40 protein-coding genes and 1 other RNA gene are annotated in these 50521 nt (G+C 73.9%); 24 read left to right on the top strand and 17 right to left on the bottom strand.

Annotated features, from left to right (window positions below):
• Positions 1-385: 385 nt before the first annotated feature.
• Entirely contained in the window at positions 386-1717 is a 1332-nt protein-coding gene (locus tag ABD774_RS18925; RefSeq protein ID WP_345044732.1) for an FG-GAP-like repeat-containing protein, read from the top strand.
• Positions 1718-1732: 15 nt separating this feature from the next.
• On the opposite strand, the gene ABD774_RS18920 is transcribed toward ABD774_RS18925, so the two are convergent.
• Both ABD774_RS18920 and ABD774_RS18915 read right to left on the bottom strand, forming a co-directional pair.
• On the bottom strand, positions 1733-2503 hold the full coding sequence (locus tag ABD774_RS18920; RefSeq protein WP_345044729.1) for a TIGR03089 family protein: 771 nt from the start codon (positions 2501-2503) through the stop codon (positions 1733-1735).
• Positions 2504-2551: 48 nt separating this feature from the next.
• Positions 2552-3382 (bottom strand): inositol monophosphatase family protein, encoded by an 831-nt coding sequence (locus tag ABD774_RS18915; protein ID WP_345044727.1) that lies wholly within the window; start codon positions 3380-3382, stop codon positions 2552-2554.
• Between the two features lie 340 nt (positions 3383-3722).
• Here ABD774_RS18915 and ABD774_RS18910 point away from each other — a divergent pair, with 340 nt between their 5' ends.
• The 3 genes from ABD774_RS18910 to ABD774_RS18900 are packed head-to-tail and all read left to right on the top strand — an operon-like array spanning position 3723 to position 9426.
• Positions 3723-3968, top strand: coding sequence for a WhiB family transcriptional regulator (locus tag ABD774_RS18910; protein ID WP_248258537.1), 246 nt, complete (start codon positions 3723-3725; stop codon positions 3966-3968).
• 17 nt (positions 3969-3985) lie between these two features.
• A complete protein-coding gene (locus ABD774_RS18905) occupies positions 3986-7564 on the top strand; it encodes a glycosyltransferase (protein ID WP_345044724.1) in 3579 nt (1192 codons plus the stop codon).
• Complete coding sequence (locus ABD774_RS18900) at positions 7564-9426, top strand: DUF5719 family protein (RefSeq protein WP_345044721.1); 1863 nt, start codon at positions 7564-7566, stop codon at positions 9424-9426. The genes ABD774_RS18905 and ABD774_RS18900 overlap by 1 nt, the downstream gene beginning before the upstream one ends.
• Positions 9427-9430: 4 nt before the next feature.
• Here the strand turns inward: ABD774_RS18900 and ABD774_RS18895 are convergent, their stop codons facing one another.
• From ABD774_RS18895 to ABD774_RS18875, 5 genes are all read right to left on the bottom strand, one after another.
• Positions 9431-10021 (bottom strand): TetR/AcrR family transcriptional regulator, encoded by a 591-nt coding sequence (locus ABD774_RS18895; protein ID WP_345044719.1) that lies wholly within the window; start codon positions 10019-10021, stop codon positions 9431-9433.
• 137 nt (positions 10022-10158) lie between these two features.
• On the bottom strand, positions 10159-12417 hold the full coding sequence (locus ABD774_RS18890; protein ID WP_345044717.1) for a cytochrome P450: 2259 nt from the start codon (positions 12415-12417) through the stop codon (positions 10159-10161).
• 125 nt (positions 12418-12542) lie between these two features.
• Positions 12543-13751 carry a serine hydrolase domain-containing protein gene (locus ABD774_RS18885; RefSeq protein WP_345044715.1) on the bottom strand — a complete coding sequence of 403 codons (1209 nt, stop codon included), beginning with the start codon at positions 13749-13751 and terminating at the stop codon, positions 12543-12545.
• 49 nt (positions 13752-13800) lie between these two features.
• Positions 13801-14613 carry an SDR family NAD(P)-dependent oxidoreductase gene (locus ABD774_RS18880; protein WP_345044713.1) on the bottom strand — a complete coding sequence of 271 codons (813 nt, stop codon included), beginning with the start codon at positions 14611-14613 and terminating at the stop codon, positions 13801-13803.
• A gap of 359 nt (positions 14614-14972) precedes the next feature.
• On the bottom strand, positions 14973-15434 hold the full coding sequence (locus ABD774_RS18875) for a metallopeptidase family protein (protein WP_345044711.1): 462 nt from the start codon (positions 15432-15434) through the stop codon (positions 14973-14975).
• A gap of 92 nt (positions 15435-15526) precedes the next feature.
• On the opposite strand from ABD774_RS18875, the gene ABD774_RS18870 reads away from it, so the two are divergent.
• From ABD774_RS18870 to ABD774_RS18860, 3 genes are all read left to right on the top strand, one after another.
• Positions 15527-15940, top strand: coding sequence for a DUF3499 domain-containing protein (locus tag ABD774_RS18870; protein WP_248258509.1), 414 nt, complete (start codon positions 15527-15529; stop codon positions 15938-15940).
• An 80-nt stretch (positions 15941-16020) separates the two neighbouring features.
• Positions 16021-16248, top strand: a complete 228-nt coding sequence (locus ABD774_RS18865; protein WP_345044707.1) for a Trm112 family protein — start codon at positions 16021-16023, stop codon at positions 16246-16248.
• Positions 16249-16313: 65 nt separating this feature from the next.
• On the top strand, positions 16314-17309 hold the full coding sequence (locus tag ABD774_RS18860) for a cation diffusion facilitator family transporter (protein ID WP_345044705.1): 996 nt from the start codon (positions 16314-16316) through the stop codon (positions 17307-17309).
• Between the two features lie 242 nt (positions 17310-17551).
• Here ABD774_RS18860 and ABD774_RS18855 read toward each other — a convergent pair whose 3' ends face one another.
• From ABD774_RS18855 to ABD774_RS18840, 4 genes are all read right to left on the bottom strand, one after another.
• A complete protein-coding gene (locus ABD774_RS18855) occupies positions 17552-18547 on the bottom strand; it encodes a type IV toxin-antitoxin system AbiEi family antitoxin domain-containing protein (RefSeq protein ID WP_345044703.1) in 996 nt (331 codons plus the stop codon).
• A gap of 345 nt (positions 18548-18892) precedes the next feature.
• Positions 18893-19804 carry a glycine betaine ABC transporter substrate-binding protein gene (locus ABD774_RS18850; RefSeq protein ID WP_345044700.1) on the bottom strand — a complete coding sequence of 304 codons (912 nt, stop codon included), beginning with the start codon at positions 19802-19804 and terminating at the stop codon, positions 18893-18895.
• 124 nt (positions 19805-19928) lie between these two features.
• Positions 19929-20801: an ABC transporter permease gene (locus ABD774_RS18845; RefSeq protein ID WP_345044698.1), complete on the bottom strand. Its 873-nt coding sequence runs from the start codon at positions 20799-20801 to the stop codon at positions 19929-19931.
• Positions 20798-22084: a quaternary amine ABC transporter ATP-binding protein gene (locus ABD774_RS18840; protein ID WP_345044695.1), complete on the bottom strand. Its 1287-nt coding sequence runs from the start codon at positions 22082-22084 to the stop codon at positions 20798-20800. The genes ABD774_RS18845 and ABD774_RS18840 overlap by 4 nt, the downstream gene beginning before the upstream one ends.
• A 511-nt stretch (positions 22085-22595) precedes the next feature.
• Here ABD774_RS18840 and ABD774_RS18835 point away from each other — a divergent pair.
• The 4 genes from ABD774_RS18835 (at position 22596) to ABD774_RS18820 (ending at position 29046) form a co-directional block, all read left to right on the top strand.
• Positions 22596-23372 carry a helix-turn-helix transcriptional regulator gene (locus ABD774_RS18835; protein WP_345044692.1) on the top strand — a complete coding sequence of 259 codons (777 nt, stop codon included), beginning with the start codon at positions 22596-22598 and terminating at the stop codon, positions 23370-23372.
• A 4-nt stretch (positions 23373-23376) separates the two neighbouring features.
• Entirely contained in the window at positions 23377-24627 is a 1251-nt protein-coding gene (locus tag ABD774_RS18830; RefSeq protein ID WP_345044690.1) for a hypothetical protein, read from the top strand.
• A gap of 80 nt (positions 24628-24707) precedes the next feature.
• Positions 24708-27401: a multicopper oxidase domain-containing protein gene (locus ABD774_RS18825; protein ID WP_486327344.1), complete on the top strand. Its 2694-nt coding sequence runs from the start codon at positions 24708-24710 to the stop codon at positions 27399-27401.
• Between the two features lie 175 nt (positions 27402-27576).
• Positions 27577-29046 carry a hypothetical protein gene (locus tag ABD774_RS18820; protein ID WP_345044684.1) on the top strand — a complete coding sequence of 490 codons (1470 nt, stop codon included), beginning with the start codon at positions 27577-27579 and terminating at the stop codon, positions 29044-29046.
• A gap of 64 nt (positions 29047-29110) precedes the next feature.
• Here ABD774_RS18820 and ABD774_RS18815 read toward each other — a convergent pair whose 3' ends face one another.
• Positions 29111-30553 carry a helix-turn-helix domain-containing protein gene (locus ABD774_RS18815; RefSeq protein ID WP_345044681.1) on the bottom strand — a complete coding sequence of 481 codons (1443 nt, stop codon included), beginning with the start codon at positions 30551-30553 and terminating at the stop codon, positions 29111-29113.
• 119 nt (positions 30554-30672) lie between these two features.
• Here ABD774_RS18815 and aceA point away from each other — a divergent pair, with 119 nt between their 5' ends.
• The 7 genes from aceA to ABD774_RS18780 all read left to right on the top strand — a co-directional run bounded on the left by aceA (position 30673) and on the right by ABD774_RS18780 (position 40054).
• Positions 30673-31992, top strand: coding sequence for an isocitrate lyase (aceA, locus tag ABD774_RS18810; protein WP_345044678.1), 1320 nt, complete (start codon positions 30673-30675; stop codon positions 31990-31992).
• Between the two features lie 28 nt (positions 31993-32020).
• Positions 32021-33781 (top strand): malate synthase A, encoded by a 1761-nt coding sequence (gene aceB / locus ABD774_RS18805; protein WP_345044676.1) that lies wholly within the window; start codon positions 32021-32023, stop codon positions 33779-33781.
• Positions 33782-34185: 404 nt separating this feature from the next.
• Entirely contained in the window at positions 34186-35574 is a 1389-nt protein-coding gene (locus ABD774_RS18800; protein ID WP_345044673.1) for a sensor histidine kinase, read from the top strand.
• A gap of 41 nt (positions 35575-35615) precedes the next feature.
• Positions 35616-36314 (top strand): response regulator, encoded by a 699-nt coding sequence (locus ABD774_RS18795; protein WP_345044671.1) that lies wholly within the window; start codon positions 35616-35618, stop codon positions 36312-36314.
• Positions 36315-36662: 348 nt separating this feature from the next.
• A complete protein-coding gene (locus ABD774_RS18790) occupies positions 36663-37559 on the top strand; it encodes an ABC transporter ATP-binding protein (protein ID WP_345044668.1) in 897 nt (298 codons plus the stop codon).
• Positions 37556-38785 (top strand): ABC transporter permease, encoded by a 1230-nt coding sequence (locus tag ABD774_RS18785; protein WP_345044666.1) that lies wholly within the window; start codon positions 37556-37558, stop codon positions 38783-38785. Before ABD774_RS18790 ends, ABD774_RS18785 begins: the two co-directional genes overlap by 4 nt.
• 273 nt (positions 38786-39058) lie before the next feature.
• Entirely contained in the window at positions 39059-40054 is a 996-nt protein-coding gene (locus tag ABD774_RS18780) for an EamA family transporter (RefSeq protein ID WP_345044663.1), read from the top strand.
• A gap of 96 nt (positions 40055-40150) precedes the next feature.
• On the opposite strand, the gene ABD774_RS18775 is transcribed toward ABD774_RS18780, so the two are convergent.
• Positions 40151-40990, bottom strand: coding sequence for a ChbG/HpnK family deacetylase (locus tag ABD774_RS18775; protein WP_345044660.1), 840 nt, complete (start codon positions 40988-40990; stop codon positions 40151-40153).
• A 136-nt stretch (positions 40991-41126) separates the two neighbouring features.
• On the opposite strand from ABD774_RS18775, the gene ABD774_RS18770 reads away from it, so the two are divergent.
• Positions 41127-41639: an isochorismatase family protein gene (locus ABD774_RS18770; RefSeq protein WP_345044657.1), complete on the top strand. Its 513-nt coding sequence runs from the start codon at positions 41127-41129 to the stop codon at positions 41637-41639.
• A gap of 27 nt (positions 41640-41666) precedes the next feature.
• On the opposite strand, the gene ABD774_RS18765 is transcribed toward ABD774_RS18770, so the two are convergent.
• Positions 41667-42533, bottom strand: a complete 867-nt coding sequence (locus ABD774_RS18765; protein ID WP_345044655.1) for an RDD family protein — start codon at positions 42531-42533, stop codon at positions 41667-41669.
• Between the two features lie 18 nt (positions 42534-42551).
• On the opposite strand from ABD774_RS18765, the gene ABD774_RS18760 reads away from it, so the two are divergent.
• From ABD774_RS18760 to ABD774_RS18750, 3 genes are all read left to right on the top strand, one after another.
• Positions 42552-43547, top strand: a complete 996-nt coding sequence (locus ABD774_RS18760) for a stage II sporulation protein M (protein WP_345044652.1) — start codon at positions 42552-42554, stop codon at positions 43545-43547.
• Positions 43548-43692: 145 nt separating this feature from the next.
• Complete coding sequence (smpB, locus tag ABD774_RS18755) at positions 43693-44220, top strand: SsrA-binding protein SmpB (RefSeq protein WP_345044650.1); 528 nt, start codon at positions 43693-43695, stop codon at positions 44218-44220.
• 70 nt (positions 44221-44290) lie between these two features.
• The gene (locus ABD774_RS18750) at positions 44291-44719 is read left to right on the top strand and encodes a hypothetical protein (protein ID WP_345044647.1); all 429 of its coding nucleotides are present in this window, start codon (positions 44291-44293) and stop codon (positions 44717-44719) included.
• Positions 44720-44794: 75 nt separating this feature from the next.
• Here ABD774_RS18750 and ABD774_RS18745 read toward each other — a convergent pair whose 3' ends face one another.
• From ABD774_RS18745 to ABD774_RS18735, 3 genes are all read right to left on the bottom strand, one after another.
• The gene (locus ABD774_RS18745; protein ID WP_345044645.1) at positions 44795-46591 is read right to left on the bottom strand and encodes an NAD-binding protein; all 1797 of its coding nucleotides are present in this window, start codon (positions 46589-46591) and stop codon (positions 44795-44797) included.
• Positions 46592-46601: 10 nt separating this feature from the next.
• On the bottom strand, positions 46602-46988 hold the full coding sequence (locus ABD774_RS18740; protein WP_345044642.1) for a DUF6394 family protein: 387 nt from the start codon (positions 46986-46988) through the stop codon (positions 46602-46604).
• A 91-nt stretch (positions 46989-47079) separates the two neighbouring features.
• A complete protein-coding gene (locus ABD774_RS18735; protein WP_345044639.1) occupies positions 47080-48585 on the bottom strand; it encodes a CYTH and CHAD domain-containing protein in 1506 nt (501 codons plus the stop codon).
• A 130-nt stretch (positions 48586-48715) separates the two neighbouring features.
• On the opposite strand from ABD774_RS18735, the gene ABD774_RS18730 reads away from it, so the two are divergent.
• The gene (locus ABD774_RS18730; protein WP_345044636.1) at positions 48716-49759 is read left to right on the top strand and encodes an LLM class flavin-dependent oxidoreductase; all 1044 of its coding nucleotides are present in this window, start codon (positions 48716-48718) and stop codon (positions 49757-49759) included.
• A 102-nt stretch (positions 49760-49861) separates the two neighbouring features.
• Positions 49862-50228, top strand: a transfer-messenger RNA (tmRNA) gene (ssrA, locus tag ABD774_RS18725).
• The last annotated feature ends 293 nt before the right edge of the window (positions 50229-50521 follow it).

Here is a 50521-nt window from a genome sequence, read left to right as displayed (position 1 = left end):
AAGGTAGCGTCAGGCACGTCGAGGTCTTCCGGATGGGTGGCGTGAGAACCTCCATCATCGGAAGACCTCGACCTCTATCCCGTCAACGCCGCGCCGGCCTCGACTACACCCTCATCTGCGAAGAGCCGGTATCTCTGCCGGCCGGCGTGCGGCCCGGTGGCTGGGGGCGCTGCTCCTGGCCCTCGTCGGCATCACGCCCCTCCTGCCCGCCGGCCCGGCGTCGGCGGCCACCCTGTACGGCCACGACATCTCCTGGCCCCAGTGCCCCGCGCCCGGCGGCTTCGGCCTCCCGATGCCGCCGGCGTCGAGCCAGTTCGTCGTGGTGGGACTGACGAGGGGGCTCGCGTTCACAGAGAACCCGTGCCTGGCGGACCAGGTGGCGTGGGTGCGGGCGAACAGCAAGCCGGCGCACGCCTACGCCATGGCCACGTTCCCGACGTCGGCCCAGCTCATCACCTACCGCAACGCCGGGCCCTGGCGCGGGACCACCCGGGCGGCCCAGCTGAGCAACGTGGGCTACGCCGAGGCGACGGCGGCCGTCGCGTCGCTGCGCAAGGTCGGCTGGCGCCCGCCCGTGGTGTGGATCGACGTGGAGCCGCGCCCGGCGCAGCCCTGGCCCGGCGCCACCGCGCAGCAGCGGCTGGAGAACCGGTACGTGGTCGAGGGCCTCATGCGCGGGCTGCGCGAGGCGGGCTTCTCCTACGGCGTGTACTCCTACACGTCCGGCTGGGAGGCCATCACCGGCGGCTGGCGGCTCCCCGCCGTCCCCGTTTGGGCCACCGCCGGCCGTCTCGACTACCCGACCGAGGCGGCGGACCGCTGCACCCAGCCGAGCTTCTCGGGCGGGCGGGTCCACCTCTCGCAGTGGTACGACGACACCCGCGACTACGACCGTACCTGCGGCACCTACGCCTTCACGCCGCTGCCGGTCCCGCCGTCGTCCATGACCGGCTCCGCCAGCGACCTCGACGGCGACTGGCGCAACGACCTCCTCGCCCGCTCCGGCGACGGCGCGCTCTGGCTCTACCGCGGCAACGGGACCGGCGGCTGGCTCCCGCGCGTGCAGATCGGCAGCGGCTGGAACGGCATGGACGTCATCGACACCGCCGGTGATCTCGACGGCGACGGACGCCCCGACGTCCTGGCCCGCGAGCGGGCGACCGGGTACCTGTGGCTCTACCGCGGCAACGGGACCGGCGGGTGGCTCCCGCGCGTGCGGGTCGGCACGGGCTGGAACGGCATGAGCGCGATCTTCTCGCCGGGCGACCTCGACGGCGACTCCCGCGTGGACGTCCTGGCCCGCGAGCGGGCCACCGGGTACCTGTGGCTCTACCGCGGCAACGGGACCGGCGGGTGGCTCCCGCGGGTGCGGGTCGGCACGGGCTGGAACGGCATGAGCGCCCTGCTCGGCCCCGGGGACCTGACCGGCGACGGCGCGGCGGACGTCCTGGCCCGCGAGGCCGGGACGGGCCGCCTGGTGCTCTACCCCGGCGACGGCCGGGGCGGGTGGAAGCCGCGCATCACCTACGGCACGGGCTGGAACGCGATGAGCGCGCTCGTCGGCCCCGGGGACTTCACCGGCGACCGCGTCCCGGACCTGCTCGCCCGCGAGGCCGCGACCGGCTACCTGTGGCTCTACCCCGGCAACGGGGCGGGCGGCTGGCAGACGCGGGTGCGCGTCGGTGTCGGCTGGCAGTCCCTGACCGCCCTGGCGTGACGGCCGGGCCGGCCGCTACCAGCGCAGGTCGACCTGCTCGTCGGCGGCGATCCGCTCCAGCGTGGCCTCGTCGGTGCCCGGCTCGGTCAGCACCAGCGACCCGCCGGAGCGCCACACGGCCAGCGCCTGCTCGAGGAGCGCGGCCAGGTCCCGGGGCGTGACGAGCGCCCGGACGGGCACGGCGTCGTCCCCGTCCTCCTCGGCCGCGGGCGGGCGCCCGAGCTCGAGGGTCCCGCGCGCCCAGTCCGCCAGCTCGCCGAAGGTCGCCTCGAGGCCGGCCCCGACGAGCGCGACGTCGTCGTCCTCGGGCTCCGAGACGTAGCCGAGCTGGTCGCCGTAGCTCATCAGCTCGGCGGCGGCGTCGATCACCTCGGCCGGCAGCTCGGGCCCGTCCCAGGACATGGCCAGGGCCGGCAGCGACACCGCGAGCACGAGGTCCGCCTGGTCGACGCCGGGCGCACCCTCGGGGTCGGTGGTGACGACGACGTCGACGTCCTCGACCTCCTCGTCCGGCAGGACCACGCGGGCGCCGGTGGTCCACGACGCCAGCGCCCACACCAGCGTGCGCCAGTGGACGGGCAGGTCCAGGACCACCGTGGTCCCGGGCTCGGCGTCGGCCTCCTCCACGAGGAGGTTCGCCGCCTTCGTCACCCAGTTGGCGAGCACGCGCCCCGAGAGCTCGGTGCGCTCGCCGTCGGCGCCGTACCACGTCAGCCGGGGAGAGGCGCCGTCGTGGCCGAACGCGTCCAGGAGGCGGCCGGGAAGCGTGTCGGGGTGGTGGGTCATGCCTCCGAGGGTACGGCGCGAACGCGGGTCCGCGCCGTCCGATTCGGTCTACTCGATCGGGTGACGGTGGTCGCGGACGATCTCGGTGACCTGCGCGTACTCGGCGGTCCCGGCGAACGCCGCGTAGTGCGGCGCCTCGTACACCGCCGTCGTCAGCTCCGCCCCGTCGCGGTACCCGTGGAAGGTGCCGCCGGCCTGGCGGACGAGCAGCGCGCCGGCGGCGACGTCCCAGGGGTGGGTGGAGGTGCCGAACGTGCAGTCCGCCCAGCCGGCCGCCACGTGGGCCAGGGCCAGGGCGCCCGACCCGCCCCGGCGCACGGAGCGGAACTCGTCCACGAGCCTCGCGAACCGCTCGGCGGCGGCGGGACCGGCGGACACGTCGCGGGCGGCGGGGTAGTCGGTCAGGACGGTGGCGCCCGAGGCGTGCGGCGCCCCGGTCGAGCGAAGCGTCCGCCCGTCCAGCCACGCGCCGGTCAGGTCCGCGGCGAAGAGGTTCTCCGCGACCGGGTCGTAGATGACCCCGGCCGTCAGCTCCCCGTCGACGGCGGCGGCGATCGAGACGCAGAACTGCGCGATCCCCCGGGCGAAGTTCGCGGTCCCGTCGATGGGGTCGACCAGCCAGAGCACCGAGCCGTCGCCCACGGTGCCGCCCTCCTCGCCCAGGATCCGCGAGTCGGGTTGGAGGCGGAGGATCGCGGCGCGCAGCACCTCCTCGCTGGCCGTGTCGTACTTGGTCACCAGGTCGTGGTGGTCCCGCTTGAACGCCACCTCCACCTGCGCGCGGAACGCCTCGCGCAGCATGGGCCCGACGGCGGTCGCAGCCTCGGCGGCCACCTCCCGCAGCGCGGTGGACAGGGCGGTGAGGTCGGTCACGGGCACGGCGGTCCTCCATCGTCGGTGTGCCGCCATCCTGCCAGGACGGCGACGGCGTCCCGGGGGCCGCCCACGAGCGGGCGGCGCGGTGCGGGGCAGGCAAGATTGCGGATCTCGTCACGGGGGCACCGACACGCCGGACGACACGCCGCGCGGAACCCTCGAGCGCCGATTTTCCGCCCCATATAGCACCCATACCGCTTGACGAACGCGGATGACACGCGTGTAATTCAGGGGTCAGGTCCGCTGGAGGGAAGGGAAGAGAGCCGTGTGGAACATTCTCGGTGATGGTCCGCTGACCTTCGGCATGCCGGAGGAGACGCAGGGTGCAGAGGTGCTCAGCCTCATGGGCACCGACGTCCTCGACGAGGGAGCGCTCGCCTGGCAGGACCGGGCCCTGTGCGCGCAGACGGACCCCGAGGCGTTCTTCCCCGAGAAGGGCGGCTCCACCCGCGAGGCCAAGCGGGTGTGCACCTCCTGCGAGGTGCGGGCCGAGTGCCTCGAGTACGCGCTGGAGAACGACGAGCGGTTCGGCATCTGGGGCGGGCTGTCCGAGCGCGAGCGTCGCAAGCTCAAGCGCCGCGCCGTCTGACCCGGCCGCCTCACTTCATGGCGGCACAGACCCCCACACCCGTTCGGCCCTCCACGCTCGCCGTGGTGGTCAGCGCCGGCGTCTCCGTCTACCTCCAACGCACCCTCGCCGCGCTCGCGGCCCAGACCCACCTGCCCGAGGTCGTCCTCGTGGTCGACGTCGGCGCGCCCGGACGCGATCTCGGCACCGGCGTCCCGGTCCACGACGCCGTCGCCGGCGCCGGGCTCGACGAGGTCACCCGGGTCCGCGTGGTCCGTGCGCCCGAGGCCACCACGTTCGGCGAGGCCGTGCGCCAGGGCCTTGAGCAGTACCGCGCGCTCGTCGAGCGCGCCGCCGAGCGCGCCCGCAAGCGCGAGCGGGCCACCGGGACGCTGAGCGGCTCCTGGTCCCGGGTGACCGGCGAGCTGACGCCGGTGACCACTGGGGAGATCCGCGCCGTCGGGGTCCTCGGCCACGCACCCGACCCCGGGGCGCGCCCGGACTGGCTCTGGCTCCTGCACGACGACTCCGCGCCCCACCCGGCCGCGCTCGACCAGCTCCTCCACGCCGCGGAGTCCGGCCGTTCGGTCGCGATCCTCGGCGCCAAGCAGCGGGACTGGGCCGAGCGGGACCGGCTGCTCGAGGTCGGCGTCCGCGCCACCCGCACGGCCCGCCGCGTCGCCGACATCGAGCCCGGGGAGATCGACCAGGGCCAGCACGACCACCGCGAGGACGTCCTCGCCGTCGGCACCGCGGGCACCCTGGTGCGGCGTGCCGTGTGGGAGGAGCTCGGGGGGACCGACCCGGCCCTCGGCCCCTTCGGTGACGGCCTCGAGCTCTCCCGTCGCGCCCGCCTCGCCGGCCACCGCGTGGTGGTGGTGCCCACCGCCGTCGTCCACCACGCCCGGGCCTCCTACCTCGGGCTGCGGAGCCGACCGGCGACGCAGCCGGGGGAGGACCCGGCGGCCGGGGGGCCGGACACGCGCCGGTCGTACCTGGCCCGCCGCCGGGCGCAGCTGTACAACGGGCTGGTCGCCGCCCCCGGGGCGCTCGTGCCGCTGCTCGTCCTCGGGCTCCTGGTGCTGGCGCCGCTGCGCGCCCTGTGGCGCGTGGCCACCAAGGAGATCGGGCTCGCCGGCGCGGAGATCGCCGCCGCGCTGGCCGTCCTCGCCCAGCCCGGCGCCCTGCTGCGCGCCCGGCGGCGGACCGCCCGGGTGCGCCGCATCCCCGCCCGGGCGCTCGCGCCGCTGCAGGCGACCGGACGGGAGATCCGGCGCGCCAAGCGGGACGTCCGCCGCACCGCCGCGGCCGCCCGCCACGCCGCCCAGGCACCCAGCGAGCTGGAGATCGCCGAGCGGGCCACGCTTGCGCGCCGCCGCCGCACGGGCGCCACCCTCACCCTCCTCGTCCTCACGGCCCTCGCGCTGGCCGCCTTCGCGCCGCTGGTGCTCGCCGGACCGCTGACGGGCGGCGCCCTGCTGCCCGCCGACGCGACCCTGGGCGAGCTGTGGCGGGCCGCCCGCTCCGGCTGGGTGGCCGCCGGCGACGGGCACCCGGGACCGGCCGACCCCCTGCTGCAGGTTCTCGCCGTCGCCATGCTGCCGCTGGCGCCGTTCGGCGCGTCGGCCAACGCGCTCGTCACCGCCCTCGTGGTCCTCGCCGTCCCGCTCGCGGGGTTCGGCGCGTGGTTCGCCGCCGGCGCCGCCACCCGCTCCGTCGGGCTGCGTGCCTGGGCCGCGGCGACCTGGGCGCTGGCGCCGAGCCTCCTGCTGGCCACCGGCCAGGGCCGCCTCGGCGCCCTCCTTGCCCACGTGCTCCTGCCGTGGGTGGCGCTCGGGATCGCCCGCGCCGTGGCGGTCGACCGCCGTGACGTCGTGCTCTCGGGGATGGTCGGCGCCAGGCGGACCGCCCGGGCCCGCGCCGCCGAGGCCGCGCGCACCGGGGAGGCGGGCCGCGACCCCGTGGTGCCGGACCTCGAGGACGCCGTCGCCACGCCTGACGACACCGTCGTCACCAGCCGCACCCGGGCCGGGTCCATCGCCGCCGGCGCAGGCGCGGCGCTGGCGCTGGCCGCCGCGGCCGCCGGCGCGCCGGTCCTGCTGCCCGCGTCGATCGTCGCCGTCGTCCTGCTCACACTCGCCGTTCCGCGGCGGCGCCGCGTGCTTCTCGCCGTCCCGCTTCCCGCGCTCGTCGTGCTCGGCCCGCTCGTCGCGGCCGCCCTGAGCGACGTCGGGGCGGGCAGCTGGCGCCTCCTGCTCGCCGACCCCGGGGCCGCCTACGCCTCCGACGCCGGCCCGTCCTGGCTCGCCGCCCTGGGCTGGCCCGTCGAGCCCCCGGCGCTGCCCGGCCCCGGCGGGGACGGCGCCCCGGCCGTCCTGGCTCAGTGGGGGATGGTGCTGGGCGGTGCCACGCTCGCCCTCGGCGCCGTGCTCGCCCTGCTGCGCGGCACCGGACGGGCGCGGGCCGTGCGCGCGGGCTGGCTCGTCGCGCTGGTGGGGCTGCTCGCCGCCCTCCTCGCGGCGCGCACCGACGTCGCCGTCGGCACCGGGCCGGACGGCGTCGCGCAGGTGGTGCGCGGCTGGGCCGGCCCCGGGACGTCGCTCGTGGTCCTCGGCCTGCTCGTCGCCGTCGTCTCGGCGGGGGACGGCCTGCGCGCCGCGCTGCGCAACCGGAGCTTCGGCGTCGGTCAGGTCGCCGTCGCGGTCCTGGCCCCGCTGCTCGTGCTCGGTCCGCTGGTCACCGCCGCCGGGTGGCTCGTCTCCGTGCGCCAGGCCGACGACACCCCCACCGAGCTCCTCGCCGTCCACGGGCGGCCTGCCGCCCCGGTGCCCGCCGTCGCCGCCGAGATGCAGGACTCCGGCAGCCGCTCGCGCGTGCTCGCCCTCAGCCCCGCCGGCGACACCGTTCGCGCCCAGATCTGGCGCGGTGCCGGGCCGCAGCTGACGACCGCGTCGGCCGTCGGGGCCCTCCGTGACCTCGTGGCAGCCGGGCCCGACGCGGCAGCCGACGAGCTCGCCCGGACGGTCGCCGCGATGTCGGTGGGCGCGGGCGAGGACGTCGGCGAGGTGCTCGGGCGCCACGCCGTCGGCGTCGTCGTCGTCCCGCCGGAGCCGGACCACGTGCCCGCCGGCACCGAGCCGACCACCACCGAGCGTGCCGCGCTGATCGAGCAGCTGGACGCGACCGCGGGACTCGACCGCGTCACCGAGAACGAGTCCGGGGTGATCTGGCGGGTCTCGCGCGAGTCCGGCCAGCCCGGCTCGGCCAGCTCGGTGGCGCGGGCCCGGGTGGTCGACGCCGACGGCGCGTGGGTGCAGGACGTCGGGGCGGGCCAGATCCGGATCGGCACCGACCTGCCCTCCGGGCCGGAGGGCCGCACCCTGGTGCTCGCCGAGCGCGCCGACCCCGGCTGGCGTGCCTGGTACGACGGCCGGCCGCTGCGCGCGACCACCGACGGGTGGCGCCAGGCGTTCGAGCTGCCCGCCCACACCGGCACCCTGACCGTCGCCCACGAGGCCCCGGGCGCCAGCGCCTGGGCGTGGGTGCAGGGCATCGTCGTCGCCCTCACCGTGCTGCTGGCCCTGCCGATCCGACGACGCCGGACGGAGGTGGAGTGATGCGCGAGGAGCCGGGCCGGGAGCCCGCCCGCGAGAAGGACCCGGTCGAGGAGCCGGTCGAGATCGAGCCGACGGCAGAGCTGCCGGCCCCGGAGGACGAGCCCGGCCCCGACGAGGCTGACGAGCCTGCCGCCGGCGAGGCTGCGGAGCCTGCGGTCGGCGAGGCTGCGGAGCCCGCCGCCGACGAGGCCGGCGAGCCTTCTGCCGGCGAGGGTGCGGAGCCCGCCGCCGGCAAGCCTGCGGGCGCCGCCGCCGACACCGTTGACGAGGAGACCGAGACCGCGGACGACGCGGACCCGGCCGCCCCCGCTGCGCCGCGCCCCTCCCGTGGCCGGAGGGTCGTGCGCGGCCTGGGCCTGACGGTCTCCGGCCTCGCGCTGGTCGCCGCCGCCGGGGGCGCCGTCGTCGCGGCCGCCGCCTGGCCGGCCGGAGAGACGCGGCCGGTCGAGGCGGCGGTGGTGGACGTCCCCGCCGGCCCGGTCAGCGCCGTGTGCGCCGGTCCGCCCGCGCTCACGGCCGGCGAGGGTATGTCCGTCGACCCCGAGCTCGACCCGGCCGACGTCACACCCACCACCCTGACCCAGCTGCTGACCCTGCCGCGCGAGGACGCGGGCGCGGCCGAGGCGACCTACACCCCGCTCGACGGCGAGGCGCAGGAGCTCGCCCGCGTCGGGCAGGTCCGGGCGCTCGAGATCGGCGACCCCGGCACCGGCGCGATCCTGCGAGCCGAGCCGGTCGACGACGTCGCCGCGCTCGCCGCCGGCGCCACCCTCACGCGCACCGACGCGGGGGACCTGCGCGGACTGGCCGCCGCCCCCTGCCTCGGGCCGCAGAGCACCACCTGGCTGGTCGGCGGCGGCACGGACCTCGGGCAGAGCGCCCAGCTCGTGCTCACCAACACCGGCGACACCCCAGCCACCGTCACCGCGACGATGTGGACGACCCTCGGCCTCGCCGACGCCGCCCGGCTCGCCGAGATCGTCGTGGCCCCGCAGAGCGAGACGACCGTGCTCCTCGAGGGCGTCGCCACCGGCGACCCCGCCCTCGCCCTCCGCGTGGACGCCACCGGCGGCCAGGTTGCCGCCCGCGTGCAGGACCACCAGCTGGACGGGCTCGTGGGGGCGGGGGTCGACGTCGTCACGCCGGCCGCGCCGCCCGCGCTGACCGTGACGGTCCCGGGCGTGGTGCTGCCCGAGTCGAGCATGGACGATCCCGCCTCCTCCGCCGTGCGCCTGGTCAACCCGGGCGAGGAGACGGCGACCGCGTCCGTCACGCTGCTCGGCCCCGACGGCGAGGTCGAGGTCCCCGGCGCCGAGGACGTCGTCCTCGACCCGGGAGCCGTGCTCGACCTCACGCTCGCCGGCGTCGACGCCGGCGCCTACGCCGTCGAGATCACCGCCGACCAGCCGGTCACCGGCGCCGTCGTCCTGGCCCGCGTCGGCAAGGCGGGCGAGCTCGACCCCGACGTCCCGCCGGTCGAGCGGGCGTGGACCCCCGCGGCCGACCCCGCCGACTCCGGGGTGCTGCTCACGCCGGGGCTCGGCGACGTCGTCGACGCCGCGACCGTGACGCTGACCAACCCGGGGGAGGACGACGTCGAGGCCGAGCTGGTCCCGGTCGGCGAGGGCGGGTCGCTCGGCGACCCCGAGACCGTCACGGTGCCCGGCCGCAGCACCGTCACCTCCGACGTCGCGGAGCTCGGCGAGGGAACGGTCGCCGTGCAGGTGCGCACCGCGGGTGGGACCGGCGTCCTGGCCGCCAGCGTGCTCACCGCGAAGGCGGGCGACGGCGAGCTCGTCAGCGTGCTCCCGCTCTCGCCCGACCCGCACACCGCCAGGTCCGTGCGCGTCGACGTGCGCTAGCGGGTCAACGGCCCAGCAGCACGAGCCACTGCTCCGCCAGGGCCCGCACGACGGCGTCGAAGTTCTCGTCGTGGCCCCGCACGATCGCGAAGTGGAAGTTGCGGTCGACGGACATCTCGAGGGCGACGGCATGCACGCGCGCCTGCGCCCGGGCCGCCTCGTCGGGCTGCCGGTCGAGGAGCCGCGTCATCGACGCCGCCGTGCGCCGGACCATGGCGAACCACTCGTCGGCGACCGCCGGCTCGTTGGCGAGCGCCTGCTCCATCGCGGCGTACTCGTGGCGGGAGCGTCGCCACTGCTCGGCGTGCCGGTGCAGCCAGGCGGTCACGGCGTCGAGGTCCGGGTCGACGAGGGCGTCGAGCGCCCGGTAGTCGGCGGCGACCCCGGCCTCCAGGTCCCGCATCAGACCGACGACGACCTCGGCCTTGGACCGGAAGTGAAGGTAGAAGGTCGCCCGGGAGACGCCGGCGGCGCGGGCGATGGCCTCGGCGCTCGTCGCGGGGTAGCCCTGCTCGACGAACAGCTCGCGGGCGGCGCGCACGAGCTCCTCGCGGGTGGCCCGCTTCTGCTCGGTCCTCGTCATCGGCGCTGGCACGCCATCTCCTCGGGTTCGGGGATCGGGTCCGTCGGTCCCGAACCCTAGCCGGGACGACGGCGCTGCCGCGGGCTGCGAGCCTGCGCCGTCGTCCCCGGGTGCGGTCCCTCCACCGCCGCGGAGGGACCGCGGTCAGCTCAGCGGTCGAGGACGAGGCGAGGGCAGCCCTTCGCCGCCCGCGAGACGCAGATCATCATCGTGGCGTTCGCGTCCTGCTCGGCCGGCGTGAGGATGGAGTCCCGGTGGTCGGCGCGGCCGGTGACGATCCGGGTCTCGCACGTGCCGCACGTGCCCTCCTGGCAGGAGGAGAGTGCCGAGATGCCCGCCTCCTCGGCCACCTCGAGGATCGACCGGCCGGGCGGGACGGTGGCCGTGACGCCGGACTCGGCGAACTCGACCTCGAACTCGGTGTCCGGCTCGGTGCGCACCACCTTCTTCGGCGCGAAGCGCTCGGTGTGCAGGGAGCCGACGGGCCAGTGCGCCGTCGCCTCCTCGATCGCCTGCAGGAGCGGCTCGGGGCCGCAGCAGTAGATCAGCGTGTCCGGCGCGACGTCGCCGAGCAGACCCTCCAGGTCGAGCAGGCCGAACTCGTCCTGCGGACGCACCTGCACCCGGTCGCCGTGGGCGGCGAGCTCGTCGAGGAACGCCATCGAACTGCGCGTGCGCCCGCCGTAGAGCAGCGTCCATTCCGCGCCCTGCGCCTGCGCCGCCTCGATCATCGGGATGATCGGGGTGATGCCGATGCCGCCGGCGACGAAGACGTAGCGGGGCGAGTCGTGGAACCGGAAGTTGTTCCGGGGCCAGCTGACCGTGACCGTCGAACCCTCGCGGACGTCGTCGTGGATGAAGATCGACCCGCCGCGGCTCTCGGGCTCGCGCAGCACGCCGATGCGCCAGCTCTCCGGGCGGGCCGGGGAGGAGCACAGGGAGTACTGGCACACGCGGCCCGCGCCGCCGACGCCGGTGTGGACGTCGATGTGGGCGCCCGGCTTCCACGACGGCAGCGCCTCGCCGTCGGGGTGGCCGAGGGTGAGGGCGACGACGCCGTCGGAGGCCTCGGTGCGTCCGAGAACCGTGAGGTCCATCTGGCGCAGGACCTTCTTCTGCTGGCGCGCGACGTCGGCGACGTCCCACTCCACGGGGAGGTTCCGGCGAACCGGGAGCAGGGCCATGCGCACGAACTCCAGCGGCACCTCGGGCGCCGGCCGGAGGGAGGGCAGACGCTCGTACAGCACCTTCAGCGCCGTCGCGCCCTGCACACGGGCGAGCGACTGGCCCAGGCAGGTGTGCCTGCCCTGGGTGAAGGTCAGGTGGTCCTCGGGCTCGGGGCGGTGGATGTCGAACTCGAAGGGCCGCGGCGTGCGGGTGGGGTCGGTGTTCGCGCTGGCCAGGGCCAGCCACACCATGTCGCCCTTCCGGATCTGCGCGCCCCCGATCTCGACGTCCGCCTGCGCCTGGCGGGAGGCGAAGGTCGAGGAGGGGCGACGGCGGACCGTCTCCTCGAACACGCGCGGCCACAGCCCGGGGTCGGCGAGGGCGTCGGCCCGGGCCTCCGGGTTCTGGTCCAGGAAGAGCACGGCGTTCGCGATCGCCTGGGTGGTGGAGTCCACGCCGGCGGCGGCGAACTCGGTCAGGTGCAGGGCGATCTGGGCCGCGCTCAGGGTGGGGGTGCCGTCCTTCTCGCGCACCGCCGCCATGTCCGAGATGAGGTCCTCGCCGGGGTTCTCCCGGCGCTGCTCGACGACCTCTCGCAGGTACAGGGTGGCGGCGATGTAGCGGTCCCACACCTCCGAGCGGCGCGGCTCCGGGAGCGGCTCCTGGGCGCTGGCCAGCACGGCGAAGAAGTCGTCGCGCAGCTGGCGCATCATGGCCTCGTCCTCGTAGCCGAGGCCCATGTGCGCCATGATGGTCTGCGTCGTCAGCTCCAGGGCGTAGTCAGACACGAGGTTCGCCCGGCCGTCGGCCTCGAACTTGTCCACGACGCGGTGGGCACGCGCCTCGATCTCCGGCTGGAGCGCCTCCATGCGCGCCTTGGTGAATCCGCGCTGGGCCACGAAGCGGTGCACCGTGTGGCTGGGCGGGTCCGAGCCGACGAGCATCTGCGAGATCAGGTCGGGCGGCATGACGTCCCGGTAGCGCTCCGGCACGTCGATCAGGCCGCTGTTGGCGCCGGAGGTGAATTTCTGCCAGTCGCCCAGGATGGCCTCGGCGTCGTCGCGCCGCGTGACGATCCAGGCGTTGAGGTACGGGTAGAAGAACACCGGGTGCTCGTCGCGGACGGCGGCGAAGTGCTGGGCGGGGTCGGTGTAGTAGTCGTCGCCCATGGCGTCGAAGCCGTGCGCGACGGGGCAGCGGGCGGGCGGAGCACCGGCGGTGGGTGCTTCGGTGGTCGTCATCTCGACTCCTCTGTCGGGGTGGTGGTGCCGGCGGCCGGGCGGGGCCGCGCGGTGGCGGTGGTCCGTCGTCGGACCGGCGCGCCGGGAGGTGCGACGACGGGGAACGCGACCCCGCCGCCGGGAGATCACAGGGCGGCCGCGACGGCCATCGTGGAGATCTTCTGGAAGCGGGCCACGTTCTCCGACTCCTCCATGACGCCCGCGGAGAGAAAGACCAGGGTCAGGTCCCGCTCGGGGTCGATCCAGAACAGCGAGGACCCGGCGCCGTAGTTGCCGTGCGTGCGGGGCGAGGTGAACGGACCGAAGAAGTTCGGGGCGGTACCGCTGCCGCTGAGGGAGAAGCCGAGCCCGAAGTTGCCGGCGGGGATCTCCCAGCCGCGTGCGACGGCCATCTGGGCGTAGAGGTCGTTGGGCATGTCACCGGTCTGCAGCGTGGTGGCCTGCTCGAGAACCGCGGGGGCGATGAGCTGCTCGCCGTCGACCTCGCCCTTGCGGCGGATCATCTCCGCGAAGGTGAGGACGTCGGCGGCCGTGCTGACCGAGCCCACCCACGGCATCTCGGCGTCCTCGGTGATGTACCGGTTCAGGCACTCGATGTCCTCGGGGGAGAGGAACCCGCCCTCGGGCAGGTAGACCTTCAGCGGCACGGCCTCCTCGGCCAGGGCGGACGGGAGCCCGAACGAGGTGCGGGTCATGCCGAGCGGCTCGAAGATCAGCTCGCGTGCCAGGTCGCGGAAGGAGGCCGCGCCGTAGGCGCGGCGCACCATCTCGCCCATGAGCGCGTGGTTGATCGACGGGGCGTAGTTGAGGTTGGTGCCCGGCTCGAACAGCACGTCGACGCGGCTGAGCGCCTCGATGACGTCGGCGAGATTGCCGAAGCGGTCCGGGCCCAGGCCGGGGTTCGGCGTCGGGGGCATGCCGGAGCGGTGCGTGAACAGGTGCGCGAGGTTGATCTTGTCCTTGCGCAGCATGTGGAACGGGTCGGTGCCGAGGAACTCGGGGATCAGGTCGACCACGCGGGTGGAGAGGGCGAGCCTGCCCTCGCCGAGCGCCCGGTAGGCCATGGCGTTGGTGAACGCCTTGGTCAGGGAGAGGACCCGGAAGACGGCGTCCGGCTCCAGGAGGCGGCCGGTGGCGCGCTCGGCGTAGCCGATCGTCTCGTCGAGGACGACCTGGCCGTGGCGGGCGAGGATGACGTGGACGCCGTCGTAGGAGCCGGCCTCGATGTCCCGGGCGATCTCGTCGGTGAGGCGCCCGAGCGCCCGGCTGTCGACGTCGTCGAGCGTGGTGACGGCCGGGACGGCTGCGGGCCGCAGGTCTGTGGTGGTGGTCATGCTGGTCTTCCTTTCGCGTTCGGGGGCGGCGTGGGGTCGCTGCGGCGGCTCACTGCATGACGAGCCCGCCGGAGGGCGAGATCGTCTGGCCGGTGTAGTAGGACCCCTCGTCGCTGGCGAGGAAGAGGACCGTCTGCGCCACCTCCGCCGGGGTCGCCGTGCGGCGGATGGGCTGAAGCCCGACGAGGAAGTCGATGAACTCGTCGTCGCTCTGGCGGAACAGGGGGGTGTCGACCGCGCCGGGGGCGAGGGCGTTGACCCGGATGTTGAAGGGGGCGAGCTCGATGGCGGTCTCGCGGGTCAGCCCGAGCACGCCGGCCTTGGAAGCGGGGTAGTAGGCGGGCATGGCCACGCCCATGAGCGCGGCGGCCGAGGAGAAGTTGATGATGGCGCCGCCGCCGGTGCGCTTCATGAGCGGAGCGGCCGAGCGGGTGGTGAAGAACGGGCCGTGCAGGTTGATCCTCACGACGCGGTCGAAGTCCTCGTCGCTGATGTGCTCGAGGAACTCGGGACGGTGCTGGCGGCCCTCCTTCATCGCCACGAAGCCCTCGTAGTTCTGCTCGTTGAGCTGGTCCAGCGCCGCCTTGTTCGGCGCGTTCACGCCCGCCGCGTTGACCAGCACGTCCAGGCGGCCCTGCTCGGCGTCCACGCGCTCGAACGCGGCGCGCACGGCGGCGCCGTCGGAGATGTCCAGCGGGACCGGGACCGAACGGGGGACGGCGGCGAAGGACTCGGCGAGCCGGTCCGCCGAGATGTCGGCCCCGTACACGACGGCCCCCTCGGCCGCGAAGGCCTCCGCGGCGGCCAGGCCCATGCCGGACGCGGCGCCGGTGACGAAGACGACCTTGTTCTCGAACCTCATGTGCTCCTCCTCGAGTGCAGGGGGCGGGATCTGCGGTGACCCGCCTCACATGCCGAGCACCCTCGCACACTCGCTAGACACATGTCTAGCGAGTTGGTGACAACCTGTCGCCAAAGCGGTGGCACGGGCAGGCGGTCCTGGGCCCGCGGAGGTGACGGGAGAAGCCGGCGGGCGGCCGGGAGGTGGTGGCGGCCGAAGGCCCGAGCGACGCCGGCCGATGCGCGGGCAGCGGTGGTGGCGGCCGGAGGCCGCGAACGACGCCGGCCGATGCGCGGGCAGAGCGGGCCGGAGCCGGGCAGGGACCCGGCGCACGCGTGCCGCGGAGAGCGGCGCGCAGGTGTCGAGGGCGGGGTCCGCGGTCAGTCGCCCGGGTACTCCGGGTCGATGTCCTCCGGCGCGCGCCCGAGCATCCCGGCCACCTGCTCGACGAGCACGATGCGCACGAGCATCTCTGTCTCCTCCGCGTCCTCGGCGCGGGCGAGCACGGGCCGCCGGTACACCACGACGCGGTGGGTCAGGCCGGCGGGCGGGTCGGCGGGGAAGTAGCGGCCCAGCGCCACGGTCCGGTGCTCCCACGGGGCCGGGTCGGAGGGCGGGACCTCCTCGACGGCGAACTCCACGCCGCTGAGCTCCTTGGGCCAGCGCTTCTCGAGCCGCCGGACACAGCGCAGCACCGTGTCGTCGAACTTGTCGGCGCGGGTGCGCCAGGCCGGCAGGGTCGGCGGGACGAGCGGCCCGCGCAGTCCGCGACCGCGGCGGTCGCGGCGCCGGGCGCCCCTCCGGCCGGGGAGCGCCGGGACCGGCAGCTGGGGCTCGTTCACACCTCGAGGGTAACGGGGCGCACAGAGCGGGTGGGTGCGCCTGCGGCGTGGAAGCCGGGCCGTGCGGGCGGGAGGGGGTAACGTCCCACGACGTGAGAGCCGTCCGCCAGTGCACCAGGTCAGCCTGCGACCGCGCAGCCGTCGCCACGCTCACGTACGTGTACGCGGACTCCACGGCGGTCCTCGGCCCGCTGTCCTCCAGCGCCGAGCCGCACGCGTACGACCTGTGCGACGTGCACGCGAAGCGCCTCACCGTGCCGCGCGGCTGGGACGTCGTTCGCCTGGCCACCGAGTTCGTGCCCGCGGCGCCGTCCGACGACGACCTCGTCGCCCTTGCCAACGCCGTGCGGGAGGCCTCCCGGTCCACGCCGCACACCAGCGTGCCGGCGCAGCGGCCGGGCTCCGCGGTTCCCGCGCCGGTGACGCACCGGCTCCCCGACCCCGCCGCCGACGGCGAGATCACGCGCCGTGGGCACCTGCGGGTGCTCCAGGGCGACGCCGACTGAGCGGCGCGACGCCTGTCCCGGCCCCGGCTCCGACGTCGGCCGCGGGTAGTGTGGCGGGCAGACCGACCGAGGAGAGCACGATGAGCCAGACCCCCCGCGCGCCGCGATCCACCCAGATCCTGGGCATCGACCCGTGGGTGCGGCACGTGCTGCGCTGCCCCGTCACCGGCGCCGACCTCGTGGACGGCACCGGCCCGGACGGGCAGCCCGAGCTGGTCTCCACGAGCGAGGTCAACAAGCTCGCCTACCCGGTGCGCGACGGCGTTCCGATCCTTCTCGAGTCGGAGGCCCGCCGCCTCGACGCGTGAGGGTCCGCTCGATGGCCTAGCCTTTCCCCGGGCCGGACGACGCCGGCCCTGGAGAGGGGTGTGGTATGGCATCGGGTGGGGGTACCAAGGCCGTCGTGACGGCGCTGGCCGCGAACATCGGGATCGCGATCGCGAAGTTCGTCGGCTACCTGCTGACGGGGTCGAGCTCCATGCTGGCCGAGTCCGTCCACTCGGTGGCGGACTCCTCGAACCAGTTCCTGCTCCTGATCGCCGGGAAGCGGGCGCAGCGCAAGGCCTCCGAGGTCCACCAGTTCGGGTACGGCCGGGTGCGCTACGTCGCGGCCTTCGTCGTCTCGATCGTCCTGTTCACCCTCGGTGGTCTCTTCGCGCTCTACGAGGCGTGGCACAAGTTCAGCGACCCGCACCCGATCGACTCCTGGAAGTGGGTGCCCGTCGCGGTGCTGCTGGTCGCGATGGCTATGGAGGGCTTCGCCCTGCGCACCGCGCTGAAGGAGGCGGAGCACGCCCGGGGCAAGATGTCGCTCTACCAGTACATCAAGGCGTCGCGGTCGCCCGAGATCCCGACGATCGTGCTGGAGGACACCGGCGCGCTCCTCGGCCTGGTCTTCGGCCTGTTCGGCGTCGGGATGACCCTCGCCACGGGTGACGGGCGCTGGGACGCCGTCGGCTCCGCGGCCATCGGCGTGCTCCTCGTGGTCATCGCCGTCTTCCTCGCCCGGGAGATGACGTCGATGCTCATCGGCGAGTCGGCCATGCCGGAGCATCACGATGCGATCGAGCGCGCGATCGTCGGGAGCGGCGTGGAGCGCGTCATCCACATGCGGACCATGCACCTCGGCCCGGACGAGGTGCTGGTGGCCGCCAAGATCGCCGTGCCCGGCGGTGCGAGCGCCGGCCAGGTCGCCGACGCCATCGACGCCGCGGAGGGGCGCATCCGCGACGCCGTGCCGCTCAGGACCCAGATCTACCTCGAGCCGGACCTGTACGAGAGCCGGCACAGGCCGGGCACGGCGGGCGCCGGTGCCGCTGGCGCGCCCGGCGGGGCGGCCCCCGACGTCACCGGGCCGCCCGCTCACTGAGTGACAGGCCGAGCTTCCCCCGGTGACCTGGCCGCCCGCTCACTGAGTGACAGGCCGAGCTTCCCCCGGTGACCTGGCCGCCCGCTCACTGAGTGACAGGCCGAGCTTCCCCCGGTGACCTGGCCGCCCGCTCACTGGGGTGGCAGGCGGGCCGCCCGGACGTCACCGAGCGGCCGGCTCGCGATTTCTGCGCGCTGAGGAGGGGGCCGGTGGCGCCGGAGCCGAGTTGCGGCGGAGATCTGTCAGGGTCGGCCGGACGGATCTCCGCCACGGACGGGAAGGTTCACGACCTCGACAACGGGGCAGCCAGGTCTGCACGGTCGGGGGACGCCGGTCCACCCGCGGGTCCGCAGCGCGAGCGCAACCTGCCGCGCGACATGGCACGGCGTGACAGCGAGATGGTTCCACCGGTAGCGCAGTGTGAGCTCCCGAGCGACGATCCCGACGACGTTGTCGCGCCAGACGTCCTTGTCCGTCCGACCGAAGGGATGCGCGAGCTGACCGTCCAGCTCGACCCGCACCTGGTAGCCCGCGTAGCGCCGGTCGGCGCGGAGGCGGAGGCCGTCCAGCACCTCGCGCGCCTGCAGGCGCGAAGGCGGCAGCCCGTGCGACCGTTCCACGCGGTCGTACCTCAGCTCGAGCGGTGACTCAACACCATCGGCCACGCGGCCGAGCATCTCCACGAGGAGCGCACGGTGTCGAAGCCTGCACCGACCCTGCGCCGCTCGGAGAATTGCCTCGCCGTCGAGGTTCTTCCTCGCGGCGCGACACAGCAGCGCGACGACCTCGTCAACTGCCGTCCGGGGCCGGTCGACGAGATCCAGGATCGTGTCGATCGGCCCCACCGCGGGCAGCCGACCCCACGCGTCGGGCATCGAGCGGCGGGACCTGATCCTGACGCCTGGACGTCGGCGCACCTTGCGTCCGTGAGGCACGAGGACCTCGACGATGGGCGGCCGCCTGTCGGTCAGGCCGTGGCGGTAGGCGGCGCTGTCGTGGCTCAGCACCGCGCCGCGGCCGGCGTACAGCAGCGCAGCTCGGGCTCGACTGAGCCACGTCGGCTGGCCGGTGTGCACGAGGTAGATCCCCGGATGGAGACGTTGCCAGCGTCGCCCGGTGACCTGCCGGGAGATCCAGTCGGCGGTGGCGCCGCACGCAAGCAGCTGAGCTCGGGTGATGACTGAGTCCTGCTGGCGCGTCAGGCGATCGACACGGCTGAGGTCTACACGGGCTCGCACGGGATGACCGTGCCCGGTCGATTCCCACCGCACCGCGTCCGTTCGACGCTGAGGTGGAGGAGAAGGTCATCGGGCGCCATGTGGACGACGACGGAGGAGTTGCTCGAGGACTCCGGTGTGCCTCGGTGGGCCACGTGCCGCAGTACCGGCGTGACTCCGTGAGGCTCAGCCTGACGGAGTTACGCGCGCCAGGAGCGGGGCGTGGTGGGGGCGGTCGTCTGCTGCCCGACCCCGGCGTACACCGGTGGCCCGCAGTCGGAGGACTGCGGGCCACCGGACGGGCGACGCGCTGCCGGGCTCAGTGCCCGCCGGACGTCGTCGCGCTGTGCGGACCGCCCGCTGCGGTCAGGCGACGCCGAGCTCGCTGAGCACGTCCGGGTTCTCCTCGAGCCACGCGTCGACCGAGGCTGCCGGGTCCTCGCCGCCGTTCTTGTTGAACATGAGGTTCTCGAGCGAGTGCAGCTGATCGGCCTCCATGGTGAAGCTGCCGATCATCTCGGCGACCTCGGGGTACTCCTCGGAGAAGCCCTTGGTCCCGTAGGTGAAGATGTCGTCCGGCTCGCCCAGCGCCCCCTCGGGGTCCTCGAGGTTCTTGATCGGGTAGGCGTCGTAGGCCCAGTGCGGCTCCCACAGGGTGACGGCGATGTTCTCGCCGGCGTCGGTGGCGGCCTCGAGCTCGGCCAGCATCGCCGGCGTGGAGGAGATCGCGAACTCCATGTCCTCGAGCCCGTAGGTCGGGATGACCTCGTCCTGGACCTGCTTCGTCAGCCCCGCGCCGGACTCGATGCCGACGATCCGGTTGCCGAACAGGTCGGCGTTCTCCGCCAGCTCGTCGAGGGAGTCGATGGGGGCGTCCTCGTTGACCGCGATGGTCAGCGGGGCCTCCTCGAGCCACATGCCCAGCTCCTCGAGGTCGTCGCCGTACTGCTCGAGGTAGGACGCGTGCGTCAGCGGCAGCCACGTGTCGAAGTTGACGTCGTAGTCGCCCTGCGCGAGGCCCGTGAAGACGACGCCCGCGTCGGCGGTCTCGAGCTCCACCTCGTACCCGGCCTCGGTGAGGATGTGCTCCCAGAGGTAGGAGACGGCGATGCCCTCCTCCCAACCCGAGTGGACGCCGATGGTGATCGGCTCCGCCCCATCCGGTCCGGAGGCTGTGCCGCCGGCCTCGTCCGCCTCGCCCGAGCTGCACGCCGCGAGCGTGAGGGCGAGTGCCGAGGTGGTCGCGAGGAGTGCCCCGCGACGCTTCATGTTCTGCATTCCGTTTTCCTTCCGTGAGCGCGCTCGCGCTCTGGTTGTTAGCCGGTGTGGCAGGTTCGTTGGAGGTAGGCGACGGCGCACCCCTGCGGGCAGGGGCCCGTGGTCGCGGGCTCTCAGGTGCCCCTCAGGCGTCGGCCGCGCGCAGCTTCAGGGCACGGGCGACGGGCGAGCGGTCACCGAGCGCCGCCGTCACGCGGTCGAGGTACATGGCGAGGATGACCACCGCCAGCCCCGCCTCGACGCCCAGGCCGATGTTGACGCTCTGCAGGGACTGGACCACGGGCTGCCCGAGTCCCGGGGCGCCCACCATGCCGGCGATGACGACCATGGACAGGGCCAGCATGATCACCTGGTTGACGCCGGCCATGATGGTCGGCAGCGCCAGCGGAAGCTGGACCTGGCGGAGGATGCGCCCGGGGGTGGCGCCGAAGGCGTGGCCGGCCTCGACGACCTCCTTGTCCACCTGCCGGATGCCGAGCTCGGTGAAGCGCACCCCGGGCGCCATCGAGAAGATGATCGTGGCCACGATGCCGGGGACGACGCCCACGCGGAACAGGATCACGGCCGGCAGGAGGTAGACGAAGGCCGGCATCGTCTGCATGAAGTCCAGCACCGGCCGGAGCGCGGTGGAGACCCGGTGGTGGCGGGCCGCCCAGATTCCGAGCGGGATGCCGACGCCGATGGCGAAGACGCTCGCGACGATCACGAGCGCGAGGGTCGACATCGCCGCGCCCCACTGGTCGACTCCCGAGATGACGAGGAAGCCGACGAGCGAGCCCAGCGTGAGGCGCCAGCCCTTCGCCAGGAACGCGACGGCGGTGAGCACCAGTGCGATGACCCAGAACGGTGGCTCGGCCAGCACCAGCTCCAGCCCGTCGAAGATGCTGCTCAGGGCCGTCCCCACGCCGTCGAAGAAGGCGTCGAAGCTGTCGGTGAGCCAGTCGACGAAGGTGTCGGTCCAGTCGCCGAGGGGGATGCGGAAGAACTGCTCGGTCATCGCGCGCCCCCTTCCGCCGCGGCCGGTCCGCCGACGGCGGCTCCCTCGGTTACGGGCTCCTCGGGCCTCGTCGCGGCCTCGGCGCTGGTGGGCGACGCGGCGCTGTCCGCGCTGGCGGGGACCATGGCCTCGAGCAGCGCGACGCGGGGGACCACGCCGAGGAGCTTGCCGTCGTCGTCGACCACGGCCAGCGGTAGGCGCGCCTCGGCGGCCGGGGCGAACATCTCCGCCAGCGGGGCGTCGGGGCCGACGGCGGAGTGGTCGGGATGGACGAGCCCGTCGAGCGTCTCGGCGCCGCGGCGCTGGGCGGCAAGGAGCTCGTCGTCGTAGACGGAGCCGTGGAGGATCCGCCGTCTGTCGACGACGTAGGCGGCGGAGACCTGCGCCTCCCGCAGCTCGTGGAGGGCGACGGCGGGGCCTGCGCTGCGCGGGACCGTGACCACCGGACGGGTCATGAACGAGCCGGCGGTCAGGACGCGCGAGCGGTCGACGTCGGCGACGAACCGTGCCACGTAGTCGTCCGCGGGCCGGGAGAGAATCTTCTCCGCGGTGCCGATCTGCACGATGCGCCCGTCGCGCATGACGGCGATGCGGTCGCCCAGGTACATGGCCTCGTTGAGGTCGTGGGTGATGAAGACGATCGTCTTGCCGAGCGTGGCCTGAAGCTCGACGAGCTGGTCCTGCATCTCGCGGCGGATCAACGGGTCCAGGGCGGAGAACGCCTCGTCCATCAGCAGGATGTCGGTGTCCGCCGCCAGGGCGCGAGCCAGGCCGACGCGCTGGCGCATGCCGCCGGAGAGCTGGGACGGCAGGTGGTCCTCCCAGCCCGCCAGCCCGGTCATCCCGAGCGCCTCGGCGGCGCGGGCGCGGCGCTCCTCACGGGCGACGCCCTGGATCTCCAGCGGGTACGCCGCGTTGTCGAGCACGGATCGGTGGGGGAGCAGCGCGAAGTGCTGGAAGACCATCGAGACCTTCGTGCGCCGGATCTCGCGCAGCTGGGCGGCGGTGACGTCGGAGATGTCCGAGCCGTCGATCGTGATGCGGCCGGCGGTGGGCGGCAGCAGACCGTTGAGCATGCGGATGAGGGTGGACTTGCCGGAGCCGGACAGGCCCATGACGACGAACGTCTCGCCCCTGCTCACCTCGAAGGAGGCGTCGATGACGGCGGCGGTGCCGAGGGGTTTGACGTCGTCGCGGCTCTGGCCGTCCTGCAGCCGCCTGACCGCCTCGTGCGGCCGGCGGCCGAATACCTTGTGCACGTGCTGGGCGCTGATGGCGCTCACATTCACCTCGTGGTCGTCGTGGACACGCGGGCGCGCCGCTCGGCGCTCGCGCGCCCCGTTGCGTCGCGTCCGGCCGCCTCGGGGGAGGCGGCCCGGGGCGGACCGTGCGGCACGCGAGAATCACCTGCTCCGGCGCGGGTCCGGCCCCTGGGCGTAAGTGCGGACACGCCACCATGTCACCGATCCGCAGCGCGTGGCCACCGCCGGCCGCGGCGCGGGAACCCGCCCGCCAACCCGACTTTCTCGCGCGGTGCCGGGCGAAACCTCCCTTCGAAGTCCGAAAAATATCGTTACCCGCTTGTGACAATTGTTGACCTTCTCGTTGCTCGATCGAGAGATGGCTCACTGTCGGCGAGGTGGTGCCGTGGTGGACCGGCCCGGCTCGGCACGAGAGATCCGGACCTCGATGTTCGTCTCCCCGCCGATGCGCGAGGTCGTGCCTGAAGGCCGGAGTCCGGTCCAGTGACCATGGTCCTGGTTCCACCCTCGCGCAATTAGTACGGTATGAGGTGTGTTAAAACTCGGTCCGCGTCCCTCCCGCGCCGACGCCCGCGCCCACCTGTCGACCCCGCGCCGCGCCGTGCTGGACCTGCTCGTCGAGGAGCAGGAGCCGATGACGGTCGCCCAGGTCGCGCAGACCCTGGACCAGCACCCCAACACGGTCCGCGAGCATCTCGAGGCGCTCGCCCACGCCGGGCTGGCGCAGCGGGACCAGCTCGCCCCGGCGGGCCGGGGCCGCCCCGCCTCGGTGTACACCTACGCTCCGGAGGCCTCGTTCACGAGCCCGGAGTACGCGGTGCTCGCCCAGGTGATCGTCGGCTACCTGACCCAGGTGCTGCCGGACGGCCCGGTGCTGCGCCAGCACTCCCGGGAGGCCGGCCGCCACTGGGGCCGGGCGATCCTCGAGCGGGCCGGGGCGGAGCGGCCGCCCGAGTTGCGGGGGATCGGCACGGCGGTGGCCTACCTGCGCCGCATGCTCGAGCGCACCGGCTTCGCCCCCGAGACCACGCGCGAGGGCGCGGACCACACCCTGCGCCTGCCGCGCTGCCCGGTCCTCGAGCTGGCTAAGGAGCGGCCCGAGGTCGTGTGCAGCGCGCACCTGGGGATGGCGCGCGAGATCCTGGCGGCCACGGGCGGGATCGACCCCGGCCGGGTGAGCCTCGAGGCCTTCACCGAGCCCGGTGCGTGCCTGCTGCACGTGCGCGCGAGCGCACGGACCGGCGAGGAGGGCCTCGTCGTCGGGCCGGTCGAGAACGCGCCGGCCCCCGCCGGCCCGTACGAGGCGTGAGCTCGTGAGCACCCCGACGGCGGGACCGCGCCCCGGGCCGCCTGCCTCGCCGGCTCGCGTGGCCGCCGCACGCACGCCCGACGCGCCCGGGCGCGCCGGCCGCAGCGGCCCCGCCGGCACTCCGGGCGTGCGGCCGCTGCGCACACGCACGGCGTTCCGGCTGACCTTCCTCGTGCCCGGCGCCGTCGCCCTGCTGCTCGGTCTCGACGCCGCGCTGGGGCTGCTCGGTCTGCCCCAGGTGCTCGGGCCCCTCCTGAGCCTCGAGCGCCTGCCCGACGTGCACGGCCCGCTCATGGTGCTCGGCTTCGTCGGTACGGTCATCTCCCTGGAGCGCGCCGTGGCCCTGGGGCTGCAGTGGGGCTACGTCTCGCCCGCCCTGTCCGGCGTCGCCGCGCTCGCCGTCGTCTCCCCGCTGCCGCTCGCCGTGGGCCAGGCGCTGCTCGTGCTCGCCCAGGTGCTCGCCCTGCTCGTCTACCGCCAGCTCCTCGCCCGGCAGGTCGCCGCCGCGGTGACGATCCAGGTGCTCGGCGCCGTCGCCGCGCTCGGCGCGGCGATCCTCTGGGCAGGCGGCGTGCCCGTGCCCGCCCTGACGCCGTGGCTCGTGGCCTACCTGGTGCTGACGATCTTCGGCGAGCGGCTCGAGCTGGCTCGCACGGAGCTGCTCTCGCCCGCGGCCTCGCGCGCGGCGCTGGGCATCGCGATCGCGATGCTGGGCTCCGCCGTGGTCTCCCTCCTCGCCCCGGACGCCGGGTTCACCCTCACGGGGCTGAGCCTGCTCGCCGTCGCCGGCTGGCTCGCGGCCAGGGACGTGGCCCGCCGGACCGTCCGCGGCACCGGCCTGCCGCGCTTCATCGCCGCCTGCCTGCTCGCCGGGTACGCGTGGCTCGCCGTGGGCGGCGCGGTCTGGGCGCTCGGCGGCGCGGTGACCTCCGGCCGCGGCTACGACGCCGTGCTGCACGCCGTCATGCTCGGGTTCGTCATCTCCATGATCGTGGCCCACGCCCCGGTGATCTTCCCCGCCGTGCTGCGCCGCCCGCTGCCCTACCGCCCCGTCATGTACGCCCCGGCCGCGCTGCTGCACGCCTCGCTCGTGCTGCGCCTCGCCGTCGGTGACGCCCGCGACGTCGAGGGCGTCGTGCAGGTCGGCGGGGTGGGCAACATCGTCGCGGTGCTGGCCTTCGTGGCCGTCGCCGCCTGGTCGGTGCTGACTGCGCCCCGTGCGGCCCGCACCTCACCGTCAGGAGCGCGCCCGTGACCATCCCCGTCGGCCCTCCGTCCACGCGTCCCGCCGGTCCCGCTGCGCCGGGCCGACCGGGGGCGCCGGGCAGGTCCGGGCTGGACCGGCGTACCTGGCACGTGCGCGCCAACGCCGTCGTCGTCGCGTGGTTCCTGGCGGCGTTCGCGCTCGCGGTCCTCCACCGCTGGGTGCCCGAGCACGGCTGGCTGCTGGTGCACCTCGTGCTCCTGGGCGCGGTGACCTCGGCGATCCTCATCTGGTCCAGCCACTTCGCCGACACCCTCCTCGGCCGGCCCGCGCCCGGCGGGCAGCCGTTCATGGTGGCCCGCCTGGCCGCGCACAACCTCGGCGCCGTCCTCGTCGTCGCGGGGATCCTCACTGCCCACGACACGCTCACCGCCGCCGGCGGCAGCCTCGTCGCCCTGGTGGGGCTGGTGCACGGCGGGGTCATCCTGCGCCAGCGGCGCGGGGCGCTCATGGCGCGCTTCGGCAAGCTGTCGCTCTTCTACGTCGCCGCGGTGGTCTTCCTCGCCCTCGGCGCCGGCCTCGGCGTGCTCCTGGCCCGCGCCTCCGCCGACGCGGACGCCCAGGCCCGGCTCTACGTCGGGCACGTGGGCACGATGTTGCTCGGGTTCGTCGGCCTGACCGTCCTCGGCACTCTCGTGGTCCTGTGGCCGACGATGCTGCGGACCAAGATGGTCCCCGGCGCGCCGCTCGCCGCCGGCCGGGCCCTGTGGGTGCTCGTCGCGGGGGTGCTCGCGGTCGCCGCAGGCGCGCTCTCCGGTCTCGCGCCCCTCGTGGCCGCCGGGACCCTCACGTACCTCGTCGGCATGGTCCTGCTCGCCCGCCCCATGGTGACCATCGCCCGCGCCAAGCCGCCCCGGTCCTTCGCCACGCTGTCCGCCGCGTGCGCGGTGGCCTGGGCCGCCCTCGGCGTCGCCGCGCTGGGGATCGTGGTGCTGGCCGCGCCGACCTGGCCGGGCGCCGTCGAGCGGCTCGGCCTTCTCGCCGCCCCGTTCGCCGCCGGGTTCGCCGGGCAGGTGCTTCTCGGGGCGCTGAGCTATCTCGCGCCGGTCATGCTCGGCGGCGGGCCGTCCGTGGTGCGCGCCGTCAACGAGGAGATGGACCGCGGCGCGGTGGCCCGGGTGGTCACGGTCAACCTGTGCCTGGTCCTCTTCATCGTCCCGGTGCCGTCGCTGGTACGGGTGACGACGTCGATGCTCGGGCTCGCGGCGATGGCCGCCTTCCTCGTGCTGCTCGCCCGCGCCCTGCTGGCCCGGCGGCGTCTGGCGCGCCGCGGCGACCTGCTCGCCACGGGGATCCCGACCGGGCCGCCCCCCGTGCGCCGTCGTCTGGGCGGGACGTGGGGCGTGGGCGCGGTCGCGATCGCCGTGGTCCTCGGCGTCGCCGGCGACCCGGCCGCCGCGGGGCTGGGTGCCGGCTCGGCGGCGGGAGAGGTCGCCGCCACCGGCGGGACCACCACCGTGCAGGTCTCGGTCGAGGGCATGCGGTTCACGCCGTCGGTCATCGAGGTCCCGGCCGGCGACGAGCTGGTCATCGAGCTGACCAACACCGGCGACGACGTCCACGACCTCGTGCTCGAGACCGGTGCGACCACCGGGCGGCTCAGCGTGGGAGAGACCCGCACCCTCGAGGCCGGCGTCATCGGGCGCGACGTCGAGGGCTGGTGCTCCGTGGCCGGCCATCGGCAGATGGGTATGACGCTCGACATCGTGGCGGTCGGCGCGGTGGCCGGCGACGACTCGGGCGGTGGGTCGGGCGACGGCGGGTCGGGCGACGGCGGGTCGGGCGACGGCGGGTCGGGCAGCGGCCCGGACGGGGGCGCCGCCGCTCACGACGCTCACGGGTCCACCGGTGCCGACACGGGCGCGGGCGCCGCCGGCCTGCTCGACCTCATGGCGGACCCTGGCGAGGACTTCGAGGCGCACGACGCGGCGCTGCCGCCCGCCCCGGACGCCACCGTTCACGAGGTGACCCTCACCGTCTCGGAGGTGACCGCCGAGGTGGCGCCCGGCGTGCCCCAGGAGCGCTGGACCTTCGACGGCTCGGCGCCCGGACCCACGCTGCGTGGCAAGGTCGGTGACGTCTTCGAGATCACCCTCGTCAACGACGGCACCATCGGCCACTCCATCGACTTCCACGCCGGTGCACTGGCCCCGGATCGCCCCATGCGCACCATCGCGCCGGGGGAGTCGGTGACCTACCGGTTCACCGCGACGCACAGCGGCATCTGGATGTACCACTGCTCGACGATGCCCATGTCCATGCACATCGCCAACGGCATGTTCGGGGCGGTGATCATCGACCCGCCGAACCTCCCGCCCGTGGACCGCGAGTACGTGCTCGTCCAGTCCGAGGTGTACCTCGGCGCCGTGGACGGCCCGGCCGACGCCGACAAGATCGCAGCCGAGGACCCCGACCTCGTGGTGTTCAACGGCTACGCCAACCAGTACGACCACGACCGACTGCCGGCCCGCGTCGGGGAGAAGGTGCGCGTGTGGGTCCTCGACGCCGGTCCCTCCCGCGGGAGCTCCTTCCACGTGGTCGGCGGGCAGTTCGGCACCGTGTACAGCGAGGGCGCGTACCGGCTCGGCGGCCCGGACGGCGCGGGCGGCGACCCGGTCGGCGGGGCCCAGGTGCTCCCGCTGACCGCGGCGCAGGGCGGGTTCGTCGAGCTGACGTTCCCGGAGGCGGGGAACTACCCGTTCGTCTCCCACGCGATGGTCGACGCCGAGCGCGGCGCCCACGGGTTCTTCGCCGTCACGGACTGAGAGTCGGTCGGTTGCCGGCGCAACGCAGGCGCCGCCGTCCACCTCTGCGACGAGGTTGCCGATCTGGTCGTCAGGAGCGACCAGATCGGCAGCCTGCGGCAGCGTGCTGCCATGGCCGCAACTGACCGGGCACTGGCACCCCGCGCGGGGTGTCGCGGCCACTAGCGTCCCGGCAATGAGCAGACGATTCGTCCGATTCTCCCTGTCCCTCGCGATCGCCGTCGGGGGCCTGTCCGCCGCGGCGGCCGCCGCCCAGGGCGCCTCCGAGGACGCCCCCGACCCGCGCGCCGCCGCCGTCGCCCGCCACTGGACGCCGGACCGGGTCGCCGCTGCCGAGCCGCGCGACCTCGTCCTCGACGACCGGGGCCTGGCCTACCGGCGCGACTCCGCCGGGAAACTCGAGCCGCACGGCCACACCGTCGCCGCCACCGTGGGCGGCCGCACGGAGGTGCGCGCGACGGAGAGCGCGGGGGCCACCAGCGCCCCGGCGCCGCGGGCCAAGCCGGTCGCCGACAGCGCCGGTCCGTCCGTCTCCGCCATGGATCCCGCCGCCGGCACCACGATCGGCGCCGAGAAGACCTTCACCGCCGTCGTCACTGATCCCTCCGGGCTGCGCTCCGTGAAGTTCGTGATCGTCTACCCGAACGGCACCACCGGCACGTTCTCCGCCACCCGCGGCACCGGTGACACCTGGAGCGTCGGGCTCTCCGGCTTCACCGACGGCGCGTGGGCCTGGCGCGTGGTCGCCACGGACGGCTCGAAGGGGGGCAACGTCACGACCTCCCCGACCCTGCCCTTCACGGTGGACGCCTCGGCCGCGCCGCAGCCGGGCACCGGAGCCGTGGTCAACGAGGAGTGGACCCAGGGCGGCGACGTGCAGTCGGCCGCCGGGCGCATCTACTTCGAGATGCCCGCGAACCGATCGGGCACGAGCTGGGACGGCTACGTCTGCTCCGGCACCGTGGCCACCGACTCCGCCACGGGGGAGTCCGTCATCATCACCGCGGCGCACTGCGTCTACGACGACGTCAACAAGACATTCGCCCGCAACGTCCTCTTCATCCCGGACCAGGCCGGGGGCGGCTCCCCGACGGACGTGGACTGCACCAACGACCCGTACGGCTGCTGGGCTCCCGTCCACGGCGTGGTCGACGACGACTGGACCACCCGGACGTTCCCCGACAACATCCCGTGGGACTACGCCTACTACGTCGTCCCGGGCGCCGGCGCCCACACCGGCGCTGCGGCGTCCAGCGACTCCCTCGAGGCCGCCGTCGGCACCCTGCCGGTCGACTTCAGCCAGCCGGCCTTCGACCTCGCCGACGCCTCGGACGTCACCCACGCCCTGGGCTACTCCTACAGCGACGACCCGAACTTCATGTACTGCGCCGAGGACATGACCACCGAGGGCACCGACAACTGGTGGCTGCCGAGCTGCGGCCTCTCCGGCGGCGCGTCCGGCGGCCCGTGGGTCCAGCCGATGAGCGGCGGCACCGGGCCGATCATGTCAGTCAACTCGTGGGGCTACACCTCCAGCCCGGGCATGGCCGGTCCGAAGCTGGCCGGCACCTCGGCCGCCTGCCTCTTCGACATCGCTCAGTCCGGCGCCGACGGCGTGAACCGGGGGATCGTCGGCACCTGCTGACCCCGGGGGCGAGGCAGACCCGGCCCGCCGCGACGCACGGCGGGCCGGGTCTGTGGCGTCCGAGCTAGGACTCGACGCCGTGGCGGTCGAGGAACTGGTAGACCTCGGTGTCGTCGACGCCGGGGAACGTGCCGGGCGGGATCGCCGCCAGCAGGTGCGAGTGCGCCCGGGCGCTCGGCCACGCGTGGGATGACCACCGCGCCGCCAGGTCCGCCGGCGGGCGGCGGCAGCACGAGGGGTCGGGGCACGACGAGCGCGCCCGCACCGCCGTCTCGCGTCCCTGGAACCACTTCACGTGCGCGAAGGGGACGCCGACGTCGATGGCGAAGTCGCCGTCGGCGGTGCGCTCGACGTGGGTGGTGCACCAGTACGTCCCGCGCCCCATGTCCGTGTACTGGTAGTGGGTGGCGTACCGGTCGGGGTTGGTGAACACCCGGCGCGAGGCCCAGTTGCGGCACACGAGCTGGCCCTCGATGGCGCCGGTGACGTCGGTGGGGAAGGTGACGTCGTCGTTCTCGTAGGCCTTGTAGATGACGCCGTCCTCGCCCACGCGCATGAAGTGCACCGGCAGGTCGAGGTGCTCGGTGGCGAGGTTGGTGAAGCGGTGGGCCGCCGTCTCGTATGAGACGGCGAAGGTGTCGCGCAGGTCGTCGATGGCCAGAGACCTGGCCGCCTTGGCCTCGGTGAGGAAGTCGACGGCCGGCCTCTCCGGCATGAGCAGCGCGGCGGCGAAGTAGTTCGCCTCGACCCGCTGTCGCAGGAAGTCGGCGTAGCTGGTGGGGTCGGAGTGGCCGAGCGCGAAGTGGCCGAGCGTCTGCAGGACGATGGTGCGCGGGTCATGCCCGCCGCGGTCGGTCACCGGCAGGTAGATGCGGCGGTTGCGCAGGTCCGAGATCGACCGGGTGGAGCGCGGCAGGTCCGGCACCCGGTGCAGGGTGAAGCCGAGGTGGGCGGTGACCGCGCCGACTCCGCGCTCGGTCAGCGGCCCCGCGGTGTGGCCGACGGCCGCCGAGATGCGTGAGGCGGCCTGCTCGATCTCGGGGAAGTAGTTGTTCCGTGCGCGCATGTCCTCGCGCAGCGCGGCGTTGGCCCGGCGGGCCTCCTCCGGCGTCGCCGCCTGGATGGTCGCCCGGCGGGTGAGCTCCTCGTGCAGCCCGACCAGGGACTCCAGGACCTCGGTGGGCAGCTTCGCGCCCGGGCGAACCGTGGGCAGACCGAGCGCCGCGTACTGCGGGCGGGCCTGCGCCTGCTCGAGCGCGATCTCCAGCGCCGCCCGGTGCGACGGCGCCTCGGCCTTCATCAGGTCGGCCACCGTCACGCCGAGCTCGCGGGCGACGGCGCTGAGCAGGGCCAGGCGCGGTTCGCGGCGCCCGTTCTCGATGGAGGAGAGCAACGACGGCGCGCGGTCCACCCGGGCGGCCAGCTCGGCGAGCGTGAGTCCGGCCCGCTGCCGGGCGTGCCGGATGCGGCGGCCGAGGGTGGCCAGTTCGACCGCGGGCTCGGTCATCGTCATTTCTTCTCCAGGGGTGAAGATCGGAAGAACTTCACCCAGATTAGCAGTGGTTGTGAACTGGGTCACCCCATCAGAGTGGTGTCACGCCAGTTCTTCACCTCTGAGGAGACACCATGACCACGACGCTTGAGCCGACCACCAGCACCAGCCCCGAGGAGCGGATCCGGGCCGAGGCCGCCGAGCTGGAGCGCGAGTGGGCCACGAACCCCCGCTGGGCCGGCGTCAGCCGGACCTACAGCGCCGAGGACGTCGCCCGGCTGCGGGGCTCGATCCGCGAGGAGCAGACGATCGCCCGACGCGGCGCCGAGCGCCTCTGGCACCTGCTGACCTCCACCGACTACGTCCACGCGCTCGGTGCCATCACGGGCAACCAGGCCGTGCAGATGGTGCGGGCCGGGCTCAAGGCGATCTACCTCTCCGGCTGGCAGGTGGCCGGCGACGGCAACACCTCGGGCGAGACGTACCCCGACCAGTCGCTCTACCCGGTCAACTCGGTGCCGACGGTCGTGCGGCGCATCAACAACGCCCTGCGCCGCGCGGACCAGATCACCTACTCCGAGGGCAAGGACCCCGGCTTCGACTGGTTCGCGCCGATCGTCGCCGACGCCGAGGCAGGCTTCGGGGGCCAGCTCAACGCCTACGAGCTCGCCCGGGCGATGATCGCCGCCGGCGCCGCCGGCATCCACTACGAGGACCAGCTGGCTGCGGAGAAGAAGTGCGGGCACCTGGGCGGGAAGGTGCTCGTCCCCACCGGTCAGCACGTGCGCACCCTCAACGCCGCCCGTCTCGCGGCCGACGTCATGGACGTGCCGACGATCATCGTCGCCCGCACCGACTCCCTCGCAGCGAACCTCATCACCTCCGACGTCGACCCGGTGGACGCGCCGTTCCTCACCGGCGAGCGCACCCCGGAGGGCTTCTTCCGCACCACCCCGGGCCCGGAGCCCGTCATCGCCCGCGCCCTGGCCTACGCCCCGTACGCGGACCTGATCTGGGTCGAGACCGGCACCCCGGACATCGAGCTGGCGCGCCAGGTGGCCGAGGCGGTCCACGCGAAGTTCCCGGGCAAGATGCTCGCCTACAACTGCTCGCCGTCCTTCAACTGGAAGGCCAACCTCACCGACGAGCAGATCGCCACCTTCCAGCGGGACCTCGGCGAGCTGGGCTACAAGTTCCAGTTCATCACCCTGGCCGGATTCCACCAGCTCAACTACGGCATGTACGAGCTGGCCCGCGGCTACGCGCAGAACGGGATGACGTCCTACGTCGAGCTCCAGGAGAAGGAGTTCGCCGCCGAGGCGCACGGCTACACGGCCACGAAGCACCAGCGCGAGGTCGGCGCCGGGTACTTCGACCTGATCGCCACCGCCATCAACCCGGACTCGGAGACCCTCGCGCTGCGCGGGTCCACCGAGGAACAGCAGTTCCACTAGGCAAGAGCGCCCGGAAAGGACCACCATCATGACCACCACCGCCCCGCACCCCCGCCCGCTCGTCGTCGCCGCCCCCCGGCGTGCCGGCGCCACGCCCCTGCGGGTGGTCTCGCCCAGCGCAGCCAGCGCGCCCAGCGCCGCCACGCCGGCCGCGGCGGCGGTGGTGGCCGGGTCCGTGCCGGCGACGTCGCCGTCGGGCTCCTCGGTCCGGATCACCGGGCCGGACGTCGCCGGCGCCCGGGAGATCCTCACCCCCGAGGCCCTCGCGTTCCTCACCGAGCTGCACCACCGCTTCGCCGGCCGCCGCGCCGAGCTCCTCAGCGAGCGGCACGCGCGCCGCCGACGGCTGGCCAACGGCCACCTGCCCGACTTCCTGCCCGAGACCAAGCACATCCGCGACGACCGCTCCTGGCAGGTCGCCCCGCCCGCGCCCGGACTGCTCGACCGGCGGGTGGAGATCACCGGCCCCACCGACCGGAAGATGACGGTCAACGCCCTCAACTCCGGGGCGAAGGTGTGGCTGGCCGACCTCGAGGACGCCAACACCCCGCACCTCGCCAACGTGATCGAGGGCCAGGTCAACCTGCGCGACGCGATCCGCCGCACGATCGACCACACCACTCCCGAGGGGAAGCGCTACGAGCTCGGCGAGGACCTCGCCACCATCGTCGTCCGGCCCCGTGGCTGGCACCTGCTCGAGAAGCACCTGCACGTCGACGGCGAACCCATGGTCGGCGCGCTCGTCGACTTCGGCCTGTACTTCTTCCACAACGCCGCCGAGCTGATCGCGCGCGGCGCCGGGCCCTACTTCTACCTCCCCAAGCTCGAGAACCACCTCGAGGCCCGGCTGTGGCACGACGTGTTCGCCTATGCCGAGGAGGCCCTGGGCGTCGAGCACGGGACCGTCCGTGCCACCGTGCTGATCGAGACGATCATGGCGGCGTTCGAGATGGAGGAGATCCTCTACGAGCTGCGCGAGTACTCGGCGGGGCTGAACGCCGGCCGCTGGGACTACCTGTTCTCCGTCATCAAGAAGTTCCGCGACTCCGGCCCGGCCTACGTCCTGCCCGACCGGGCGGACGTGACCATGGCCGCGCCGTTCATGCGGGCCTACACCGAGCTGCTGGTGCGCACGTGCCACAAGCGCGGCGCGCACGCGATCGGCGGCATGTCCGCGTTCATCCCGTCCAAGGACCCCGAGCGCAACGCCGAGGTCGAGGCCAAGGTCCGCGCCGACAAGCAGCGCGAGGCCGACGCCGGCTTCGACGGCTCCTGGGTGGCCCACCCGGGCATGGTGGGCTACGTCCGCGAGGTCTTCGACGGCGTCCTCGGCGCCTGCCCGCACCAGATCTGGCGCACCCGCGAGGACGTCCACGTCACCGCCCGCCAGCTGCTCGACGTCGCCGCCACCCCGGGCGCCGTCACCGAGCGGGGCGTGCGGACCAACGTCGCGGTGGCCCTGCGCTACCTCGAGGCGTGGCTGGGCGGGCGCGGCGCCGTCGCCATCTTCGGGCTGATGGAGGACGCGGCGACGGCGGAGATCTCCCGCTCCCAGGTGTGGCAGTGGATCCACAACGCCACCCCGCTCGACGACGGGCGCACCGTCACCCACGCGCTCGTCCGGCAGGTCCTGGAGGAGGAGACGGCGGCCCTGCTCGGGGAGGCCGGCGACGACACCGCGCGGCGCGCCAGGATCGCCGAGGCGACCGACCTGTTCACCGAGGTCGCGCTGGGGGAGGAGTTCCCCACGTTCCTCACGGTCCCTGCCTACGCCAACCGCGTGGAGTAGACCGCCGCCGAGGTTCGCCCCTCGCCCCTCGCCCGCGCCTCCGCACCCGCCGTCGCCGCACCCGTCGCCGCACCCGCCGTCGCCGCACCCGCCGTCGCCGCACCCGCCGTCGCCGCACCCGCCGTCGACCCCCGGGCCGACAATGCCCTAACTGCTCGTTCAGCACGCCGAACGGGCAGTTAGGGCATTCTCGGCGTCGGGCTCTCGGGCAACCGTGCCACCCCGTACCCGTGAGCCGGTGGAGCACGGCGCCGGCCGGCGGGGAGTGACAGGCCACCGGGTCGGGACAGGAGCCCGGCGGAAGGCCCGGGCGGCCGGAGGGGTGGCGGGCGCCGTCGTCATCCCGCGGTACTCCGTCCCCGGACGGACGTCGTCGGCGTGAAATCTCCGTAGACTCGAGGACCATGGCCCCCGAGCGCACCGACACCGCGGGGCGGCTCAACGCCTGGCTGAACGACCCGGCGGACCCGTTGTGGGAGCGGCCCGGGCCGCGGGCCGACCAGGTGCGCCGCGACGTCGCGGGCACCGCGGTCTTCCTGCTCGTCGCCCTCGCCATGGTCCTGCTCAGCAAGAACATGGGCATGCGCGTGGCCGAGGAGGAGACCTGGCGCGCGTACGCCGCGGTGTCGCTGATGATCCTGCCGCTGGCGCTGCGCCGCCGGTTCCCGCTGGCCGTGGCGCTCGGCTCGAGCGGCCTGTTCGTCGCGCTGTCCTACTTCAGCACCGAGGCCAGCATGCAACTGAGCTTCCAGGCGGCCTACTTCGCGGCCCTCTACGCCGCGGTGGCGTGGGCGCGGGACCGGCGGCTGCTCTGGATCGTCGTCGCCCTGGTGCTGCTCGCCATGGTGCTCTGGCTCGTCATCAGCTTCACGATGACCTCGATGGTCGACGGCATGTTCGCCAACTACGAGGAGCCGCAGGGGCCGCTCGGGCGACTTACCGCTGCGGTGCTGTACGCCTCGGTCGTCAATCTCGCCTACTTCGGCGGTGCGCTCGCAGTCGGCCGCAGCTCCTGGCGGGCCGCGCTGCAGCGCCAGCGCCTGGCCGAGCAGGCGGCGCAGATCCGCGAGCAGTCCGGCGAGCTGGCCCGCCGCGCGGTGGTCGACGAGCGGCTGCGCATCGCACGCGAGCTGCACGACGTCGTCGCCCACCACGTGGCGGTCATCGGCATCCAGGCCGGCGCCGCCCGCCGCGTCCTGGGGAAGAACCCCGACGCCGCCACCGACGCGCTGCGCACCATCGAGGGCTCGAGCCGGGACGCGGTGGCCGAGATGCGCTCCCTGCTCGGGGTGCTCCGCTCGGAGACCGACCTGGCGCCCTCCGGCGCCGAGCGCGCCCCCGAGCCCGACCTCGCCGACCTCCGTGAGCTGGTCGACGGTCGCGCGGAGGCGGGCCTGACCGTGGAGCTGCGCCTCGTCGAGGAGCATCCCGGTGACCTGGCGGACGTGCCGCCGCCGCTCGGCCTGTCGATCTACCGCACCGTCCAGGAGTCCCTCGCCAACGTCGCCCGGCACTCCACCGCCACGAAGGCGCTCGTCACGCTGCGCACGGGGACCGACCGTGACGGCGCCGATGACGCGGGGCCCGCGCCCCGCTGGGTCGAGGTCGAGGTGACCGACGACGGCCGCCCCCGAGGCGCCACCGAGGGCTCGGGCTTCGGCCTCCGCGGCATCCGCGAACGGGTCGCCCTGCACGGCGGCGACGCCGAGATCGGCCCGCGCCGCACCGGGAACGGGTGGCGGGTGCGCGCCCGCTTCGGTCTCCGGGTGCGCGACGGCGCCCTCGTCCCGTGACCGCCGCCGCATCGCCCCGCACCACCACCAGGAGGAGAGACATGACCACCCCCGTGCGCGTTCTGATCGCCGACGACCAGGCGCTCGTGCGCTCCGGCTTCGCCATGGTGCTCTCCGTCGAGGACGACATCGAGGTGGTGGGGCAGGTGGCCAACGGAGCCGAGGCGCTCGCCGCGCTCGCGGCCACGGACGTGGACGTGGTTCTCATGGACGTCCAGATGCCCGTCATGGACGGCATCGCCGCCACCCAGCGCGTGGTCGGCGAGGACCTCGCCAAGGTCATCATCCTGACCACCTTCGACCGCGAGGACTACCTGTTCGACGCGCTCGCCGCCGGCGCGAGCGGCTTCCTCCTGAAGAACGCCGACCCCGACGACCTCGTTGACGCCATCCGCGCCGTCGCCGAGGGGCACGCGCTGCTGGCGCCCGAGGTCACGGTGAAGGTCATCGCGCGCCTGGTGAGCGAGGGGCGAGGGCCGGCCGCCGTGCCGGCCGGGCAGCCCGCCCGCCCCGCAGATCCCGCCACGGCCCGGGCCGTCGCGAGCCTGACGGCGCGCGAGCGGGAGGTGCTCGGCCTCATGGCGGAGGGCCTGTCCAACGCCGAGATCGCCGAGCGGCTCTTCCTCGGCGAGTCCACGGTGAAGACCCACGTCTCCCACATCCTCACCAAGACCGACTCGCGCGACCGCGTCCGGGCCGTCGTCCTCGCGCACCGGATCGGGCTGGTCGGCGCGAGCTGACGCCGGCGACGCCGACCCCTGGCGCGACCCCCTGGTGCGCCGCCGCTCCCTGGCGCGACGCCACTCCCTGGCGCGACGCCACCCCCTGGCGCGACGCAGCCCCCTGGTGCGACGCAGCCCCCTGGCACGATGCCGTCCCCTGCGCGACGCCACCCCCTGGCGCGACACGGCGCTCGGCTCTCCCGAGCACGACGAGGTCTGCCTTCTCATCCTCCCGGGGGAGCCCACGTCCTTGCGGGGGAGGGCCCGCACGTGCACGGCCCGGCGGCGTCAGGACGGTTCACCCCGGCGGCTGATGTGGCGCCCCGGCGCTTCTCCCTAGGCTCGAGCCGGACGAAAGGAATCCGTATGAGCCAGTCACCTGCCGCGCTCGAGGTCATCGACCTGACCCGGCGCTTCGGGGAGAAGACCGCCGTCGACCAGGTCTCCTTCGTCGTCGAGCCGGGCCGGATGACCGGCTTCGTCGGCGCCAACGGCGCCGGCAAGACGACGACGATGCGCATGATCATGGGCGTCCTCGCCATCCACGGCGGGGAGGTCCGCTGGGCCGGGCGCCCCATCACCAGCCACGACCGCGCCCGGTTCGGGTACATGCCCGAGGAGCGGGGCCTCTACCCGAAGCAGCAGGTGCTCGACCAGCTCGTGTATCTGGGCCAGCTGCGCGGCATGACGCGCCGGGACGCCGCGGCCGAGGCCACCCGCCTGCTCGAGCGCTTCGGGCTCGGCGGGCGCACCAGGGACAAGCTCGAGTCGCTCTCGCTGGGCAACCAGCAGCGCGTCCAGGTGGCCGCCTCGCTGCTCCACGGCCCGGCGGCCCTCGTCCTCGACGAGCCGTTCTCCGGCCTCGACCCCGTGGCGGTCGACTCGATGGTCGACCTCCTGCGGGAGCGCACCCGGCAGGGCGTGCCGGTCCTGTTCTCCAGCCACCAGCTCGATCTCGTCGACCGGCTGTGCGACTCCCTCGTCATCCTCTCCGGGGGCCGCGTGCGCGCCGCCGGCACCGGTGACGACCTGCGGGCGACCGGCCCGCGCCGCTTCCGCATCGCCACCGAGCCCGACGCCGGGTGGGTGCGCGGGGAGCCTGGGGTCGACGTCGTCGACGTGGAGGGGAGCACCGCGATCCTGCAGATCGACGACGACGCCGCCCGCGAGCGCGTGGTGCGCCGCGCCGCCGAGCGGGGCCTGGTCGAGTTCACGCCCCTCGTCCCCACGCTGTCCGACATCTACCGGGAGGCCGTGCGATGACCACCACCACCGCACCCAGGACCGAGCGCCCGACCACCGTCGACGACGGCCCGGCCGGGGTTCAGCGCCCCTGGCTCGTCGTCGCCGTGCGCGAGGTCATGGTCAAGCTCCACGACCGCAACTTCCTGATCTCGACGGCCATCACCCTGGCCATGATCGCCGCCGGCATCGGCCTGTCCGCTTTCCTCGGCGCGCGAACCTCCGAGCACACCGTCGCGGTGGCGGACGACGTGGGCGCGCAGATCGCCGCGGCGGCCCACGAGGTGGTCGCCGCCGGTGACTCGGGCGACAGCGTGGAGGTGACCGAGTTCCCGGACGACGCGGCGGCCCGCGCGGCCGTCGACGCCGAGGAGGCCGACGTCGCGCTCCTGGCCACGGGCGACGGGTGGACGGTCGTCGGACGCACGGAGGTCGACGAGGGCCTCCAGCGGGTGCTCACCGAGGCGGTGGCCGCCGCCGTCCTGGAGGCCAACGCCCAGGCCGCCGGCACGACGACGGCGGAGCTGACCGCCGGCTCCGCCGTCACCACCGAGCTGCTCGAGGGGGACGCGGAGCAGGCCGAGATGCAGCGCGTCGTCGGCTTCGTCTTCGCGTTCCTCTTCTACATGGCCGCGATCGTCTTCGGCATGGCCATCGCCACGTCGGTCCTGGAGGAGAAGCAGAACCGCGTGGTGGAGATCCTCGCCACGGCGATCCCGATCCGGCAGCTGCTCTACGGCAAGGTGGTCGGCAACTCCGCGCTCGCGCTGGCCCAGGTCGCGCTCTACGCCGTCGTGGGGCTCATCGGGCTCAACCTCACCGGCACGGCCGGGGACATCGGCTGGATCTTGGGCGCCTCGGGCTGGTTCATCGTCTTCTTCATCGTCGGGTTCACGGCCCTGGCGTCGGTGTTCGCCGTCCTCGGGTCGCTGGCCAGCCGCAGCGAGGACCTGCAGTCCAACACCGGCCCGGTGCTCGGCGTCATCATGGTGGCCGTCTTCGCCGGCATCTTCGCCAAGGGCACGCCCCTGGCGGTTGCCTCCTACATCCCCGTGGTGTCCTCGGTGGCCATGCCGGTGCGCATGCTCAGCCACGACCTGCCGCTGTGGGAGCCGGTGCTCGCCCTGGTGATCACCGCCGTCGCCGCGTACCTGCTCGTGCGGCTGGGGGAGCGGGTGTACCAGCGTGCCGTGCTGCAGGGCGGCACGGCGCTCACCTGGCGGCAGGCGCTCAAGCTGGAGGCGTAGGGGGAGCACTGCGTGCCCCGCCCCCAGCGTCGAGTGCGACGTTTTCCGCCTTATCCGTCTCGTATTACGCGGATTACGTCGCACTCGGCGTGCCGGGCGACGGCCAGGTGGGCGATGCCCGCACGTGGGGTGCTATCGGCGGCCAGGTGGGCGATGCCCGCGCGCGGCTGGGAGCGCTATTGCGCTTGACCCCTGTCGACGGCGAACTACCGTGACGGCAGGCGGGATGCCGCTGTCCGTCAGGAGCGGCGGCAGCCGAGGGAGCGGGTGTACATGGGCGAGCTGACGGCCCGGCGCGCGGGGGAGGCGAGGTCCGGGAGCGCGGTGCGGCGTGCCAGCGGGCTGTGGTTCGCGCTCGTGTCCGCGGCCGCCTTCGGCACCTCGGGGGCGCTGGCGAAGTCGCTGCTCGAGAGCGGGTGGACGCCCGGCGCCGCGGTGGTGGCGCGCATCGGTGGCGCAGCACTCGTCCTCGCGGTGCCCGCGCTGCTCGGGCTTCGCGGGCGCTGGCACCTGCTGCGCCGGCATGCAGGCGTGATGACGGCGTACGGGCTGGTGGCGATGGCGGCCTGCCAGCTCTTCTACTTCACCGCTGTGACCACCCTGTCGGTCGGGGTCGCGCTGCTGCTCGAGTACCTCGGGCCCGTCCTCGTGGTCGGCTGGATGTGGCTGCGTCACGGCCTGCGTCCGCGGCGCTTCACGCTCGCGGGGATCGTGCTCTCGCTCGCCGGCCTGGTCCTCGTCCTCGACGTCACCGGCGGACTGCGGGTGGACCCGGTCGGCGTGCTGTGGGGGCTGGGGGCCGCCGTCGGCCTCGCGGTGTACTTCATCCTCTCCGCCCACGAGACCTCCGGCCTCCCGCCCATCGTCATGGCCGCGGGAGGGATGGTGGTCGCGACGGCGGCCCTCGCGCTCGCGGGCATCGTGGGGCTCACGCCGATGAGCTGGTCGACGGCGGACGTCCAGCTCGCGGGTGCCACGGTGCCCTGGTTCGTCCCGCTGGGCCTGCTCGCCGTCGTCGCGGCGGCCCTCGCGTACGCCCTGGGCATCGCGGGCACGCGCCGGCTCGGGTCGACCGTCGCGGCGTTCGTAGGCCTGTCGGAGGTGCTCTTCGCGGTCCTGTTCGCGTGGCTGCTCATCGGCGAGCTGCCCATGCCGGTCCAGCTGCTGGGCGGGGTGCTCATCGTCGGTGGCGTCGTGGCCGTCCGGTACGACGAGCTGCGGCGTCCCAGATTCCCGGCGGTCGACATGTCCGCCGGGGAGCGGGCGTAGGCGTCGGCCCCCCGGAGATGCGCCGCGAGTGCAGGCAAGGAGTCAGATCGAGACTGGCAGGGAGCCGGGTGGAGGCTGGCAGGTAGCCGGAGCGCTCTACCAGCCCGGGACGAGCTGGATCCGCTCGCTGCGCAGGGTCCGCAGGAACAGCGGATCCTGCAGCAGCCGCAGCTCCCACATCCGCTTGCGGCCCTCGGCGCGGTCCAGCCGGCGGGCGGCAGCCGCGGGGGCGGGGTGCATGATCAGCTCGGAGACGCCGTCGGGCAGCGAACGCAGCTGGCGAAGGACGGTCCAGCGCAGATGGGCGTAGCCGGTGAGCAGCCGGCCGGGCAGCACCGCGCCGATGATGCTCTCGGGCAGGCGGACGCCGTACGCGCCGGCGGTCGCCACCGCCTCGTCGTAGCGACGGCGCACGGGCCCGCGGACGGCGATGTCCAGCAGGCGGGGCAGCGTGCGGGGGAGGCGGAAGCCGAGCGAGTTCTCGGCGCAGAACCGCAGGGCGGTGTCCATGAGCTGGCCGCCACGGTGGCTGTAGAGGCTGCCCGAGTGGGAGTCCAGGGCGGCCGGACGCAGGCCGGCGTCCGCCATCCATCCCAGCTGCGCGGTCATCTCGCGGCCGACCTCGTCGGGGCTGGCCGCGCTCTCGAATCTGGCCAGGTCGACGTGGAAGAGGCCCTCGGGGTCGGTCAGGGTCGGCACGTCCTCCGCGAGCGGCCGCCACGGCGCGAGCTCGCGGGCGCTGGTGAGGGTCACGTGCAGCCGAGGATCGGCCAGGCCGGCCCGGCGGACGCGCTCGACGGCGTCGGGCGCTCCGGGAGCGACCGCCATCAGGGTGGAGGAGGTGACGGCGCCACGCTCCATGAGGTCCACGATCGCCTCGTTGGTCGCGGGGCCGATGCCGAGGTCGTCGGCAGTCACCACGAGCTTCCGGGTCATAGGGGGATCCGTTCCGCAGGGATGCTCGACGGTAACGCCGCCGGCCCCCCGGCGTGAACAGGACGACGGAAACCGTGATGGGTCCCACGGCCGCCAAGCCGGCCCGTGAGGCGACCGACGGGAGCACCATGAGCACATGAGAACAGCGCTGTTCCTCGTCGACGCCCGCCGCCCCGTGGCGACCGGCACGGCACCCACGACGCCCGTCGTCCGCCGCAATCTCACCGCGCTGGTGGACCGTGCCCGGGCAGACGGCTGGGTGGTGGTGATCGTGCAGAAGGAGGAGGTGCCGGCCGTGCCCGCCGGTCCCCGCGCCGACGGGTGGGAGCGGGTGCTGGCACCACGCGACGGCGAGCTGCTCGTGCGCACCCCGGTGCCCGACCCGTTCACGGTCCGCCCCGACCTCGCCGCGTACCTGCGCGAGCGCGGCGTGACGCAGACGGTGGTGGCGGGCCTGCAGAGCGATGAGGGGCTGCGTGGCACCTGCGATTCCGCCCTGCGTGCCGGCTTCGACGTCATCCTCGCGGGCGGCGCCCACGCCACCTACGGCGCGGGGGAGGACGCCGAGCGCCTCGCGCGGGAGGTCGAGGCCGAGGTCGGTGAGCATGGCGTCAACGTCGTGCCGGTGGGCGACCTGGCCAACGTCTGAGCGGTCGGTAGGTTCTCGCCGCCGGGCTCAGCGGGAGTCCGGCACCCCGAAGGGCAGGCGGGCGATCCGCGCCGCCTCCTCCTCGTCCCGCTGCCGCGCCCGCAGGCCGACGGCGTACTCGCGGTCCCGCCGCGAGACCAGCACGGCGGCGAGGAACCGCTCCGGGTGCGTCCCCCACGGCGGCGGCGGCGCCACGTACGGCTCGACCTGCGCCGCCAGCGACGTGCCCATCCGGGTTCGTGCCTCGGGTGTCATGGAGCCGGTGCGGCCGAGGAAGCGGCGGGCGACGAGGCCCAGGCCGTCGGGCAGGGCGCGGATGTCGGCCGAGTCCGCCCACGCCTGGAGCTCCGGCGGCATCACGAGCGGGGGCTCGCGGCGCTCACCCCCGCGCACCCGCACGGCGTAGGTGCCGGCGAGCAGGTCGCCGAGCCGCTTGCCGCGCCGGTTCACGGCCGCGGAGGTGATCGCGACGGCCCCGGCCGTCAGCCACAGCTCCCCGACGCCGACCAGCGCCCGCACCAGCGCGTGCCGGAAGCGCACGGGTCCGCCGTCGTCGCGGACCACACGGATGCCTGTGACGAGCTTGCCGAGGGACCGCCCACGCGTGAGGGTCTCGACCGCGGTGGGGGCAAGCACCATGACGACGGCGAACGTGGCCACCTGCACCACGCCCAGCTGGGCGGCGTTGAGGGTCTCGAGCACCCGGGTGGCGCCCACAATCAGAAGGACGGCGCCGACGCCGTGGACAAGAGCGTCCAGGAGCGCACCGAGCACGCGGACGCCCACGGACGCCGGACGGATCTCCAGGGCCACGGCCTCACCGGTGACGATGAGGTCCTCCTGCAGCCGCGCGTGCGCGAGCGCGGCCTCGGGGCCGGACCGGCGGGTGCTCACCTGTGGCAGGGTACCGGTGTGGACGTCGACGCCTTCGCCGCGGTGCACGAGCCGGAGTGGCGTCGGCTCGAGGAGCTGAGCGGGCAGCGTCGCCTGACCGGTCCGGAGGCGGACGAGCTGGTACGCCTCTACCAGTCCACCGCGGGCCACCTCTCCGCGGTGCGCAGCTCGGCCCCCGACCCTCACCTGGTCGGCCGGCTCTCCACCCTGCTCGGCCAGGCCCGCGGGCGGGTGGCCGGCTCGCACGAGCTGCGCCTGGCGGACGTCTCCCGCTTCTTCGTCCTCACCCTCCCGGCCGCCTTCTACCGCGTGCGTTGGTGGACCGTCGCGGTCATGGTCGCGTGGGTGGCGCTCGCCGTCGTCGTCGGTGTCTACACGGCAGGCACCCCGGCGGCGCTGGCGCAGCTCGGGACGCCCTCCCAGCTCGAGGACTACGCGCAGGAGGCGTTCGAGGCCTACTACTCCAACTACCCGGCGCCGGACTTCGCCGCGTTGGTGTGGACGAACAACGCCTGGATCGCCGCGCAGTGCATCGGGCTCGGCATCACGGGCGTCTTCCCGGTCTACGTGCTCTTCGTCAACGCCGTCGGCGTCGGCCAGGCGGGCGCCATCATGGCCGCGTACGGCGACCTCGGGGTGTTCTTCGGCCTGATCCTGCCGCACGGCCTCATGGAGCTCACCGCGATCTTCATCGCCGGCGGTACCGGGCTGAAGCTGTTCTGGACCGCGGTCTCCCCGGGCGGGCGCACGAGGGCCCGTGCCCTGGCGCAGGAGGGGCGCTCCCTGGTGACGGTCGCCGTCGGCCTCGTGCTCGTCCTCGCCGTCTCCGGCCTGGTCGAGGGGTTCGTGACGCCCTCGGTGCTGCCCGGCTGGCTCAAGCTCGTCATCGGCGCGCTCGTGCTCGCCGGGTACTGGAGCTACACGCTCGTGCTGGGCCGTCGGGCCGTCGCGGCGGGGGAGACGGGCGACCTCGAGGAGGACCTCGCCGGGCACACCCTGGCCCAGGCCGGCTGAGGGAACCGGCCGAGGCACCGTCCGCCGTCGGCAAATCCGGTCGAGCCCGGCCGGGCTGCTGGCATACGCTTGATGGTCGGCCCCGCATCGGGGCCGCCACGCGCCCGACCGGCGCGCGGTGACGGACAGGAATGAGGGATCCACGGTGGCCGGCACGAAGGCACCCGGGGCGCAGAAGCCCACCGCGGCGCAGCGGGCCAAGGCCGAGGCGGACGCCCGGAAGGTGATCGCGCGCAACAAGAAGGCGCGTCACGACTACCACATCGACGACACGTTCGAGGCTGGCCTGTCGCTGACCGGCACGGAGGTCAAGGCGCTGCGCATGGGGCGCGCGTCGCTCGTGGACGGCTGGATCGAGATCGACCGCCACGGCGAGGCCTGGCTGCACAACGTCCACATCCCGGAGTACGCGCAGGGGTCGTGGACCAACCACGGTCCGCGGCGCAAGCGCAAGCTCCTCCTTCACAAGGAGGAGATCGAGAAGCTGGCCGTGAAGACCCGCGAGAAGGGGCACACGATCGTGCCGCTCGAGCTGTACTTCACCAAGGGCCGGGCCAAGGTGGAGATCGCCCTCGCCCGCGGCAAGCAGGAGTGGGACAAGCGCCAGACGCTGCGTGAGAAGCAGGACGAGCGAGAGGCGCAGCGGGCCATGAGCCTGCGGCGTAACCGGTAGCGGCACGCCTCGCGGCACCGAAGGGGGCGGGGTTACGGTGGCGGCGTCCGTCCGAGCCAGGAGGTCCGTCATGAGTCTGCCGATCAAGCTCCGTCACGTCCCCTCCCGGGCAGCGGCGGGGGCGTTCATCCTCAACTCCGGCCTCGGCAAGCGGGGCCTGCCCGACGATGCCGCCGCCGGCCTGCAGGGCATGGCGGCCAACGCGTTCCCCCAGCTCAAGCAGATGTCCCCCAAGGACTTCGGCAAGCTCGTCTCCACGGCGGAGATCGCCCTGGGGTCCGCGCTGCTGATCCCGCTGGTGCCCACGTGGCTCGCCGCCCTCGGGCTCGCCGGGTTCTCCGGGTCGCTGCTGTACATGTACACGCGCACGCCCGGGCTCACGGAGGAGGGGTCGAGCGTCAAGCCGACGCAGGAGGGCACCGGCATCGCCAAGGACGTGTTCATGCTCGGCATGGCGGGGTCGTTGCTGGTGGACGAGCTCACCTCGCGCAAGAGCTGACGACCGGACCCCGACGGCGCAGCGGTCGTCGTCGTGCGGCGGTGAGGCGCGGGCGACGCCGCCCGCGCCGGGCGATCAGCGCACGCCGTCGGGCTGTCGTGCGAGCCGACGCCAGACCCAGCTCCCCGGCACCTCCCGGTCGTGCAGGACGTACTCGCGGGTCGCCTCGTCGACGAACGTGCTCTCCAGCTCCCGGCGCGCGCGCGGCAGGCCGGCGAGCAGCAGCGAGTCACCGGGCTCGAGGAGGAGATCTTCGTCCGGCGTGCACAGGTCCCGGCCCTCCCGCACCACCATGAGGGCGACCGCGGCCACCGCCGCCTCACGGTCCGCCGGACTGCGCAGCAGGTCCGCGATCCTGGCCCGGCCGGCCTCCAGCCACGGGCGCAGGCCCGCGGCTGGGGGGCTCTCGAGGTCCACCTGCCAGGTCATCAGGCTGGAAGGTCCGCACCGGAGAACCAGCCTGCCCAGCAGCTCCTCGGCCCACGCGTCGCCGCGGCGGGGGATCTCCCTGAGGAAGCGCAGGAGCACCGGGCTCCCGAGGAGGGCCAGCACCTCGTGCGCCGTCACCTCGTGCGGCACCAGCACGAGGTCCGCGCCGGCGGCCGCGAAGAGCTCGCGGTCGGACCTGCGGTTCTGGCGCGCGACCACGAAGAGGTCGCGGTTGACCCGCTGAGCGGCCGAGAGGAGCGCCAGGTTGGTCACGTCGTCGTCGTCCGCGGCGATGAAACCCGCGGCCCGGGCGACGTCCGCCACGGCCACCATCTCGGCCTCGGAACCCTCGCAGCGCAGCACCGTCGGGTCGTCGCTGGTCGTCGTGCCGGCGTCGACGACCGTGACCTCGACCCCGCTCGAACGGAGGTCACGGGTGACCTCCTGCCCGAAGCGCCCGTAGCCCGCCACGACCCACCGGCCCGGGGCGAGTGGGGCGCGGCGCGGCGGCATGGCCTCACCGGGCAGGGAGCTGATCCACTGCTCGAGCTGGTACGAGGCCGGAGCCCGCACCGCGAGCCGGAGGTGGTCCCCGAAGGCGTCGAACGGGTTGATGACCGTGGCCCCGTGCGCGCGCATGCGCTCGGCGGCACGCGCGGAGAACGCGCGGGCGATGAGCGTCCCGCGCGGGCGGAGAAGACCGGCGGCCGTGACGACGGTGAGGTTCACGTCGTCGTCGTCCGTCAGCGCCAGCACGCCCTCGCACCCCGGGTGCCGCAGCCCGGCCGCCACGAGGATCTCGGGGTTCGAGGGCTCCGCCGCCAGGCCCGGCACGTCGAAGTGGTACGCGTCCCGGTCCAGGCTCGAGATCCTGCTCGCCGAGCGGTCCACGACCACGAAGCGGCGGCCGAGGGCGTCCAGGGAGTCCCCGACCAGCCTGCCCGTCTGCCCGTACCCGACCACGAGCAGGAACGGCTCGCGCAGGTGGGCGACCTTGCGGGTGAAGCGCTGGGTGGCGACCGCCTGCCGGAAGTCGTGGTCCTGCAGCAGGGCGAGCAGCTTGCCGATGGCGTAGGCCCACCCGACGACGCTGAGGAAGATCGCGACCGTCACCCACGCCCGCTGGATCTCGGTGAAGGGGTGCGGGATCTCGCCGAACCCGATCGTCGTGGCGGTGTAGCTCATGAAGTAGAAGGCGTCGAGCAGCCCGAGCTGCGCCGGGCGCCCCGAGGGGTCCTCGCCCGGGATGACCATCAGGCCCAGCACGCTGACCGCGAAGATGACGATGAGCACGATGAGGGGGGCGCGCATGCGACGCAGCACGACGAAGATCGTCGCGGTCGCCTGGTCGGTCGCACCGGGCGGCGGCGGGGGCGGGGCGTCCGGTGACCGTGCCCCGTCGCCGAAGAGGTGGTACCAGAAGGTCAGGAGCGGGTTGCCCACGGGTGTTCCTTCAGCGCCGGTGGTAGGAGACCGTCTCCACGAGCAGGATCGTGATGGAGATGAGGTTGGCCAGCAGCGCGCCCCCGGACAGGGAGACGACCGAGGACGTCGCGCCGGCGCCCAGCGGCCCGTCGGTGGTGGCGGAGGCGATCGCCCAGACGGCGGCCGCGGCGAGGAGCTGGAGGTCGGCGACGAGGCTGGTCGCCAGGTGGAACGCGCCGATCTGGGTGCGGTCACCGAACTTGAGCACGGTGGCGATGAGATTGACGACCACGGCTGCGAACAGCTCGTAGACGTTGTGCACGTGCGGGTTGTCGATGGGGCCGATGAAGAACCCGAAGTTGAGGGTCGCGGCGAGGACGACGAAGAACCCGAAGATCACCTTCTCGAGGTTCATCGCGGCTCCAGCGTCGTTGCCAGGTAGCCGCATCGTAACGGTGGAACCGGAGGCGCGCGTCGGGGACGACGGCGGTGTCGGTCCCGGCCGGCTACCGGCGGGTCCAGCGGCGCAGCCTCTTTCTCGACGCCGACCGCCACGCCTCGTCGTAGGCCGCCTCCGCCGCGGCCGAGCGGGCCTCCTCCAGGCCCGCCAGGCGGCCGAGCTCGAAGGTGTCCTCGCCCTCCTCGCGCGCCCGCGTGGCCAGGCCGGCCACCGTCTGGCCGGCGATGACGCCGTCCCGGTGCTCGCCGAGCACGTCCTGGACCTCCTCCATGGCGGCGGCGAACTTCTTGGCGTCCTTGCCGAAGGCTGGCCGCAGCGCCTCGCCGGCGTAGCGGGCGCGCTTCGCGGCCTTGCGGACCTCGTGCAGCAGGGTCTCCCGTTCCTCGGCCGAGTCCGCGGCGTGCGCCCCGTCGTGGAGGCGGCGCAGCTCCCGGTAGGCCTTGCGGGCGGTCCGGGGCAGCACCTCCTGCGCCGGGCGGCCGGCGGCGTCGGTCAGCGGCGGGCTCGCGACCAGCGCGTCGAGCTCGTCCAGGAGCCGGAAGTAGCGGGGGCTGTCGAGGTCGCTGAGCACCTCGCGGTGCGCGCGGTCGTAGCGGGAGCCCAGCTCGGCATCCACCCGGGCGGCCGCGGCGTCCCGGTCGGGGTGCCCCTCCGCGCCGAGCAGCTCGCGCAGCCGGGCGTGCAGGACCTCGGTGTCCCGGGCGTCGCCGAGCGCGTGCGCGAGCCACCTCAGCTCGCCCCGCACGACGTCGGTGCGCGCGCGGTCCAGCACCGGGCGGAAGGTCTTCAGCGCCGAGCGCAGCCGCCTCGAGGCCACCCGCATCTGGTGCACGGCGTCGTCGGCGTCGCGCCGCATCCCGGGGTCGGCGTCCTTCAGCGCCGCCACCTGCTCGGTCAGGTACGCCAGGACGACGTCGCCCGCCGGGTCGCGAGGACTCGGCGCGCGTGGCGGGTCGGCCGGGGACTGCAGGCGGTCGCCGAGGGCCCGCACCAGCTTGGAGGGGGCGGGCGGGTCCGTGGCGCCGGCGGCGACCAGCGCCGCTGCCAGCTCCTCGAGGACGTCGGGGCCGCCGTCGACGAGCTCGACCTCCACCTCGCGCCACGTGCTGAGCATGACGTCGTCGCCGAGCGCCTCGGCGGTGACGTCGTCCTCGACCACCTCCGCCAGGACGCGGCGCCCGTCGCGGAGACGGTGCACCGCCCGGGTGGTGCGGAGCCGGGCCACCGGGACCAGCGGCTCGTCGCGCACGTGCACGGCGACGAGCCGACGGAGCGACTCCGGCGGCATGGTGCCCTCCGGGCCGGGCGGCTCGTGGACCTCGAGGCGCCCGTCGGGCCCGGGCAGCTTCAGGTGCCACCCGTCGTCTGTGCCGCCGGTGCGGCGGCGCAGCGTGATGCCGTGGGCCGCCAGCCGCAGGTCCGCGGTGTCGACGTAGGTGCTCTCGAGGTGCAGGGTGCCGTCGGCGTGCAGGCGGTGGGGGAAGGGCACGTCGGCGAGCCGGAAGCTCTCGGGCACGGCGAACTTCTGCTCCACCTCGAGCTGGCTGCGCACGCCGACCACCCCCTGGGACCACCACCCTATCGAGGGAGGAAGAGTCGCGGGGTGCCGGTGGACGGCGAGCCGCGGGAGCGCCCCCCCCGTGAACGGGGAACAGCGGACGGCCCCGGGACGTTGCTCCGGCATGGAACTGGGCATCTACACCTTCGGCGATCTCGACACCCGTCCCGGCGCAGAGGGTGTGACGCCCGGGGAGCGCATCCGCCAGATCCTCGAGCGGGCCGCGCTCGCCGAGGAGGTGGGCCTCGACTACGTCGGCATCGGCGAGCACCACCGGCCCGACTACGCCGTCTCGGCGCCGTCGGTCGTGATCTCCGCGGCGCTCGCGCGCACGGAGCGCATCCACGTGGGTTCGGCGGTGACCGTCCTGTCCACGGAGGACCCGGTGCGCGTGTACCAGGAGTTCGCCACCATGGACCAGTTCTCGGGCGGGCGCGTGGAGATGCTCGCCGGCCGCGGCTCGTTCATCGAGTCCTTCCCCCTCTTCGGGGCGAACCTCGAGGACTACGACGAGCTCTACGAGGAGAAGCTGGAGCTGCTGCTCGCGATCGACGCCGGCAACCCCGTGACGTGGTCGGGGAACTTCCGCGCCGGGCTCACCGACGCGACGATCCTGCCCCGGCCGACCGACAAGCCGGGCGTCGGCAAGCACCTGCGCATCGCCGTCGCGACAGGGGGTTCACCCGCGTCCTCCGTCCGGGCCGGCCGGCTGGGGCTGCCGGTCAACTACGCCGTGATCGGCGGAGAGCCCCGCCGGTTCGCGCCGCTGGCGGAGCTCTACCGCACCGCGCACGCGGAGGCCGGCCACCCGGAGGAGCGCCGGTCGGTCTCCGTCTCCGTGCACGGGTTCCTCGCCGACACCGACGAGGAGGCGATGGAGTTCTTCTACCCCTACCAGCTCGACGCCGGGACCAAGATCGCCCGGGAGCGCGGGTTCGCGCTGCCCAACCGGATCTCGTACGAGGCCCAGGCCGGCCGGCACGGCGCCTTCGTCATCGGTTCGCCGGAGACGGTGGCGCAGAAGATCGTCGCGCTGCACGGCTACCTCGGCCACGACCGGCAGAACTTCCAGATGGACGTCTCCGGGGTGCCGCAGCGGGAGTCCCTGCACGCCATCGAGCTGCTGGGGCGGGTCAAGGAGCTCGTCAACGCCGAGCTGGGGGAGTGATCCACGTCGCACTTACGCCGTCGGGAATGAACGTGCCAGGGTGGTCGTTGACCACGTAGCATGGAGTCCGACGGAAGTTCTCGTCGGTTGACAACTGCACATGGGGATGATCGGTTTCGACGATGGTCGTCGTTCCAGGAGAAGCGGGTCGAGAATGCAGAGTTATCTCGTTAACGCCCTCTGCAAACCAATAGGTGCCGATTCCAAGCGCACCGAGTTCGCCCTCGCCGCCTGAGCGAGTAGCGACTCCGTCAGCCCGGGCCAGCTCTCGTCCCGGTTCCTGGCGTCAGCTAGAGAGCCACTGCTCGTAGTCCTCGTCATCGGGGCTGCGGGAACACTCAGATGACTGGGCCTGTCAGCGACTTGTCTGCGTGATCGCTGGGGCCGAGAAAATCAGCAGCAGACTGCACCCGGAGAAGCCCTGGTTCCACGCCGTCGGACGCGGGTTCGATTCCCGCCATCTCCACCATCGGTGGTCAGGCGCAGCTGTGTCAGCAGCTGCGCAGGGCCGCGGATCACCCCGGAAGGCCGCCTCCGCCAGAGGCGGCCTTCGTGCTGCCGGACGCGCTCGGGCCACCTCCTTGCCGTGGCGGGACCTCTGTCCCGGTTCGTCCCGTTCTGCCCGGCCTACGTTAGTCCCGTAAGGAAGAAGGGCCGGTCCGATACCGGCCCGGAACACCGCGCGGGAAGCCAACAGGTGGCTGCCCGCAGATACGGGGAAACCACCATGAGCAGCAGCATCGCCAAGATCGCCGGCATCGT

Source organism: Georgenia daeguensis, assembly GCF_039537705.1.
Classification (GTDB): Bacteria; Actinomycetota; Actinomycetes; order Actinomycetales; family Actinomycetaceae; genus Georgenia; species Georgenia daeguensis.
The sequence above is the reverse complement of the archived record's forward strand: the minus strand, read 5'-3'. Positions and strand labels throughout refer to the sequence as shown.

Coding starts and splice junctions, on each gene's coding strand:
- aceB (WP_345044676.1), top strand. CDS start 32,021: ATGACCACCACCGCCCCGCACCCCCGCCCGCTCGTCGTCGCCGCCCCC.
- ABD774_RS18785 (WP_345044666.1), top strand. CDS start 37,556: ATGACCACCACCACCGCACCCAGGACCGAGCGCCCGACCACCGTCGAC.
- ABD774_RS18795 (WP_345044671.1), top strand. CDS start 35,616: ATGACCACCCCCGTGCGCGTTCTGATCGCCGACGACCAGGCGCTCGTG.
- ABD774_RS18820 (WP_345044684.1), top strand. CDS start 27,577: ATGAGCAGACGATTCGTCCGATTCTCCCTGTCCCTCGCGATCGCCGTC.
- ABD774_RS18770 (WP_345044657.1), top strand. CDS start 41,127: ATGAGAACAGCGCTGTTCCTCGTCGACGCCCGCCGCCCCGTGGCGACC.
- ABD774_RS18740 (WP_345044642.1), bottom strand. CDS start 46,988: ATGAACCTCGAGAAGGTGATCTTCGGGTTCTTCGTCGTCCTCGCCGCG.
- ABD774_RS18790 (WP_345044668.1), top strand. CDS start 36,663: ATGAGCCAGTCACCTGCCGCGCTCGAGGTCATCGACCTGACCCGGCGC.
- ABD774_RS18775 (WP_345044660.1), bottom strand. CDS start 40,990: ATGACCCGGAAGCTCGTGGTGACTGCCGACGACCTCGGCATCGGCCCC.
- ABD774_RS18890 (WP_345044717.1), bottom strand. CDS start 12,417: ATGACGACCACCGAAGCACCCACCGCCGGTGCTCCGCCCGCCCGCTGC.
- ABD774_RS18905 (WP_345044724.1), top strand. CDS start 3,986: ATGGCGGCACAGACCCCCACACCCGTTCGGCCCTCCACGCTCGCCGTG.
- ABD774_RS18850 (WP_345044700.1), bottom strand. CDS start 19,804: ATGCAGAACATGAAGCGTCGCGGGGCACTCCTCGCGACCACCTCGGCA.
- ABD774_RS18815 (WP_345044681.1), bottom strand. CDS start 30,553: ATGACCGAGCCCGCGGTCGAACTGGCCACCCTCGGCCGCCGCATCCGG.
- ABD774_RS18750 (WP_345044647.1), top strand. CDS start 44,291: ATGAGTCTGCCGATCAAGCTCCGTCACGTCCCCTCCCGGGCAGCGGCG.
- ABD774_RS18865 (WP_345044707.1), top strand. CDS start 16,021: ATGAGCCAGACCCCCCGCGCGCCGCGATCCACCCAGATCCTGGGCATC.
- ABD774_RS18900 (WP_345044721.1), top strand. CDS start 7,564: ATGCGCGAGGAGCCGGGCCGGGAGCCCGCCCGCGAGAAGGACCCGGTC.
- ABD774_RS18860 (WP_345044705.1), top strand. CDS start 16,314: ATGGCATCGGGTGGGGGTACCAAGGCCGTCGTGACGGCGCTGGCCGCG.
- ABD774_RS18730 (WP_345044636.1), top strand. CDS start 48,716: ATGGAACTGGGCATCTACACCTTCGGCGATCTCGACACCCGTCCCGGC.
- ABD774_RS18800 (WP_345044673.1), top strand. CDS start 34,186: ATGGCCCCCGAGCGCACCGACACCGCGGGGCGGCTCAACGCCTGGCTG.
- ABD774_RS18885 (WP_345044715.1), bottom strand. CDS start 13,751: ATGACCACCACCACAGACCTGCGGCCCGCAGCCGTCCCGGCCGTCACC.
- ABD774_RS18920 (WP_345044729.1), bottom strand. CDS start 2,503: ATGACCCACCACCCCGACACGCTTCCCGGCCGCCTCCTGGACGCGTTC.
- ABD774_RS18845 (WP_345044698.1), bottom strand. CDS start 20,801: ATGACCGAGCAGTTCTTCCGCATCCCCCTCGGCGACTGGACCGACACC.
- aceA (WP_345044678.1), top strand. CDS start 30,673: ATGACCACGACGCTTGAGCCGACCACCAGCACCAGCCCCGAGGAGCGG.
- ABD774_RS18780 (WP_345044663.1), top strand. CDS start 39,059: ATGGGCGAGCTGACGGCCCGGCGCGCGGGGGAGGCGAGGTCCGGGAGC.
- ABD774_RS18880 (WP_345044713.1), bottom strand. CDS start 14,613: ATGAGGTTCGAGAACAAGGTCGTCTTCGTCACCGGCGCCGCGTCCGGC.
- ABD774_RS18910 (WP_248258537.1), top strand. CDS start 3,723: ATGGGCACCGACGTCCTCGACGAGGGAGCGCTCGCCTGGCAGGACCGG.